General features: G+C 60.5%; 50 protein-coding genes (2 of these 50 running past the window's edge). 17 read left to right on the top strand and 33 right to left on the bottom strand.

Annotated elements, in window-relative coordinates:
• The 4 genes from GKKCFE_RS14265 to GKKCFE_RS14250 all read right to left on the bottom strand — a co-directional run.
• Positions 1 to 2057: the 5' portion of a non-ribosomal peptide synthetase gene (locus GKKCFE_RS14265; RefSeq protein ID WP_445576679.1), read on the bottom strand. The gene continues 1006 nt to the left of window position 1, outside the view; 2057 of the gene's 3063 nt are visible here — the first part of the coding sequence; its start codon is at positions 2055 to 2057; the stop codon falls past the left edge of the window.
• Between the two features lie 111 nt (positions 2058 to 2168).
• Positions 2169 to 3215, bottom strand: a complete 1047-nt coding sequence (locus GKKCFE_RS14260; protein WP_076384134.1) for a TauD/TfdA family dioxygenase — start codon at positions 3213 to 3215, stop codon at positions 2169 to 2171.
• Between the two features lie 17 nt (positions 3216 to 3232).
• Positions 3233 to 6661 carry a condensation domain-containing protein gene (locus GKKCFE_RS14255; protein WP_445576678.1) on the bottom strand — a complete coding sequence of 1143 codons (3429 nt, stop codon included), beginning with the start codon at positions 6659 to 6661 and terminating at the stop codon, positions 3233 to 3235.
• Positions 6662 to 6668: 7 nt separating this feature from the next.
• Entirely contained in the window at positions 6669 to 7646 is a 978-nt protein-coding gene (locus GKKCFE_RS14250) for a TauD/TfdA family dioxygenase (protein ID WP_445576677.1), read from the bottom strand.
• A 248-nt stretch (positions 7647 to 7894) separates the two neighbouring features.
• Between GKKCFE_RS14250 and GKKCFE_RS14245 the strand changes: the two genes are divergently transcribed.
• Positions 7895 to 9955, top strand: a complete 2061-nt coding sequence (locus GKKCFE_RS14245) for a TonB-dependent receptor (RefSeq protein ID WP_445576676.1) — start codon at positions 7895 to 7897, stop codon at positions 9953 to 9955.
• Between the two features lie 109 nt (positions 9956 to 10064).
• Positions 10065 to 11486, top strand: a complete 1422-nt coding sequence (locus tag GKKCFE_RS14240) for a diaminobutyrate--2-oxoglutarate transaminase (RefSeq protein WP_274090193.1) — start codon at positions 10065 to 10067, stop codon at positions 11484 to 11486.
• A gap of 115 nt (positions 11487 to 11601) precedes the next feature.
• Here GKKCFE_RS14240 and GKKCFE_RS14235 read toward each other — a convergent pair whose 3' ends face one another.
• On the bottom strand, positions 11602 to 12336 hold the full coding sequence (locus GKKCFE_RS14235; RefSeq protein ID WP_107322858.1) for an NADPH-dependent F420 reductase: 735 nt from the start codon (positions 12334 to 12336) through the stop codon (positions 11602 to 11604).
• Between the two features lie 116 nt (positions 12337 to 12452).
• Positions 12453 to 13211 carry an SDR family oxidoreductase gene (locus tag GKKCFE_RS14230; protein ID WP_445576675.1) on the bottom strand — a complete coding sequence of 253 codons (759 nt, stop codon included), beginning with the start codon at positions 13209 to 13211 and terminating at the stop codon, positions 12453 to 12455.
• Positions 13212 to 13333: 122 nt separating this feature from the next.
• Between GKKCFE_RS14230 and GKKCFE_RS14225 the strand changes: the two genes are divergently transcribed.
• Positions 13334 to 13903 (top strand): TetR/AcrR family transcriptional regulator, encoded by a 570-nt coding sequence (locus GKKCFE_RS14225; protein ID WP_047225855.1) that lies wholly within the window; start codon positions 13334 to 13336, stop codon positions 13901 to 13903.
• 70 nt (positions 13904 to 13973) lie between these two features.
• Here GKKCFE_RS14225 and dctA read toward each other — a convergent pair whose 3' ends face one another.
• Together dctA and GKKCFE_RS14215 are read right to left on the bottom strand one after the other, a co-directional pair.
• A complete protein-coding gene (gene dctA / locus GKKCFE_RS14220; RefSeq protein WP_076384140.1) occupies positions 13974 to 15281 on the bottom strand; it encodes a C4-dicarboxylate transporter DctA in 1308 nt (435 codons plus the stop codon).
• A 102-nt stretch (positions 15282 to 15383) separates the two neighbouring features.
• Entirely contained in the window at positions 15384 to 16553 is a 1170-nt protein-coding gene (locus GKKCFE_RS14215) for a mandelate racemase/muconate lactonizing enzyme family protein (protein WP_047225527.1), read from the bottom strand.
• Between the two features lie 99 nt (positions 16554 to 16652).
• On the opposite strand from GKKCFE_RS14215, the gene GKKCFE_RS14210 reads away from it, so the two are divergent.
• Positions 16653 to 17528: a LysR family transcriptional regulator gene (locus GKKCFE_RS14210; RefSeq protein ID WP_047225528.1), complete on the top strand. Its 876-nt coding sequence runs from the start codon at positions 16653 to 16655 to the stop codon at positions 17526 to 17528.
• Positions 17529 to 17631: 103 nt separating this feature from the next.
• On the opposite strand, the gene GKKCFE_RS14205 is transcribed toward GKKCFE_RS14210, so the two are convergent.
• From GKKCFE_RS14205 to GKKCFE_RS14195, 3 genes are all read right to left on the bottom strand, one after another.
• A complete protein-coding gene (locus GKKCFE_RS14205) occupies positions 17632 to 18558 on the bottom strand; it encodes a sugar ABC transporter substrate-binding protein (RefSeq protein ID WP_445576674.1) in 927 nt (308 codons plus the stop codon).
• Positions 18559 to 18637: 79 nt separating this feature from the next.
• Positions 18638 to 19429 carry a TIM barrel protein gene (locus GKKCFE_RS14200; protein ID WP_445576673.1) on the bottom strand — a complete coding sequence of 264 codons (792 nt, stop codon included), beginning with the start codon at positions 19427 to 19429 and terminating at the stop codon, positions 18638 to 18640.
• Entirely contained in the window at positions 19426 to 20448 is a 1023-nt protein-coding gene (locus GKKCFE_RS14195) for a Gfo/Idh/MocA family oxidoreductase (protein ID WP_047225856.1), read from the bottom strand. The genes GKKCFE_RS14200 and GKKCFE_RS14195 overlap by 4 nt, the downstream gene beginning before the upstream one ends.
• A gap of 194 nt (positions 20449 to 20642) precedes the next feature.
• Between GKKCFE_RS14195 and GKKCFE_RS14190 the strand changes: the two genes are divergently transcribed.
• The gene (locus GKKCFE_RS14190) at positions 20643 to 22634 is read left to right on the top strand and encodes a sigma-54 interaction domain-containing protein (protein WP_445576672.1); all 1992 of its coding nucleotides are present in this window, start codon (positions 20643 to 20645) and stop codon (positions 22632 to 22634) included.
• Between the two features lie 118 nt (positions 22635 to 22752).
• Here GKKCFE_RS14190 and GKKCFE_RS14185 read toward each other — a convergent pair whose 3' ends face one another.
• The gene (locus GKKCFE_RS14185; RefSeq protein WP_047225532.1) at positions 22753 to 23010 is read right to left on the bottom strand and encodes an Atu4866 domain-containing protein; all 258 of its coding nucleotides are present in this window, start codon (positions 23008 to 23010) and stop codon (positions 22753 to 22755) included.
• Positions 23011 to 23336: 326 nt separating this feature from the next.
• Positions 23337 to 24101, bottom strand: coding sequence for an SDR family NAD(P)-dependent oxidoreductase (locus GKKCFE_RS14180; RefSeq protein ID WP_107322853.1), 765 nt, complete (start codon positions 24099 to 24101; stop codon positions 23337 to 23339).
• A 243-nt stretch (positions 24102 to 24344) separates the two neighbouring features.
• On the opposite strand from GKKCFE_RS14180, the gene GKKCFE_RS14175 reads away from it, so the two are divergent.
• The 3 genes from GKKCFE_RS14175 to GKKCFE_RS14165 all read left to right on the top strand — a co-directional run bounded on the left by GKKCFE_RS14175 (position 24345) and on the right by GKKCFE_RS14165 (position 26348).
• Positions 24345 to 25286, top strand: a complete 942-nt coding sequence (locus GKKCFE_RS14175; RefSeq protein ID WP_445576671.1) for a helix-turn-helix domain-containing protein — start codon at positions 24345 to 24347, stop codon at positions 25284 to 25286.
• Between the two features lie 209 nt (positions 25287 to 25495).
• Positions 25496 to 25921, top strand: coding sequence for a YciI family protein (locus GKKCFE_RS14170; protein WP_445576670.1), 426 nt, complete (start codon positions 25496 to 25498; stop codon positions 25919 to 25921).
• Positions 25922 to 25943: 22 nt separating this feature from the next.
• Positions 25944 to 26348 (top strand): VOC family protein, encoded by a 405-nt coding sequence (locus tag GKKCFE_RS14165; RefSeq protein ID WP_139049761.1) that lies wholly within the window; start codon positions 25944 to 25946, stop codon positions 26346 to 26348.
• 217 nt (positions 26349 to 26565) lie between these two features.
• On the opposite strand, the gene GKKCFE_RS14160 is transcribed toward GKKCFE_RS14165, so the two are convergent.
• The 12 genes from GKKCFE_RS14160 to GKKCFE_RS14105 all read right to left on the bottom strand — a co-directional run bounded on the left by GKKCFE_RS14160 (position 26566) and on the right by GKKCFE_RS14105 (position 35860).
• Positions 26566 to 27396, bottom strand: a complete 831-nt coding sequence (locus tag GKKCFE_RS14160; RefSeq protein WP_445576669.1) for a DUF4198 domain-containing protein — start codon at positions 27394 to 27396, stop codon at positions 26566 to 26568.
• 2 nt (positions 27397 to 27398) lie between these two features.
• Complete coding sequence (locus GKKCFE_RS14155; RefSeq protein WP_139049763.1) at positions 27399 to 27689, bottom strand: hypothetical protein; 291 nt, start codon at positions 27687 to 27689, stop codon at positions 27399 to 27401.
• A 29-nt stretch (positions 27690 to 27718) separates the two neighbouring features.
• Entirely contained in the window at positions 27719 to 28750 is a 1032-nt protein-coding gene (locus tag GKKCFE_RS14150; protein ID WP_445576668.1) for a metal ABC transporter substrate-binding protein, read from the bottom strand.
• A complete protein-coding gene (locus tag GKKCFE_RS14145) occupies positions 28747 to 29652 on the bottom strand; it encodes a metal ABC transporter permease (protein WP_445576667.1) in 906 nt (301 codons plus the stop codon). Before GKKCFE_RS14145 ends, GKKCFE_RS14150 begins: the two co-directional genes overlap by 4 nt.
• Positions 29649 to 30326 carry a metal ABC transporter ATP-binding protein gene (locus GKKCFE_RS14140; RefSeq protein WP_256677107.1) on the bottom strand — a complete coding sequence of 226 codons (678 nt, stop codon included), beginning with the start codon at positions 30324 to 30326 and terminating at the stop codon, positions 29649 to 29651. Before GKKCFE_RS14140 ends, GKKCFE_RS14145 begins: the two co-directional genes overlap by 4 nt.
• 14 nt (positions 30327 to 30340) lie before the next feature.
• Positions 30341 to 31270, bottom strand: a complete 930-nt coding sequence (locus GKKCFE_RS14135; protein ID WP_310662731.1) for a metal ABC transporter solute-binding protein, Zn/Mn family — start codon at positions 31268 to 31270, stop codon at positions 30341 to 30343.
• On the bottom strand, positions 31267 to 32046 hold the full coding sequence (locus GKKCFE_RS14130; RefSeq protein ID WP_139049767.1) for a DUF6162 family protein: 780 nt from the start codon (positions 32044 to 32046) through the stop codon (positions 31267 to 31269). Before GKKCFE_RS14130 ends, GKKCFE_RS14135 begins: the two co-directional genes overlap by 4 nt.
• On the bottom strand, positions 32046 to 32534 hold the full coding sequence (locus GKKCFE_RS14125; protein ID WP_139049768.1) for a DUF6644 family protein: 489 nt from the start codon (positions 32532 to 32534) through the stop codon (positions 32046 to 32048). The genes GKKCFE_RS14130 and GKKCFE_RS14125 overlap by 1 nt, the downstream gene beginning before the upstream one ends.
• A 31-nt stretch (positions 32535 to 32565) precedes the next feature.
• The gene (locus GKKCFE_RS14120) at positions 32566 to 33054 is read right to left on the bottom strand and encodes a DUF6644 family protein (RefSeq protein ID WP_139049769.1); all 489 of its coding nucleotides are present in this window, start codon (positions 33052 to 33054) and stop codon (positions 32566 to 32568) included.
• A gap of 27 nt (positions 33055 to 33081) precedes the next feature.
• On the bottom strand, positions 33082 to 34590 hold the full coding sequence (locus tag GKKCFE_RS14115) for an alpha/beta hydrolase domain-containing protein (protein ID WP_445576666.1): 1509 nt from the start codon (positions 34588 to 34590) through the stop codon (positions 33082 to 33084).
• A gap of 38 nt (positions 34591 to 34628) precedes the next feature.
• Positions 34629 to 35408, bottom strand: a complete 780-nt coding sequence (locus tag GKKCFE_RS14110) for a hypothetical protein (protein ID WP_256228702.1) — start codon at positions 35406 to 35408, stop codon at positions 34629 to 34631.
• 62 nt (positions 35409 to 35470) lie between these two features.
• Positions 35471 to 35860, bottom strand: a complete 390-nt coding sequence (locus GKKCFE_RS14105; protein WP_139049772.1) for a DUF6152 family protein — start codon at positions 35858 to 35860, stop codon at positions 35471 to 35473.
• Positions 35861 to 36098: 238 nt separating this feature from the next.
• Between GKKCFE_RS14105 and GKKCFE_RS14100 the strand changes: the two genes are divergently transcribed.
• Entirely contained in the window at positions 36099 to 37436 is a 1338-nt protein-coding gene (locus GKKCFE_RS14100; RefSeq protein ID WP_445576665.1) for a hypothetical protein, read from the top strand.
• Positions 37437 to 37521: 85 nt separating this feature from the next.
• Here GKKCFE_RS14100 and GKKCFE_RS14095 read toward each other — a convergent pair whose 3' ends face one another.
• The 3 genes from GKKCFE_RS14095 to GKKCFE_RS14085 all read right to left on the bottom strand — a co-directional run bounded on the left by GKKCFE_RS14095 (position 37522) and on the right by GKKCFE_RS14085 (position 41056).
• On the bottom strand, positions 37522 to 38085 hold the full coding sequence (locus tag GKKCFE_RS14095; RefSeq protein WP_160894340.1) for a cytochrome b: 564 nt from the start codon (positions 38083 to 38085) through the stop codon (positions 37522 to 37524).
• A 95-nt stretch (positions 38086 to 38180) separates the two neighbouring features.
• Complete coding sequence (locus GKKCFE_RS14090; RefSeq protein WP_139049775.1) at positions 38181 to 39635, bottom strand: aldehyde dehydrogenase family protein; 1455 nt, start codon at positions 39633 to 39635, stop codon at positions 38181 to 38183.
• Between the two features lie 44 nt (positions 39636 to 39679).
• Entirely contained in the window at positions 39680 to 41056 is a 1377-nt protein-coding gene (locus GKKCFE_RS14085) for an aspartate aminotransferase family protein (protein ID WP_139049776.1), read from the bottom strand.
• Between the two features lie 216 nt (positions 41057 to 41272).
• On the opposite strand from GKKCFE_RS14085, the gene GKKCFE_RS14080 reads away from it, so the two are divergent.
• From GKKCFE_RS14080 to GKKCFE_RS14065, 4 genes are all read left to right on the top strand, one after another.
• Positions 41273 to 42235: a helix-turn-helix domain-containing protein gene (locus GKKCFE_RS14080; protein WP_139049777.1), complete on the top strand. Its 963-nt coding sequence runs from the start codon at positions 41273 to 41275 to the stop codon at positions 42233 to 42235.
• Positions 42236 to 42294: 59 nt separating this feature from the next.
• Positions 42295 to 43035: an IclR family transcriptional regulator gene (locus GKKCFE_RS14075; RefSeq protein WP_339488582.1), complete on the top strand. Its 741-nt coding sequence runs from the start codon at positions 42295 to 42297 to the stop codon at positions 43033 to 43035.
• Between the two features lie 193 nt (positions 43036 to 43228).
• Positions 43229 to 44677: an APC family permease gene (locus GKKCFE_RS14070; RefSeq protein WP_339488579.1), complete on the top strand. Its 1449-nt coding sequence runs from the start codon at positions 43229 to 43231 to the stop codon at positions 44675 to 44677.
• 149 nt (positions 44678 to 44826) lie between these two features.
• Positions 44827 to 45471 carry a hypothetical protein gene (locus tag GKKCFE_RS14065; RefSeq protein ID WP_139049780.1) on the top strand — a complete coding sequence of 215 codons (645 nt, stop codon included), beginning with the start codon at positions 44827 to 44829 and terminating at the stop codon, positions 45469 to 45471.
• Here GKKCFE_RS14065 and GKKCFE_RS14060 read toward each other — a convergent pair.
• The 4 genes from GKKCFE_RS14060 to GKKCFE_RS14045 form a co-directional block, all read right to left on the bottom strand.
• Positions 45466 to 47319, bottom strand: a complete 1854-nt coding sequence (locus GKKCFE_RS14060) for a protein Hnh (RefSeq protein WP_223194322.1) — start codon at positions 47317 to 47319, stop codon at positions 45466 to 45468. The two genes, GKKCFE_RS14065 and GKKCFE_RS14060, sit on opposite strands and share 6 nt — an antisense overlap.
• Positions 47320 to 47375: 56 nt before the next feature.
• The gene (locus GKKCFE_RS14055; RefSeq protein ID WP_445576664.1) at positions 47376 to 48056 is read right to left on the bottom strand and encodes a peptidoglycan-binding domain-containing protein; all 681 of its coding nucleotides are present in this window, start codon (positions 48054 to 48056) and stop codon (positions 47376 to 47378) included.
• A 260-nt stretch (positions 48057 to 48316) separates the two neighbouring features.
• On the bottom strand, positions 48317 to 50101 hold the full coding sequence (locus GKKCFE_RS14050) for an IlvD/Edd family dehydratase (protein WP_160894353.1): 1785 nt from the start codon (positions 50099 to 50101) through the stop codon (positions 48317 to 48319).
• Positions 50102 to 50148: 47 nt separating this feature from the next.
• The gene (locus GKKCFE_RS14045) at positions 50149 to 51330 is read right to left on the bottom strand and encodes a fumarylacetoacetate hydrolase family protein (protein WP_445576663.1); all 1182 of its coding nucleotides are present in this window, start codon (positions 51328 to 51330) and stop codon (positions 50149 to 50151) included.
• Between the two features lie 114 nt (positions 51331 to 51444).
• Between GKKCFE_RS14045 and GKKCFE_RS14040 the strand changes: the two genes are divergently transcribed.
• The 4 genes from GKKCFE_RS14040 (at position 51445) to GKKCFE_RS14025 (ending at position 55666) form a co-directional block, all read left to right on the top strand.
• Positions 51445 to 52407, top strand: coding sequence for a LysR family transcriptional regulator (locus GKKCFE_RS14040; RefSeq protein WP_417698161.1), 963 nt, complete (start codon positions 51445 to 51447; stop codon positions 52405 to 52407).
• Positions 52408 to 52660: 253 nt separating this feature from the next.
• Positions 52661 to 54043 carry an MFS transporter gene (locus GKKCFE_RS14035; protein WP_160894357.1) on the top strand — a complete coding sequence of 461 codons (1383 nt, stop codon included), beginning with the start codon at positions 52661 to 52663 and terminating at the stop codon, positions 54041 to 54043.
• A complete protein-coding gene (locus GKKCFE_RS14030) occupies positions 54040 to 54780 on the top strand; it encodes an SDR family oxidoreductase (protein ID WP_160894359.1) in 741 nt (246 codons plus the stop codon). Before GKKCFE_RS14035 ends, GKKCFE_RS14030 begins: the two co-directional genes overlap by 4 nt.
• 37 nt (positions 54781 to 54817) lie before the next feature.
• The gene (locus GKKCFE_RS14025; RefSeq protein ID WP_445576662.1) at positions 54818 to 55666 is read left to right on the top strand and encodes an ureidoglycolate lyase; all 849 of its coding nucleotides are present in this window, start codon (positions 54818 to 54820) and stop codon (positions 55664 to 55666) included.
• 459 nt (positions 55667 to 56125) lie between these two features.
• On the opposite strand, the gene GKKCFE_RS14020 is transcribed toward GKKCFE_RS14025, so the two are convergent.
• Positions 56126 to 57149: the 3' portion of an integrase core domain-containing protein gene (locus GKKCFE_RS14020; RefSeq protein ID WP_139051192.1), read on the bottom strand. It continues 152 nt past the right edge of the window; only the last 1024 of its 1176 coding nucleotides appear in the window; its start codon lies beyond the right edge, outside the window — the gene reads right to left on this strand; it ends in the stop codon at positions 56126 to 56128.

Here is a 57149-nt window from a genome sequence, read left to right as displayed (position 1 = left end):
ATCAGCGACGGCGGGCAAGCCTCACCCGCGACGATCCAGCAGGCGAGGCTGTCGGTTCCCCCGCTGCGCTGCAATTGATCGAGTAGGGCTTGGTACAGCGACGGCAGCGACAGTCCGTGGCTGACCTGGTGCTGGGCAATCAACTGCGCCAGGCGGGCCATCTCCAGCTCTTCGCCTGGGGCGGGCAATACCAGGCGTCCGCCTTGGGCCAGGGTCCAGAAAATCCCGGCGACCGAACTGTCGAAGGCAAACGACGACAACAACAGGTAGGCGCGCACCGGAGTCTCATAGGCCGCCATGCGCACTTGGGTCGAGAAACTCAAGGCGCCGTGGCTGATTTCCACGGCTTTCGGCGCACCGGTAGAGCCGGAGGTGTAGATCAGGTAGGCGAGGTCGTTGGCGTCCGGCAAGGGCAGTGCCGGACAGTCGCCGAGGTCCTGTGTTGTCAGCTCTCCCAGCACGAAGCGTTGCAGGTTGGCCGGCACGCTGTCGGCCAGTTCGGCGCTGACCACGATGTGGGCGATGGCGCTGTCGGCGAGCATGTAGGCGCGGCGGTCGGCCGGGTAGGTCGGATCGACGGGCACGTAGGCGCCACCGGCTTTCAAGACGGCGAGCATGGCGACAATGGCCGCGTTGCTGCGGGCGAACAGGATGCCGACGGGCACCCCTGGACCGATGCCGGCGGCGACCAGTTGATGGGCCAGTTGCGTGGCGCAGGCGTCGAGGCGGCTGTAGCTCAGGTCGCCGTCCTTGTCGCTGAGGGCGATGGCGTTCGGTTGTTGGCGAACCTGACGGGCAATCAATTCCACCAGCGTCACCGGTTCGATGGAGGGTGCGCTCGCGCCGGCACCGATCAACTGCGATTGCAGCGCGCCACCCAGGTGCAATTGAGCCCAGCCCCGTTGCGGTTCGGCCAGGGCGCCGTGCAGCAGTTGCAGCCATTGTTCGGCGAGGCAGCCGGCAGCGTCGGCGCTGAGGACATGGCGGTCGTAGACCACCTGCGCGTGCAGGCTGTCGGGCAACTGGCGGACGTTCAGGCAAGCCTTCAACGGGTTCATGACCGCACTGGCGTGGCGCTCCCGGGCATCGCCGGAGCGCCAGGCAAAAGCGTATCCGGCGTGGTGGTCGCCGGTGTAATAGTCTTGCCAGCCAATCAGCCGTTCCAGGGTGGCGGCCACTTGCGTGCTTTGCTCCAGCAGAGTCGCCTGGGCATCCAGTTCGATGCTCACGGGCAGGCACTGTTCGAACAGGCCCAGGGTGTTCTCCAGTTCCGCGCCGCGACTTTCATGGATCAGAGTGAGTGGCACCTGTTGCTGGCCGGCCAGTCGTCCCAGGACCGCTGCCCATGCCGCCAGCAGCAGTTCCGGGGTCAGGGCCGGGTGACGGGCGAGGTCGGCCGGCAGCGTCAGCTCCAGTCGGGTCGGCGCAAATCCACCATCGAGGGGCGATTCCAGCGGCAGCTGCAAGGTGGCCTGTTCGGTGTCGCCCGCAGGTTTCCAGAAGCTCACGCCCGGATGATCTGGTGCGTCTTCCACCAGGCTCCAGCGCCATTCGGCGTAATCGGCGTACTGCAGGGTTTCGGACAGGTCCGTGGCAGTGTCTTGCAGCAATGCAGCGGCCAGCCATTTCAGGCTGGCGAGGTCGAAGTGGCTGCTGGCCGCCGCGAGGTCCAGCACGCCTTGCTCATCGGACAGGCGCACCAGGGTCACCCACAGCGGGGTTGTCCAGTCACGGGGCTGGGTGGCGAGCTGAGCGAGCGCGGCGTCCTGATCGGCGCGGCTGTGCTGGCGCAGGTCTTGGAGGTTCACCGCCAGTGAGCCGGCTTCGTCAATCACCTGCACCGGGTGGCGCAGGCCTGGCACGGGCATCAGGCGTGTGCGCAGGATTTCGCTGCCGGCCACCAGTGCCTGCAGGCGGTTGTTCAGTGCATCGACGTCCAGCGGTTGTGACAGCGACCATTGCAAATGACAGCTGAACGGGTGCTGCGCTGCGCCGTGGGTGTGGGGGTAAACCGATGCCTGTTGCGGGGAAATACGAAAACCTTGAAGTCCGCTCATGTTCATCTCGACTGGAAAAGGGCTTGAGCCTGGATCACCGCACAGACGTCGGGGCTTGCTGGACTCGAGTCAGGCAAGCCGCCTGCGAACGGCGGGTGGACCCGTTGAATGTCAGACGGCAACGTCGCTCGACAGCAGGGCTTCAGCCATGCCGGTCATGATGGCGCGCTTGCCGGTAAAGGGTTCGCGACCGTGCACGGCGAGCATGTTGTCGATGAACAACACGTCCCCCTGCTGCCAACTGAAGCGCACCAGCGAGTCGAGGTAGGCCGCGCGTAGCGATTCCAGAACCTGCGGCTCGATCGGTTCGCCATCGCCGTAAAAGGTGTTGGTGGGCAGGTCGAGGTCGTTGAAGTTGCTTTGCAGCGAATCGCGGATTCGCTCGGGCAGGGTGCTGATGTGGAAGAACGTGGCGTGGTTGAACCAGACCTCTTCGCCGGTGCGCGGGTGGCGCACCACGGCCGGCCCGCGTTGGCGGGTGCGCAGGCGATTGTTGTCTTTCCATTCCACTTCGATGCCGACGCTGGCGCAGTAGGCTTCCACTTCGCGGCGGTCTTCGGACTGGAACACGCTCTGCCACGGCAGGCCGAAACCGTCGCCGTAGTTGCGAACGTACAGCACGCCTTTTTCCCGGAACCGCGCTTCGATCTGCGGGCTGATCCTGGCCTTTACGGCGCGGGTCGAGCCGATCGGTGTTTCACCGCCGGTCTCGGACGGCAGTTGGCAGTAGAAGAACAACCGCAGCGGGAAGCGCGGCGAGTAGGAGTGCTCGTTGTGGGGGAAAATCATCTGGTCGGCCGGGTAGTCGGTCGAGGTGTAGATGTTGCCGCCGACCCGTGTCCGGGGGGACGCGCGGAACATGTATTCCAGCGCTCCGGGGGAGAGGGCGGCGATCACCTGGTCGAACTGCTCGACGGACGCGACGTTGAAGCCGCGAAACAGCAGGGCGCCGTACTGCAGCAGTTTCTTTTCCAGCGACTCGCGTTCCCGGGCGGCCCAGGCGATCAGGTCAACGCCGCTGACCGCCGGTTCGATCACCAGGGGCAGCGCGTGGTCCGGACTGAGCAGGCGCTCGGTGACCAACTGTTGTTCCGAGACGTTCATGGCTTTGCGACGCACGGCGCCAAGGGCGCGTGGCGATGGGGGCACGATAGACATAACGGCATCCGACTCGGTTAAAGGGACAAGGAGCGACGTTTGGCTTGCATCATCTGGCTGCGACCGGCCAGCGCCTGGGACTGCTGTCGCTCCCGGGTAAAGGCCTGATCCCAGCTGTCGATGCGCTCGGCCAGTGCCGGCAACGGCTCGTCCAGCAGGCTGTGCATCTGCTCCAGCAGGCGCGTCCACAGGTGTTGCAGGCGCAAGGCACGGTCCCGGTCGAAGTATTCGCCGCGATACTTGAGGGTCGCGGCGAGGCCTTCGTCGCCGTGCACCAGGTCGAGCACCAGGTGGAAATCCCCCGGTGCCTGGGCCACCTCCAGCGCGGACAACTGTGCGCCAGCGATGGCGGTCGGGGTCACCCGTGACGGTTGATAGTTGAGCTTGACCTGGAACAGCGGCGAGTGACCGGGGCGGCGCTGCGGCGCGAGTGCCGAGACCACCAGATCAAAAGGCAGGCCTTGATGGGCATAGGCCAGGCGCGACTCATCGCGAACCTGCTCAAGGAAACCGGCCAGGGTCGCTTCGCCGCGCAAGTCACAACGCAGGGTCAACTGGTTGACGAAGAAACCGATGACGTCGTTGTGCTCTGCCAGCGGTCGGCCGCTGACGTCGGTGCCCAACAGGAACTGCGGCTGGCCGCCCAGTTGCTTGAGGACCAGTTGGTAGCTGGCCAGCAACAACATGAACAACGTCATGCCTTGTTCACGGGCCAGCGCTGCCAAGCGCTCACAGCCGGTCTGCGGCACGTTGAAGTCCAGGCTGTATTCGCCCGGGGCCTGGCCGCTGCCACCCAGTTCCAACGTTTGCGGCATGCCGGCCAGGTGTTCGCGCCAGAAGCCTTGCTCAGTGGCGATTCGCTGTTCGCTCCAGTGCAGGGCTTCCCATTGGGCGAAAGCCAGGTATTGCCCCGGCAGCGCGGCGTCCGCCGAACCCGCCAGTTCTGCCAACAATATTTGCGCCGAGCGTCCGTCGAAGGCGATGTGGTGCAGCGTCAACAGCAGGTCATGCTGTTGGTCATGGCGGCTGAGTAACTGCGCTCGCAGCACTGGGCCGGCTTGCAGATCGACAGGGGTGGCGTGTTCTTGGGCCAGGCGTTCGTCCAACGTCTGCTGTTGCTGCGCTTGGTTCTGCTCACGCACATCATGATGGACCAGCGCCACAGCCGTGGCCGGCAACACCTGTTGTTGCGGGCCATCGACACTGTCGCGGTACACCGTGCGCAACACGCCGTGACGCTCGACCAGCGTGTTCAGGCGCAGGGCCAGCGTCTCGATGTCCAGCGGACCTTGCAGGCGCAGGTGCAGTACCAGGTTGTGGCGGGTGTCGTCCGGGTTCAGTTGGCGCAGGAACCACAAGCGACGCTGGGCGAACGACTGATGCCCCTGACTGGGGTTGGTCTGCTCGGTGGGAGCATCGGCCGTTGGCGTTGGATCATTGAGGAAAGCGTGCAGGGCCAGCGCCCATTGCCCCAGGGTGGTTTCCCCGAACAGGCTTTGGGTATCGAGGTTCCAGCCCAGGTCCCTGTGCAGGCGCGCGGCAAAGTCGGCCACGCCGATGGAATCCAGGCCCTGGCCGATCAGGCTGAGGTCGAAGTCGGCGGAAAAATACGGGTTGACCGCGTGCAGCGTCTGTTCCAGCCATTGGCGGCAGGCGGCTTGGGCCTGTTGCGACGTTTCGGTCGCCAGGTTTTTGAGCTGGGCAAGGTCAAGGGGCTCGTCGTTCGAGGCCAGCGTTCCACCGCTCTGGGCGATGATGCTCAACGTGCCGGCGGCCAGTTGTTTGCGCGCACCTTGGCGGGCGATCTTGCCGCTGGTGGTCATCGGGATGGTGCCGGCTTGCACCAGCACAATCTGGTCGATGCCGCAGTCGGCGGCTTCGCGCACAGCGTTTTGCATCGACGCGAACAGCGCCGGATGATGCGCCGGGTCGACGAACTTGCGCTGCGGCTCGGCGACAATCACCAGTTTCTCGCGGCCCAGTGCCGGGTCCATTTGCGCGAAGGCGGCGATGCGTCCGGTACGGATGCCCGGCTCGGCGTCGGTAATGGCGAATTCGATGTCGTGGGGGTAAAGGTTGCGCCCATTGAGAATCAACAGGTCCTTGAGCCGCCCGCAGATCACCACCTGGCCTTCGTGCATGAAGCCCAGGTCGCCGGAGCGCAGGTAATGCTCCGATGAGCCGACAATCCGTGCCTCAAAGGCCTCACGAGTGGCTTCGGGATTCTTCCAGTAGGATTCGGCGTTGCTCGGGCCCTTGAGCCAGACTTCGCCGATGCGATCGGCGGCGCAGCGCTCGAAGGTGTGCGGGTCGACGATGGCGATGCTGTGCCAGGCTTGCGGATAACCGCAGGCGACGAACTCCACCGCGGCGGCATCGGCAGCGGCCAGGGCCACGCGACCGCTCTCCAGCACGGCTTTGTCCAGGCGCAGCACCACCGGCAGCGCATCGGCCGGCGTGGCGCTGACGCACAGCGTTGCTTCGGCCTGGCCATAACCGGGGCTGATGGCCAACGGGTTCAGGCTGCAGGCGGCAAAACGCTGGGCGAAGGCTTCCAGGGTGCCGGGATGGATCGGCTCTGCGCCGTTGATGGCGTGTTTCCAGTTGCTCAGGTCCAGCTGTGCGATCAGGTTGTCGCTGACCACGCGGTTGCACAGGGCATAGGCGAAGTTGGGGGCGAAGCTGGCGGTGGCCCGGTAGCGACTCAATGCCTGCAGCCAGGTCGACGGCGCATTGACGAAGGTCTGGGAAGCCATCAGGTAGCACGGCATGCCGCTGTAGAGCGGAGCCAGCATGCCGCCGATCAGGCCCATGTCGTGATACAGCGGTAGCCAGTTGACCATGGCGCCGTGCTCGTCGAAATCGTACGCCTGGCGCATCAGTTCGACGTTGGCGATCAGGTTGCGCTGACGCACCTCGACGCCTTTTGGCGAGCCGGTCGAGCCTGAGGTGTATTGCAGGAAGGCTACGGTCGAACCGTCGATAGCCGGGCGTTGCCACTGGCTGGTCGGTGGTGTGCCCAGGTGCTGGACGGTCAGCACCTCGACGCGGCCCTCCACCAGTTCCTGCAGGCTTTCGCAATGATCCGCCGGTGCCAGAATCAGCGCCGGCTCGGCATCCACTACCACGTTGCGGACGCGGTCGAGGTGGCGCGGTTTGCGCGACGGTGGCGGAAACAACGGCACGGCAATCAGGCCCGCATATAGGCAGGCACAGAAGGCGCGGGCGTAGTCGAGGCTGCTGGGCAGCATCAACAGCACGCGATCACCCGGCGCATAACGCGCTTGCAGCGCGGCCGCCAGGGACTGGGACTGCTCGTGCAGTTGGGCAAAGGTCAGGGTTTCGCCGATGTTTACACCGTCCGGCAAGAAATGCAGGGCAGCACGCTGAGGGAAGTGCTGGGCGTTGGCTTCCAGCACCTCGATCCAATGTTTGAATGAAAACATGTGCAATTCACGCCATGGCCACGATGACTTTGCGGTCACCGGTGAAAGGATTGCGACCGTGTGCCACCAGTCGGTTGTCGAGCATCAGGATATCGCCCGGTTGCCAGGGGAAGCTGATGGCAGTCTCGCGGTAAACCTCGCGCACGGTGTCGAGCATGTCGTCGGCAATGGCCGAGCCGTCGCCGAAATAGACATGGCGCGGCAGGTTCTCTTCACCCACCGCTTCCAGCAGACTGGCGCGTACGCTCGGTTCGATGGCCGAGACATGGAACAGGTGCGCCTGGTTGAACCAGACCCATTCACCGGTATCGGGATGCTGCTGCACGGCGGCGCAACGTTGGCGAGTGCGCAGGTCGCCATCGGCTTTCCATTCCCACTCGATGTCGTTGTCCCGACAGTAGCGTTCGACCTGGGCACGGTCCTGGGTGTTGAAGACTTTTTCCCAAGGCAGGTCCAGGGCGCCGCTGTAGTTGCGGACGTAGAGCAACTCGCGGCTGGCGAACAGCTCGCGGATCTCGGCGGGCATGCGCTGGTAGATCAGGCGGCTATCGGCAATCGGGGTCTCGCCGCCGGTTTCACTGGCCTTGATGCAGTGAAACCAGATGCGCGAAGGCCAAGGGCGGGTGTAGGCCTGCTCGTTGTGCAAAGGGATGAATTGATGGGCCGGGTATTCCGTGGAGCTATAGACCCCGGCGAAGACTTTGCTGCGCGGCGTGGAGCCGAATTCGTAACTGGCCAACTGTGCCCCGAAGCTGGCAGCGAAGCGCTTGAAATCGATGGGCGTGGCGACCGTGAAACCGCGAAACAACACGCCGCCAACCGTGGTCAGGGCATGAGCCAGGCGGTCACGAATCGAGGCGTCCAGATCGTGGATCGACTGTCCCGATGCCCCCTGTACCAGCAGGGGTAGCGACTGGGCGCTTGCATCCGTGGGCGCCATTGAAAAAAGCTCGGAACGCCCGTTCAGGTGTTCGATTGAGGTCATCCTTGTGCATCCTCTTTTATCTTCTTCGACCAGTCACAAGACCTTGAAAGCAGGGCAGCGGTCGGTTGTGTAGGACTCGTCTGTAATGTATTCAGATCAATACAAGACGTCATACTAGGTACAAATGAGATAGATTATCAATACTATTTATTTAATTTTTTTTTTGGATTAGACTCCGCTCCGCTGGCGCCATACAGCCTTCGGCCAGCTCAAAAAACCTAAAAATATCTGTCGCAGGGGAGCGGGGCGTGAATTTCAAAAAGAACACAATTGCGTTGGCTGTAGGGTCGGCCATAGGCCTGAGCAACGCTGCATGGGCGGCCGAAGAAGCCGGCACGATGGAGATTGCTCCGATCACCGTGACAGGTGAAAAAATCGACCGCACGCTTGAACAGACCCAGTCCAGCGTCGTGGTCCTCACCGACAAGAATCTGCGAGAACACGGCGACAAGGACCTGGTGGATGTATTCGCCCGCACGCCCGGCATCTATAGCCAGGCCGGCAATGAAAACTGGGGTATCCGTGGTGTGCCGGTGTCCGGTTTTGACGATCAGGGCCCAGCGACCCTCAATGGTGCCGTATCCGTTTATGTCGACGGTGCCGTACAGCCGAACCGTGCGCTGACCCTCAGCCCGGTCCCGCTCTGGGATGCCGAGCAGGTCGAAGTATTCCTTGGCCCGCAATCCACCACCCAGGGCCGTAACTCCCTGGCCGGTGCGGTGGTTATCCGGACCAAGAACCCAACTTTCGAACCGAGCTTCTCGGCACAAACCAATGTGGGCAATTACGGTGAGCGCGGGGCGGCGGTGGCCGGTGGTGGCTCTATCGTCGACGACAAGATCGCCGGGCGTATCGCCGTGGACTATGGCGAAGGTGACGGCTACATCCGTAACACCACGCTCAATGACGACGCCAACCCGCGTCGCACCAGCAACACCCGCGGCAAATTGCTGATCCTGCCCAACGACGACACTGATGTCCTGCTGACCTACGCCCACAGCGAGCACCGCCAGGGCGACCGTTCGACCATGCGCGTCAACGGCAAGCCGAGCTACTACGATATCGCGTCCAACACCAAGGCCTTCGACAACCTCAAGCAGGACACCCTCAGCGCCAAGGTGGATTATCGTCTGAACGACGACTGGTCGCTGACGAGCATGACCGCCAATACCAGTACCGACTACAGCAACCGTCTGGACTTCGACCAGAATGCCGTGGACAACGAGGTCGTTCTGCGCAAGCAAGACGGTAACCTGTTCAGTCAGGAGCTGCGCTTGAATTACACCTCGGACACGGTGAAGAGCTTTGTGGGTGCGTACTACGGCCACAACAGCAACGACTTCCACGACCGGCTGTTTTTCGATGATGTGCTGTTCGGTACGGTCAAGGGCGATACCACGATCGAGAACAAGGCCGTGTTCGGTGAAGTCAACTGGACATTCGCACCGCGCTGGACCTTGATCACCGGCCTGCGTTACGACCACGAGACCAACGACACCGACGTCGAGCAGGACGATTTCTCCGAGCCCGCCAAAGTCAAAAAGTCATTTGACGCCGTGCTGCCGAAACTCGGCATCGACTATGAGCTGGCCGCGAACCAATACCTCGGTTTCATGGTGCAAAAAGGCTACCGCGGCGGTGGCGTCAACCTGCGTTCCGGTAGCGGTCACCAAGCCTACGATCCGGAATACACCACCAACTACGAGCTGTCCTACCGCGGTTCGTTCTTCGACCAGACCCTGCGTACCCGCGCCAACTTGTATTACACGGATTGGAAGGACCAGCAGATCAGCGTGCGGCAGAACGGTAGCTCCGTCATTGATATCTACAACGCCGGTCGCAGTGACATCAAGGGTCTGGAAGTCTTCGTGGAGAAGGACATCACCGAACAGCTGACCTTGAACGTCGGCGCCGCCGTGACCGATAGCAAATACAAGGACTTCGTCGCTGACAATGGTCAGGACAGGAGCGGCGAGTCGTTCCTTTATTCGCCTAAGTACAAGGCTTCGGTGGGGGGTGTCTATCGCTTCGACGACCGTCTGATACTCGGCACGGACATTGTCTATCAGGGCACCGCGCCTTCGGAGTATGAATTCGATTCAAACGGCAAAGTCACTGGCGAGCGTAAGAGCGACGCCTATGTGCTGGTGAACTTCAACGCCGAGTACAAAGTCACCAAGAACGTCGCTGTGTCCGCTTACGTCAAAAACGCCTTCGACAAGGAGTACGTCACCAACAACCGTAACGACGACATCATCGATGTCGGCGCGCCGCGCACGGTGGGGATGATTTTGCGCTACGACATGTAAAACCCATAGGCGCGGGGAGGCAATCTCCTCGCGCCTGTCCTGCAACGTATCGGATGTTTGTTTCCAGGCTGTTCGTTCCCTTCCAAACCCAGCCTCCATGGAGGAAATCATGAGTGCTTTTTCGAATGTCACAGCGGGTGGCGCGCAACAGCTGCGCCTGTTGCACACCGGTCTGTCGAGTCCTTACTGCCTCGATTCGACCCCACTGCTGGACCGTCAGCAACAGCAGGAATCCAACGCCCGCAGTTACCCGCGACGCATTCCGCTGGTGCTTGAAAGAGCCCATGGCATTTATGTGCAGGACAGCCGGGGGCAAGTGTTTGTCGATTGCCTGGCCGGTGCCGGCACCCTGGCGCTGGGCCACAACCACCCGGTGATCATCGAGGCCATCACTCAGGTCATGGCAGCCGGTGTGCCGATGCACACCCTGGACCTCATGACGCCTGTGAAGGACGCATTTGTCCAAGAAATTTTCGCTTGCCTGCCTAGCGAGTTCGCTCGCCATGCACGCATCCAGTTCTGCGGCCCGAGTGGGGCCGATGCGGTCGAGGCCGCGCTCAAGCTGACCCGCACCGCCACTGGGCGGCATTCGGTCCTGGCGTTCGAAGGGGCCTATCACGGGATGACCCTGGGTACGCTGGCCATCAGCGGCAACCTGTCACCGAAAAATGCCCTCGGCGCATTGATGCCAGGTGTGCAGCGCCTGCCGTTCCCGCACGATTATCGTTGCCCGTTCGGGGTGGCCGGCGATCAGGCAGTCACGTTGAACGTGCGTTACCTGGATCACTTGCTCAACGACCCTGAAAGCGGGGTGACCGCACCGGCGGCGCTGATCCTGGAGCCGATTCAAGGGGAGGGTGGGGTCATTGCCGCGCCGGACCGCTGGCTGCAGGAACTGCGCCGATTGACCCAGGCCCACGGCATCCCGCTGATCGTCGACGAGATCCAGTGCGGCATTGCCCGCAGTGGCCGGATGTTTGGCTTCGAGCAATCGGGTATCACGCCGGATGTCATCACCCTGTCCAAAGCCATCGGTGGCGGGTTGCCGCTGTCGGTCATGGTCTACCACGAGTCGCTGGACGTCTGGCAGCCGGGTGCCCACGCCGGCACATTCCGCGGCAATCAGTTGGCGATGGCGGCCGGTACCGCGACCTTGCGTTTCATCCGCGATGAAGGCCTGGTCCAGCACGCTGAAAAGGTCGGCGCTTATCTGCAAAAACAACTGCAGGCGCTGCAAAACGAGTTCGCCTGGATCGGCGATGTACGGGGTCGCGGCCTGATGCTCGGGATGGAAATCGTCGACCCGCAGGGCACCCTTGATGTACAGGGCCATCCGCCGGTGGACACAGCCCGGGCCAAGGCCTTCCAGCAGGCTTGCCTGAAGCACGGCTTGATCGTCGAGCTTGGCGGGCGCCATGGGGCGACGGTGCGCTTCTTGCCGCCGCTGATCATCACTGAGCAGGAGATCGATTTTGTGGGGCAGATCCTGTTTCAGGCCGCGAGCACCCTCAGCGAAGGCTCCGCGCAATAATCATTTGATCCGCCGATGCGCGCCCGCCGTAACGGATTGTACTTTGCCGGCGTTGAGATTGAGCGACGGCTACCGCCTAATCTGGCGGTGGCCGCGCGATTCAGCAGCTCGATAGTCAGGCTGTCATTGCACGATTCGTGGCAACAATTTGCTCATGTGTAAACTGACCACCGGGAGCCATGAATCTGGCCAGAAGTGCGTCCCGGTTTTGAGGCGCCCTGATTTTATCAGCCGCACACAAGGCCGATTTTAGCTCCGGCAGGGTTAGTTCGGTGCAGTATGCAGGCGTGCCTGGTTGCTGATGCCATGAACTCTCAAGGCTGCCAGCGGCAAGCGCGGTGAAACCGGTATCCTCGACAAGATCCTGCGCGATCGCCTCGGCATAGGGGTCATCCCCAGCCACGGGTAAGGCGATGCGTGTTGAAGACCCGGCTGGTTGGCCTTTGTCGGCAAGAGTCGCTGCGAGAACGGCGTTCCATGCCTTGACGACCGGGCGACCAATCTGCTCGCTTACCCAGATGCTCTCGGGCTTGCCGTCGTCTACCTCCTTGATCGCCCCGTCTCGTCCCGGATAGTAATTGGACGTGTCAATGACGACGACCTTCTCGGGAACATGACTTAACGTTTGGCGCAGATCGGGGTACTTCGCGAAGGGGATCGAGAGGATAACCGCATCCACATCCGACACAGCGTCTTCCTTGGTCACCGCCCGTACACCGATTTCGTTGGCGAGGTCCTGAATACTCTGAGGGCTCTTCGAGTTGGCCAGTTTCACTTCATGGCCGCATGCAGCGAGCTTACGGGCAAGAGTAGCCCCAATGTTGCCCGCGCCGATAATTCCGATTTTCATGTCAATAACCTCCTCGCATACAAACAATATTCAATTACCGTTGCCTGGGGGTGCGAACGAATTAAGCGTGTGGCGAAGATCCAGCAATACTTCAGGTGTCATCCGCACGGTTGAGATCATTCTGCCGGTGGTTTGTATCCCGCAAGCATTTCGAGTACCTCAGCATGTGAACCGCTCGCTTCAGCAAACCGTAGTGGCTTGGCGCGCTCGACGACCAGTTCTTGTGGGGTCGGAGCGATCTCGAGCAGTGCGAAGATTTCATTCAGGAACTCGTCCAAGGGCATGGCGTGTTCGTCATTTTCCTGTCCAAGCAAAGTGGTACGCACTCCCGGTGGCGCAAGCTCGATGACCTCGACTGATGAGTTCTCCAGCTGCACTCGAAGACTTTGAGTGAATGAATGAACTGCCGCTTTGGTTGCGCTGTAGGTCGGTGTCGCAGGCAGCGGGACGAAGGCCAAAGCCGAGCTGACATTGATGATCGTTGCACTGGGCTGCTTGATCAGTTGGGGAGTCAAGGCGTACACCATGCGAATCGTGCCAAGCAAGTTCGTTGTCACGATATCTTCGGCTGTGCTCAGGTATTGGGAATCAGTCAGATCCTCCCAGTGCATGATGCCCGCGTTGTTTATGAGCACGTTCAGATTGGGGTGACTGATCGCAAGCGCTTCGCTGGTGCGCTGGATGGATTGCGGATCGCAGACGTCCAGCACTACCGATTCAATGCCTGGATGTTCCGACACGATCTTGTCGAGCAGAGCCTTGCGCCGTCCCGCGATGATTACGTTGTTTCCCGCCTGGTAAAGCCTTAGCGCCAGACCAAGGCCTATGCCTGAGGTGCTGCCGGTAACCAGAATCGTGTTGCCCGTGCTGTTCATAGTAAACTCCAGTAAGAGAACAAAAGCGGACAGCTGTCCACTTGTGTTGAAAATTACCGGACAACTGTCCGCTTTGCAATGCAGCGAAGGAAATAACTTTGCCCAGGAATGACGAAGTGGCGATGCGTTCTGACGCCAAGAAAAATCGAGAACGAATTCTGAAGGTCGCTGTGGCAGAGCTGACGCTCGATCCTGCGGTCCCGCTGAGTGCGATTGCGAAGAAGGCTGGAGTGGGACAGGGCACGTTCTATCGCCATTTCGCCAACAGAGAGGCGCTGGTATTCGAGGTCTACCAATTCGAAATGCAACAAGTGGCCTCGTTGGCCGAACAGCTGCTCGCCACAAAACCCCCTAAGGAGGCCCTCCGAGAGTGGATGGACTGCCTCGTTGAATATGCAATGACCAAGGCGGGACTTGCGACCGCGATACGGCAAGCAGCCTCTACTTACGAATTTCCTGGGAAGTCGGGATACGCGCCGGTCCAGGCAGCCGCCGAGTTGCTTTTGAGGGCTAATGAAAAGGCCGGAACGATTCGTAGCGGGGTTACCCACGACGACTTTTTTCTAGCCACTGCTGGAATATGGCAAATAGATTCCCAGAGCGAATGGCGCCCACGTCTCGCCAGATTGATGGACTTGGTGATGGATGGTCTATGCGCAGGTAGCCCTGAAAGCCTGAAGAATAACGTGTAGCTTTCGTCCAAACGCAAACCACTACCGGTCATGCCGTGGTTTAAACGGAATGACCGGAGCGCCTTACGGATTATTTTTGCGCCAGCAATGCCTTTCTTGTCGCCTTTTGGTGTTTCATGGCGGCGATCTCACGCTCGCAGGCCTCGACATCGAACGAGTTGTCCCACTTGGCAATGGCGATGGTGCCGATACCGTTACCGATCAGGTTGGTCACGGCTCGCGCTTCGTTGAGGAACCGGTCAATGCCCAGGAGCAAAACGAGGCCGACCAGAGGAATGGAGTGAATGGTTGTGAGCGTTGCAGCCAGTGTCACAAACCCCGCACCCGCCACCCCAGCCGAGCCTTTTGAAGTCAGCAGGAACACGCCTAGCAGAATCATCTGATCCACAAAGGTCAGTGGCGTATTGGTCGCCTGTGCGATGAAGATGGCGGCCATGGTGAGATAGATACAGGTGCCGTCCGCATTGAAGGTGTACCCCGTAGGCAACACCATGCCCACTACCGATTTTTTGCAGCCAAGCTTTTCAAGTTTCACCATCATTCGTGGCAGCACGGCTTCGGTTGAGCAGGTGCCAAGGGTGATGAGGATTTCATCTTTGAAATAACGAAGAAATTGCAGAAGCGGCATGCCCGACCATCGAGCAACCGTACCCAGCACGACCACGATGAAAAACAAGGTCGTGATGTAGAGCGCGACCAGCAACTGGCCGAGTGACAGCAAGGTGCCAATCCCGTATTTGCCGATCGTGAAAGCCATGCCGGCACCCGCGCCAATCGGCGCCAAGCGCATGACCATTGCAACGATCTTGAACAGGCCTTGCAGGAACAGGTCAAGGGTGTTGATCAGTGGCTTGCTGGTTTCACCCATTTGAACCAGGGCGACACCCATCAATACCGAAAGCAGGATGACCTGAAGCATGACGCCATTGGAGAATGCGCCGATGAAGGTTTGCGGGATGATATTGAGAAAGAAATCAATGGTGCCGCCTTGCTCACTGGCAGCTTGGCTGTATTTGCTAATGGCACCTCCATCAAGCGCGCTGGCGTTGATGTTCATACCGACGCCAGGCTTCACGATGTTGACCACAATGAGGCCGACGACCAGGGCGATGGTTGAAAGAATCTCGAAGTAGATCAGCGCTTTCACGCCAATCCGGCCGACTTCTTTGATATTGCCCATCTTTGCGATACCCACAACGACCGTACCGAAAATAATGGGCGCCAACAGCATTTTGATCAGTTTGATGAAGCCATCGGCAAAGGGTTGCAGCTTGGCTCCGATATCAGGCACGAAGTAACCGATTGCTGCACCGATCACGATGCCGATCAGCACTTGCACATACAGCTGGCCATACCAGCGGGACTTGGAGATTTCCACGGAAGCACCTCATTTTATTGTTGTGATGGGCATGTGGCTCGGCGTCAGTGGGTGACGCCGGGGGCTGCGGCCTCTTTCAAAGAGACCGCAGATCGAGGTTGATCAGCCTTCGCCCAACTCACGCATCACTGCGTACAAAGCGGACTTGGCCTCGAAGCCAACACCTGGAATATCCGGCAGACCGACATAGCCGTTTTCCACGCGGATGCCGTCAGCGAAGCCGCCGAACGGCTGGAACACATCCGGGTAAGATTCGTTGCCGCCCAGGTGCAGACCCGCTGCGATGTTCAGGGACATCTGGTGACCGCCATGGGGCACTACGCGGCGGGAAGACCAACCCATTTCTTCCATCACCTTCAGGGTGCGCATGTACTCCACGAGCCCGTAGGACAGAGCACAGTCGAACTGGAGGTAGTCGCGATCGGGGCGCATGCCACCGTGGCGCAGCAGGTTACGGGCATCCTGGTGAGAGAACAGGTTTTCACCGGTAGCCATGGGCAGTTCATAGTGATTGGCAAGCTCGGCCTGGAGTGCGTAGTCCAGCGGATCGCCAACCTCTTCGTACCAGAAGAGGTTGTACTTCTTGATGGCTTCAGCGTACGCGATACCGGTCTGAAGATCGAAACGACCATTGGCGTCGACCGCCAACCGACGGCCGTCGCCAACCACTTCAAGTACCGCTTCGATGCGACGGATATCTTCGTCCAGCGGTACCGCACCAATCTTCATCTTGACGACGTCGTAGCCACGATCCAGATAGCTCTGCATTTCTGCCTTGAGCTTGGTCTGGTCTTTGCCAGGGTAGTAGTAGCCGCCCGCTGCATAGACCCAGACCTTGTCATCGGCCACGCCGTTACGGTAACGGTCGGCCAGCAGGCGATACAGCGGTTTGCCTTCAATCTTGGCGACGGCATCCCATACCGCCATGTCGATGGTGCCAACGGCGACAGAGCGCTCGCCATGGCCGCCTGGCTTTTCGTTGGTCATCAAGGTTTTCCAGATGGCGAACGGATCCAGGTTGTTGTTTTCATGGTCGACGAGCGTGTCTGGATCCGCTTGCGTGATACGCGCCAGGAAACGATCACGCATCAGTGCGCCCTGGCCATAGCGACCATTGGAGTTGAAACCGTAGCCAATGACAGGCTTCCCATCACGAATTACATCAGTGATGACCGCGACAACCGAGCAGGTCATTTTCGAAAAATCGATGTAGGCGTTAGCGATTGGGGAGGCAATGGAAACAGTTTTTTCACGAATGTCTACGATGCGCATGACGGGGTCCTCTTGTTGTTTGTAGGCCCACGTTAGGCTTTGCGATGGCCCCCGCCCAATGCTATTAATGCCGCACCCTATGCACAGGAGGCATGGCCCTTGGAACTCGTCTGGCTTGAAGATTTTTCAGCGCTTGCGGAGTACGGCAGCTTTGTTCGGGCGGCTGAAGCGCGGCACGTTACCCAGCCGGCATTCAGCCGCAGAGTGCGCTCGTTAGAGAGTTGGATGGGGGTGCAGTTGTTCGTTCGAACGCCTCAAGGAGCGACGCTTACTGAAGCTGGCAGGCAAATTTTGCCAAGTGCCCAAGAGGCTGCCAGGCGCTTGTACAGAATGCGCAACGAGGCTCAAGAGGTTGCTGGAATGGCCGCCAAGTCGCTTCAATTCGCGGCAACTCACTCCCTGTCGTTTACATTTTTTCCCAAGTGGCTGCGAAGCTCAGAGAACGGTGCCCCCATTGAGGCTGTGCAACTGCACTCAGACAGCATGGCTGCCTGTGAGCAGATGCTGATACATGGCCAGGTTCAGTTTCTGCTCTGCCACCGCCATCCCGATGTTCCACCGCTACTGGCCCCTGATCAGTTCATCGGCAAGAAGGTGGGTGAAGACGTTCTCGTTCCTCTTGCGAGTGCCTGCGCTAACTTCGGCACCTCGCCTGCGGCATTGCCGTACCTCGCTTACACCCATGAATCCGGTTTGGGGCGTATCGTCGCGCACAGACTGCGTGGCAAAGAAGATTACCTTCACCTCAAACCACTTTTTAGCAGCCACCTTGCAGCGGTGCTAATGTCCATGGCCCTGGAAAGCAAAGGCGTGGCCTGGTTGCCCAGGAGCCTCACCGAGCAAGAAATACTGGATGGGCGCCTGGTCAGAGCGCTCGACGAAAGCTGGGATATACCGCTGGAAATTCATCTGACCCGTCCAGTAGCGCCACTCAGTCCATCTGCCGAAGAATTCTGGGCCAGGGTGGGGCAGTGACTCGGCGGGTTTTATATGACGCGCTGTGTTGCTCAATAGGGTTTGGGGTTGTGAATCGCCGCTGATCCCTTGCCGGGATCGCGGCGAAGTGTTGAGCTTTTCGCTACTTGTAATGTTGTTCAAACACCGCCAATTGCTCAGGCTTGATCAACTGAAAGGGTACCCAGACGTCCGTTTCCACCGGCTCTCCCTTGATCATCTTGAGTGCTGCTTGTACCGCGCTGCTCGCCTGGGCCTTGGGGTCCTGGAATACCGAGGCGACCAGCATCCCGCGCTTGATTGCCGCCAGGCCGTCAGGCAAGCCGTCGATACCGACAATCGCAATCTCGCCCTTGGCTTTGCCGGCCTGCTGCAACGCCATGGCTGCACCGATGGCCATCTCGTCATTGTTGGCGACGATGGCATCGAAACGGCTACCCGCCAGCAACCAATTACTGGTCAGGTCCATCCCTTTGCTGCGCTGCCACTCGGCACTTTGCTGCTCGACAACCTTGATCCCGGGATAATCCTTGAGCACCTGTTTGACGCCTTCGGTGCGGTCGTGGGTAGCGTTTTGCGCCAGGTCGCCCATGATGATCGCAAGGTTGCCCTTGCCTCCGAGCTTTTCGGCCAGATAGCGCATTTGCAGCTGTCCGGCCTCAATGTCATTGGACGCCACCGTGACCACGCCTTTGGGCAAGGTGCGCTCGTCCGGGTGACGGTTGACGTAGACCAGCGGCGTCTTCGCTTCGACCGCGGCGCGGGTGATGTTGGCCGTGGCGGAGGTGTCCACCGGCAGGACAATGACCGCATCCACTTTCTGATTGATAAAACCCTGGACCTGGTTGAGTTGGCGTACCACATCGCCTTGGGCGTCCTCGAATTGAATCTGCACGTTTTCCTTTTTCGCGGCCTCGTCCAGGCCGTTACGCACGTAGGTCATGAAGTTGTCGTCGACCCTGGCGATGCTGACGCCGATGCGATAGTCGGCGATGGCCCATTGGCTCAAGAGCAATAGCAGGGTGGCGAAAAGCAGTGTGCAACGACGCATGATGGTTTTCCTTTTGTTGTTATGAGTTGAACGTCACCAAGAAATTTTCCGCGGGTTTTAAATGAATCCAGTGCCGGCCTCATCCATCAAGCGTGAAGGCCTGTCTGAAACGCTCAAGCGCGACTTCGCTGTCACCGCTGGCCCAGCCTTCGAGGCCGACGACACCGCTGTATCCCATGCCGAACAAGGCCCTGGCAATGGCGGGATAGTGGATTTCACCGGTGCCGGGTTCCATGCGGCCCGGGACGTCGGCGACCTGGATTTCGCCGATGGCGCTGCCGGCGCGCTGGATCAGTTCGATCAGGTTTCCTTCACCGATCTGTGCGTGATAGAGGTCCAGGTTCATCTTCAGGTGCGGGCTGCCCACGGCCTCGATCAGTGCCAGGGTATCGTCAGCGCGGGCGAAAGGCGTGCCTGGGTGGTCGACTTCAGTGTTGAGGTTTTCCAGCAGGAATACCCGGCCCGCGTCTTCGCCCAGGCGGGCTATTTTTTCCAGTGTCTTGCAGGCGCTCAACCACATGCGGCCGGTGGTCTGGGCAACGGGTTTGACTGGCAATCCTTGATCACCCAGGCCGGTGCCGTGCAGGTTCAGGCACGGGCAACCCAATTGGGCTGCGACGGCTAGAGATTCCTGGGAGCTGTCGAGCAGTTGCTGGATACCCTCGGGATCGGTCAGGTTGCCCGAGATGTAGCCGGTCATGGAGGTGAAATCCGCGCCAGTCGCGACGAGAGCCTGGATGTCTTTGGTCGTCCAGTTCCATATCTCGACGCTGAAGCCCAGCGCGTGGATGCGTTTGACCCGCTCGGTAAAGGGCAGGTCGAGAAAGACCATCTCGGCGCTGATCGCCAGTTTGAACGGTATGAAACTCATGAATGAGCTCCTTGTACGCGCACCGGTTTGCCCAGTTGGAAGGACTCGATACAAGCGCGAGCAATGGCCAGTGCCGCACGGGCGTCTTCACCGCTGGCCAGAGGTTTTTCGCCACTGCGTACGCAACTGACAAAGTGGTTGAGCTCAGCCACATAGGCATCACGCAGCAAGTCGGTGTCCATGCGCTGGGTGTCGGCCTGAACCCCATTGGCCAGGTAGCGCAGCAGGTCGGAGTCGTTGACGTTGCCCATGGTCAGCATGCCAGCGCTGCCGAACACTTCGCCCCGGACATCGTAGCCATAGACCGCCTGGAAATTCGCTTCGGCCGTGGCGATGGCCCCGTTGTCGAAACGGATCGTGACCACCGCGGTGTCGAGAAATCCTTTGTCTTTGTAGGCCGGTGCGATCAGGGCATCGGCCATCACAAAAACTTCAACCGCCTCGGCGCCCGGATTCAGGTAGCGCAGGGTATCGAAGTCATGGATCAAAGTTTCGAGGAAGATCACCCATTGCGGTGACGCGGCGGGGTTGTTCAGCGCCGGGTCGCGGGTCAGCGAGCGCAGCAGTTGTGGCGTACCGATCCGGCCGGCAACCACGTCCAGATGAGCGGTGCGGAAACTTCTGGCAAAGCGCCGGTTGAAGCCGACCTGGAGTGTCACCCGAGCATCGGCAGCCGCAGCTATGGCGCGATCGGCTTCGTCCAGGGTGATCGCCATCGGTTTTTCACAGAACACACTTTTGCCGGCCCGGGCCGCACTGATCACCAGTTCGGCATGGCTGCGCGCCGGGGCGGCAATCAACACGGCGTCGATGTCCGGGTCATCAAGCAGTTGCTGTGGATCGGCATAGACCTTCTGCACGTCCAGTTCTGCCGCCAGGCGCGCGGCCTGGCCGGGAGTAGGGTCGGCGATGGCAGCGAGGCACGCGCCGGGGATGTGGCGGGCGGCGGTGAGGCCGTGAAAACTGCCCATGCGGCCGGCGCCGATAAGGCCAAGGCGGATGATCCTGGATGTACTCATGAACATGACTCCCTTTATTGTTTTTACGACTCGGCGCTAAGAATGTCCTCGTCTGGATAAGCAGGGAGCAAGCGCTGTGCCAATAATCAACTCATTGATATTAAACAGATTTTATTCATTGTCGTTTGTATTCATGTTCATTTTGATTACATGTCTATACTGACATGTCGAAAATATGAACATATGGCCGAATGATGAATCAGCAACCTGCCGCCTTGAGCGCCGAAGACCGCGATTACCTCACCGCGCTTGGCCCTGCGTCGTTGAACGAAGGGCCCGGCACTGCGCTGGATGAGGCCTGGCGAGCGTGCTTGCAGGGGGTAATCGATCGCCCTGCCGGAATCAGGCGGGTGATTTGGGAGTCCTGGTTGCGCAGCGTCCATGCCGGCCTTGATCCAGAAGACGGTGAGTACCGTTTTGTCGCGCCCGACGACCTCGCCGCGACACTGGCAGCCAACCGGGTGCTGATCGCCGCGGCGGCGCAGGTCATGCGCGGTTTGCTCGCCTACAACCCCAAGGGCCATATCAATCTGACCGATACCCAAGGCACGACTTTGTACTTTTGTGGCCTGGACCTCACCCCCATAGGCAGTCGCCTGCTGGAGTCGGTACAGGGCACCAATTGCACCGGGCTGGCGATCGTCGAAGACCGTTTGGTCTATGTGCTAGCCGAGGAGAACTTTGGGCTTGGCCTGCGCCAGCGCCGCATGCATTGCGCCGCCGCGCCTATCCGGGATGCTCAGGGCCGAACCTTGGGTATGTTGACCTTGACGGCGGAGCCAGGCTGGTTTCATTTCCATACGCTGGGCACCGTCCAGGCCGCAGCCGAGGCGGTCTCGAGGCAGATGGCGCTGCAGGCCTTGCTGGAAGAGCAACAAACCGTGCTTGAAGTGCTCAACGAGGGCTTGGTGGTATTGGATGAGCAGGGCTGCATCAAGGCGCTCAACCATTACGCCCGGCAGTTGTTCCGCGTGGGTCATGACCTGCTCGGCAGTCCGTTCAAGAGCCTGGGACAAAGTGAGCTGACCGATGCCGTCCTGCTTGCCAGCGGGGAGGGCGTACGGGACCTGGATTGCACCTTTGAACTGCACGACCACAGCCATCTGGCCTGCCTGGTGTCGGTCTGCCCGCTGGAACAAGGCGGGCGGATTGTTTCGTTGCGCGAAAACCGACGCATTCGGGAAATCACCCGGCGGATCATGGGCACCCAGGCCAGCTACACCTTCGAAACCATCCTCGGCCATTCACGGGCGATTCAGGATGCAGTGCACCTGGCACGGATTGCCAGTCGCAGTGATTCGACCACGCTGATCCTCGGCGAGAGCGGCACAGGCAAGGAGCTGTTCGCCCAGGCGATCCATAATGCCAGCGGCCGTTGTCGCGGTCCTTTCGTGGCGGTCAATTGCGGCGCTATTCCCCGTGACCTGGTGCAGAGCGAACTGTTCGGTCATGTCGAAGGCGCTTTCACCGGATCGGCTCGCGGTGGCTCGGCAGGCAAGTTCGAATTGGCCGATGGCGGGACGATCTTCCTCGACGAAATCGGTGACATGTCCTTTGATGCGCAGGTCAGCTTGCTGCGCGTCCTGCAGGAAGGCGAGGTGACACGGGTGGGGGCAAAAAAATCGCTGCGGGTCAACGTTCGCATCATTGCCGCCACTCACCGCAACCTGAGCCAGGCGGTGGCCGAGGGCGCCTTTCGTGAGGACCTTTACTACCGGCTCAACGTCCTGAACCTGACCGTGCCGCCACTGCGAATGCGCCGCGAAGACGTGCCGTTGCTGGCGCGGCATTTTCTCGCGCGTTGTGCCCGGTCGCTCCGCAAATCGACGCAGGACCTTTCTCCCGTGGCACTGGATATGCTTGGCGCCTACGATTGGCCGGGCAATGTTCGCGAGCTGGAAAACGTCATTGAGCGGGCGACCAACCTGGCGATGAGCGAACTGATCCAGCCGAGCGATCTTGCGCTGGAGATCAGGCAGCGAGGGCGACTATCGACGTGGGCGAGCGTCCCTGAACCTCGGACGGCGCCGGACCTTGGCACCCATGAAATGAATGCAATCATTGCCGCCCTCACAGACACGCGCGGAAACATCCGCCTGGCGGCTCAACGGCTGAATGTGTCGCGTGGGGGGTTGTACAACAAGATGAGTCGGTATGGGCTCAAGGTTGATGCGTTTCGTTCTTAGCCGGTGGCGCAACGCTGGCGATGAAACGGACGACCAGTCTCCGCTCGAGGGTGGTTTTATGCATCCTTCATGCTGGCGAGACGAGAAACGCCCGGCCAAAAGGAGCCGGGCGTCTCTGTCACTTGCGATAGAGCACCATCCCTGCGTGGTAGAGGACGCCGTCCCGAAACGTTCCATCGGCAGTGAAGCCCGTGTCGTCCCAGTAGCGGATGTAATCGCCTTCCACCTCGTAACGCCCCTGATAAGCACTTTCGCGATTTCCGCGAGCCTCGTCGTAGCGCCCATTTGGCAACAGCTCATGGCGAATATTCCCATCAGCGGTGATCCACATGCCGGTGTAGGGGTGACTGGCGGTAGTAGGTTGAATACGTTGCATGTTCCATTCTCCTTCTGCGGTTAGATCAGCCGAGACGACAACGACGCTCAAAGCGGTACCGATCAACAATCGGCTGATGCTTTTCATGTTCTGCCCTCACATTTGAACAGCGAGTTCGGATGGCCCTGTCCGGGCCGTCCGGTGTCATCCGTTTCGTGAGTCCAGAGTAGGGAGTGGATCCGCTTGGCCGTTATGTCAAAAATGTCGCGGGTTTGCCTGATCCTGTATGGCGTAACCGACACCGAACCGGCTTATCGATCCAGACCAAAGTCAACAGACGCCAGCCGAGGGCATCCTTGCCCGGGGTGTGCAGCGACAACGCCGCATTAGCCCGCGGTGACTGTCATGCCGCCATCGGCCATAACCACCGAGCCGACCATGAAACTCGCGCGGTCCGAGGCGAGGAAGGCGACGATTTCGGCAATTTCCTCCGGCTGCGCAGCGCGGCCGATGGGTGCCGCTTCGCCGTGCTTGGCCAGAAAGCCGGGGCCGTCGTCGACCACGTCATTAAGGATGTTGGTCACCACATCGCCGACGCCGATGGCATTGACGCGGATGCCATGCTCGATCACTTCGAGCGCCAGCGTGCGGGTCAACTGGGCCAGCGCGCCCTTGGACGCGGTGTAGGCTGCGATCGTCGCAAAGGCGAAGTAGGATGCGTAAGAGGCGATGTTGACGATTGCCCCGGATCTGTTGGGAATCATCGCTTTCACCGCCTCGCGGCAATGCATGAAGGCCGCGGTGGCGTTGACTGCCTGAATGCGCTCCCAGTCTTCACGGGTCATGTCGATGACAAGCTTGTTGATGATGATCCCGGCGTTGTTGACCAGGATATCCAGCCGGCCGAACTGCTCGACGGCCAGGCCGACCGCGCGCTCGGCGGCTCCGTCTTCGCTGATGTCCGCCACCAGCGGCACCAGCCCGGGACGGGCGAGCTCTTCGACGGCGGGGTTCAGGTCTTCAGCAACGACCTTGGCGCCACGAGCGTGCAGCAACAGTGCGATGGCTTTGCCGATGCCACTGGCCGCGCCGGTGACCAGCGCGACTTTGCCTGCGACTTCGTGGGGGATGCTGTAGGTGATATCAGTCATGATGCTCTCCTGCGTTGCGAGCCGAGGAGACATTCGCCGGCTCCGCGCCCGTGAGGCGCTGTCGTTATCGACGGCTTCACTGTCTCTCAATGTGCATGTTCGGGCTTTCGCAGGCTTGCCTGGACTGTTGGGGTTTTGCTCCAGCATGCGAGGCTCCGGCGCACACGGTCTGTCGCGCAACCTTGCTCATGGCCGCCGCCGCGTTATCCTGTTGGCACCAGTCCTCGTCAGAGGGCTTTGTCGATGGAGCATCCTGTGCACCAACCCGGTCCGCAAAACCTCGCCAGCGATGCTCAACGCATTACGGGCGAATCGATGCTGCACTATTTGCCGGGAACGCCGCAGACGTTACCGCCGCGCCCGCAGATGCAGGACGTGGTGATGTTGCGGTTCAGCCATCACAGCATCGTCGAGCCCATCCTGGTGCCTGCGGTGGTCGAGCCTCTGCTGGTGTGGGTGCTGGCGGGCGCGGCTCGGGTCGAGGAGCGCGTTCTGGGTGGGGAATGGGTAGCGTCCGACGTCAAGACCGGCGACTTCTTTCTCACCAACACTGGCGAACCCTACGAGATGCGCTGGCAGACCCAAGGCTGCGACGCTTTTGAGGTGATGCACCTGTATCTCGGCCTGCCATTGATTGATCAAGCCGCGCGCGAGGTACTGGGCGAACACGCCGAGCCGGTCAGCTTCCTCGATGTTTCCGGTGACCGGGATGAACGAATCAGTTTCCTGTTGGAGCAACTGCGCCAGGAACTCATCGACGAGCGCCAGCCCAGCCCCTTGTTTGCCCACAGCCTGGCTCAGGCGCTGGCCGTGCATTTGGTGCGGCGCTACCTTGACCCAAACCGCAGTGCCCGGCGCAACAACGCGTTGCAGGCCTACAAACTGCGCCGCGTTATCGAGGCAATGACCGAGGGGCTTGCCGCCGATTTCAGCCTCGCGAACTTTGCTCGGGTTGCGCAACTGAGCGAGTACCACTTCAGCCGCATGTTCAAACGCGCCACCGGGCTTTCACCCTCGCAGTACTTCATTCGCTTGCGCATGAGCCGCGCCCGGCATCTGCTGCTGGAGACGGACCGAAGCATCATCGATGTCGGGTTGGAGGTCGGCTATTCGAGCCCCAGCCATTTTTCCCAGGTGTTTCGCCGCGAAGTGGGGGTCACGCCCAGCATCTATCGTCGAGCATGACGGCTGTTTAAGCGTTTCTGCGGTTTGCAGTGTTCATTCGGATGGTGTGAAAGGCTGCGCCGTTGCTCCGAGTGATCCATGGCTGAAGCCGCAACGGCCTGCCAAAAAAATAATTGCGTCAGGCTGTCGATTTCGACCCTTGCCATTCGATTAGTCCGCAGAGCCACCACAAGGGCGGCTTAATCCATCCACTCTCAGGAGACAAGCGCATGCGATTTATGGTGATCGTCAAAGCCAGCCCGGAATCGGAAGCCGGACAGATGCCCAGCGAAGAATTGCTCGCCGCCATGGGCGCCTACAATGAAGAATTGCTCAAGGCCGGGGTGATGCTCGCCGGAGAAGGGCTGCATCCCAGTGCCAAGGGTGTGCGTGTGCAGTTTTCCGGCAAGAACCGGACCGTCGTCGAGGGGCCTTTTGCGCAAACCAGGGAATTGATTGCCGGCTTCTGGATCTTCCAGGTCCAGTCGCTGCAGGAAGCCATCGACTGGGTCAAACGCTGCCCGAACCCGATGATCAGTGACAGTGAAATCGAGATCCGCCAGATCTTCGAAGCCGAGGATTTTGGCGAGAGCTTTACCCCCGAGTTGCGCGAGCAGGAAGAGCGTCTGCGGGCGCAGTTGTCCAATCAATTGTGAGCCGACTACAGGAGTTGCGAGCATGAAAATCATCCCTTACCTGACCTTCAACGGCCGCTGCAAGGAAGCCTTTGCGTTGTACAAGGACGTACTTGGCGGCGAGCTGTTTTCCATGTCCTTTGCCGAGGCGCCGGAGGACGTCGGCATGCCCAAGGACGCCGACCTGATCATGCACACCTGCCTGACCGTGGGCAATTTCAGCCTGATGGCTTCCGACTGCCCGCCAGGCCAGCCGTATCGCCAGCCGCAAGGCGTGTCGGTTTCCCTCAACGTCGACAGCGTGGAAGAGGCCGAACGGCTGTTCAATGGCTTGAGTGCAGGTGGCACCGTGCAGATGCCCCTGGCGAAGACCTTTTGGGCGGAACGTTTTGCCATGTTCGAAGACCGTTTCGGGATTGCCTGGATGGTCAACTACGAGGGGGAATAAGCTGCATTGACGTGCGTGAGCCGTGACAGGCAGAGCGCGTTATTCGCCGAAATTCTCGCAGAATTCGGCTACGGGAGCGAAGAACTTGAAGCGTTGCGAATAGCGGGGAGGCGTCAACGGTGATCAACGGTTTCGGGATTGGCATAACCAAGGCGCGTTCGACCTGGAAACAAGGATGATCGACTCCAAGGCTTTACGCGCAACGGTTGGGTTTGTGTCATTTCATGTCTCTGGCCTGCACCCACAGCACTGCGTCTTGCGACAGGGCTTTGCCTTTGTGGGTTTTCGTTGTCCCGATGTCGAGAGCTGCGATACCCCACCACCCGGCGCGGGGCAGGCCAATGGTCACGATGCCTTGGGAATCCGAGTAGGTGCTAAGGGCTTTGAAGGAAGCCTGAGGAGCCGTTATGTAGTTCTGCTCGCCGAAGGCGTTTTTCTCGACATCAACGGAATGGTTGAGGTATTCGATTTCGATCTCGGCGAACGGGACGGGCTTGCCGTCGGCCAGCACCAAGGCGCGGAATACTCCGCCGGTCCAGTTGGCATAAGGTTTGTTCAGGGGCTGGATCTCAACCGGCAACCCTTGTGGTTCTGCCCAGTGACCGGGTACTCCACCCACGTTCACGATCAGCTTGGTGAATTGCTGGATGTAGACACCTTCTTCGGTTTCCAGATAAGGCTCGGGCTCGAGTACGAAGATATGGTCACCCAGTGAGCGCACCAGCTCACGTGGGATCGATGCTCGATAGGCCGTCGACCGGTTATCGCGACTCTGCCACTCGACTGGACGTAAGTATTCGAGCAGATTGATTTTTTCCCCGCCGTGCGCGCTGGTGTGGTTAAAGGCCCGGGGTTCATCCATGGCCATGGTGGGGCCGCCGGAGAAGGGATGAGTGAACACTAGCGCGAACTCCAGTTTTTCCGCACGCTGCAGCGCTGTTTCCTCTAGGTAGAGCATCTGGAAGTGCGCCTGTGCAGCGCCGGTCAAGCCACTGAATGTAGTCGCGGCAATGGCTTGGAGCAGTTTTCGTTTGAACGTCATGGTCATTTTCACCTTGATATGTCGGAGGACTGAATGGTTACGTCATGGCCGGCTCCACCGAGGAACACCACGGAATAGTTTCCGGTGGGGGGCTGGAAGGTGTAGGTGTTGTCCTTGCCGACCTCGCCTTCGAGCAACACCTTGTCGCTTGGGTTTTGGATATGGATTTTTCTGCCGGCGGCAGAGCTGCCATCGGTGAACCCGGCCTCGCACTTCACCTGGTCATCGCGCTCGATGTAGCAGTCGAGCACGGGCCCATGGGCCAACGCTGTCTGGCAGAGCAAGAGGGTGCCTGCCATCGATATTCGAATGGTTGAAGTTATGTGGCTCATAGGATCTTTGGTCTCAGCGCACGAGGTTGATCATGGGATGGCGATTGATCATCGCCGCTTGTAGTGTCGTTGCCAGCCGGGGAGAAGGCCGTCAGCAACGCCTCCAGGTTCGAGCGCAGAAGTGCGATGTAGTCGCCGGCTGCGTCGGCGAGTTCTCCCGGATTGCCGGTGTCCAGTAGCAGCAACCGTGCGCCGCCGTCCTGGATGGCCCTGGCGATCTTTTCATCCGGTATCCACTTGTGGACCACTACGCGGATGTCACGCTCGCGCAGGTATCGGGTCAGTGCGGTGCGATCGGCGTCGCTCCAGTCAAGGTCCTGGCGCACGAACCAGCCGTCGACAAAGATGCCGAACTCGCCAAACAGGTAGGTGAACTCGTTCGCCAGCGACAGCACGCGCACATCCGGCAGCGCTACCATCCGCGCGCCGTAGTCGGCCTTGAGCCGGCGCAGGCGGCTTTCAAGTGCGGCGAGGTTGCTCTCGATTCGAGGCGCATCGGCGGGGGACAGGCGTGTCAGGTCGGCAGCGATCAGCGCCGACATGCGCATGCCGTTGACGGGACCGAGCCAGGCGTAGGGCGACGGGCCGCTGTCGATGTTGCTCGCGACGGCCCAGGGCACGTCGTTCGGTGGCACGCGCATCACGGCCACGCCGGGCTTGATCGTGTCCCATGAACGCGAGGCATCGATCTCGATGATGCGCAGGTTGTGGCGCCGGGCCGTTGCATACAATGGGTCCGCACGCCAGAGATGACTCAGGGTCACCACGGCGTCGGCTTGCTGGAACACGGCCGGATCGAGACGCGACAGCGCATTGGCCAGGCTCTCCATGGGTACGGGGCTGTCCGGCGGTAGCCGCATGACCTGGATGAGCGTGCCTTCGCTGAGCGCCGACGTAAGTGCGTACATCGCCGGCAGCGCAACGAGCACCCGCTGGCGGCCGGTATCGGCAAAGATCGGGAACTGGGTGCCCAGCAGCAGGGCCAACACCGCCAGCCAGGATCCACGTGACAGGCAAAGCCATTTCATACGCTGGTCCCTCTGAATCGCGACGAGGTCGCACGGATGATGGTGGTCAAGACAAACACCAGAGAGGCGACCAGCACGATCGCACCGCCGGTCGGCACCGGGATGTGGAATTGCATAGGCGCCAGGATGCCGACCACGCAGGAAAACGTCGCAATCAGGATGGCCAGCGTGACCAGTGCCGCAAGTGAGCGGGTGACGTTGCGGGCCGCCGCGGCGGGTATCAGCAGAAGGGCCTCGACCAATACCGCACCGATGATTTTCAGGCAGGCCACCGTCACCAGAGTGACCAACACCACAAACAGGTACTCGACGCTGCGCACCGGCACGCCGCGCGCATGTGCCAGGCTCGGATTGAGGCTGGACAGCAACATGCCGTTGTACAGGGGCAGCCCGATGAGGGCGCAAATGACCGTTACGCCGAGCAGCACATTCATGTCGGTGTGGTCCACGGCCAAGATGGAGCCGAACAGCACGCTTTCCATCACGTGGGTGTTGATCTTCGCCGACACAAACAGCAGCAACGAGGCGCCGACTGCCAGCGAAATGGACAGGAACACCCCGATCAGTGTGTCGTTGGCCAGCGTCGTGCGGTGCTGGGTGTATTTCAGCGTCAGCGCAAACAGCAGGCAGAAGCCGAACATCGATAGGTAAGGAGAGGTATAGGACTCGCCAATCAGCACGCCAATGGCAACGCCAGTCATCGCAGCATTGCCAACGGACTGGCTGAAGAAAGCCATGCGTTTGATCATCACCATTGAGCCCAGCACACCCAACAAGGGTCCGATCAGAACGGCGCACATCAGCGCATTGATCACGAACTCGTATTCGAACGGTTGCGGCAGCATCTGGCGCGCGGCGAGCGTCTGGAGGTGATCGCGGATGAAGTCGTACAAGGCACTCATCGAATATCCTCCAGTCGGCAGTCGATCTGATCGGCCGGGCCATGAAACAGCACCCTTTGATTGATAACGGTCACGGACTGGGCGATACGCCTGACCTGTTCGAGATCGTGGTTGATCCACAGGACGGTGACGCCGCAGTCGTGCAACTCGGCCACCAATGCTTCCACCAGGCGCACACCGGCCTCGTCGATACCGGCGGTGGGTTCATCGAGGACCAGCAGCCACGGCGCGGGGCTGATCGCCTGGGCCAGCAGCACGCGCTGGCGCTGCCCACCGGACAGGCTGCCAAATGGTTTTGTGCCTATTCCGGCCACACCGGTACGCGCCAGGGCCTCGGCCTGCGCCGCCCTCGCGGAGCGACTTGAGCCCAGGAAAGCCGGCCGGCGCTGAGTGAGCAGTGCCATCACATCGTTGACCGTCATCGGCACGTTGCGGTCGAAATCCAGCAGTTGCGGCACGTAGCCCACCGGCTTGGCGACACCCTCGAAGCGGATAACCCCGGAATGCGGCATCTGGCCCAGCAGCGCGCGCACAAGTGAGGTCTTGCCCCCTCCGTTCGGGCCGACCAGGCAGTGCAGCGCACCGGCTTCCACCCGAAAGCTCACCGCATCGAGCACCTGTGTACCGCCCAGTTGCAGCGAGACGTTATCGAACATCACGGCAGGTCCGCGCATCGCTTGATCCTTCTTCATCGTTGCGTGAACTCGACGGCTTCGGCCAACGTTTCAAGGTTTTCGCCTATGGCTACCTCGAATTCGTCCGCGCTGTAGGTGCTGCCGGTGATGTGGGACAGGGTGAAGACTTTTACTCCGGTGGCTGCCTCAATCGGTTTGGCCAGATCCATGGAAAAGTTCTTTTCGGCGAAAAGCACCCTTACATTGGCCTTCCTGATGGTGTCGATCGTGGTGGCCAACTGGCGCGCAGTCGGCGCCACACCGTGACGCGGTTCAATCACGGCGCTCACAAACAGGCCGAACTCTTGCATCATGTAGTCGTAACCGCCGTGCAACGTCGCGCAACGAAACGGCGAAAGATCCAGCGCGGCAAAGCGACTCATGAAGCGCGCGCGCAGGGCGCGGATCCGTCCGGCATACGCCAGGGCGTTCTGCCTATAGGCCGCCGCGTTGTCCGGATCGCGCTCGCCCAGGCGGCGGGCGATCTCGAACACCTGTTGTATCGCCGCCGTGGTGGAGACGAAGGTATGTGGGTTCACCACCTTGACGCCGCCCTGGTCGCCGCCGATGGGAATAAGTGCCACCGAGGCATTGGCCTGAATGATCGGCAGCGTCTCGCGACGGCCGGCGGCCTTGATGATCTCGAAGGCCCATTCATCGTGGCCAATGCCGTTGACTACCAGCACATCGATGTTCATCGCGCGGGTAATGTCGTCGGGTTGCGGCTGGTAATTATGCGGATTGGCCTGCGCCGGGATCAGCGCAACGACGTCCGCCCGATCACCAACAATGTTGGCCACGAAGCTGTAGTAGGGATGCAATGTGACGCCGACTTTGAGCCGCTTGCCGGCGGGGTGTTCCGGGCTGGCGCAGGCGATGGCGGGGATCAGCAGCAACGCCAGGCAACGGCGCAACAGTGTGCGGTGTTTTATAAAGGCATTCATGGCTGGGTTCCTTTTACGCGTTCGATTTCACTGGTGCCGTCGTAAGGAATGACTTGTCGCCAGCCGTCGCCGACCAGCGACTCGGCCTTGACGATGGAGGGGTAGGGCGCGTTCGGATTGGGATGGATCCAGATCGTCGCCTGGTTGGCCCACATCACCCCGGCATGGGCATGACCGATGACGAGCAGGTAGGCGCTCTGGCCCGGCACGCTGCCGCCGGAGCCGTAATAGACCGTGGCGCCCTGGCCCTGAGTGGCTTGCGACACCTCGCTGGAGGGGAGAGGCGCGGGAACCGCGGCGGCGTCGGCATGGGCGTCGTTGTCGGTGTGTTTGTCGGCAGACTGCCTATGGGACAGGTGGGTGCCGGGCAGGATCAGTTGCCAGTGCACCTGACCATTGGCCTTCCAGAAGGCGTCCCGATAGAAGGGCGGCAGCACAAGCTCTTGGGCACGATCCAGGGTGATCCAGCCGCCGGTGTCGTTGTTGTTCCAGATGATTTCTTCACCGGCAGGCAACAGCGCACTATGGATGGCCTGATCGACCGAACTCAGGCCATCGAAGGAACGCACCTGCCAGCTCAGCGCGGTGGGTGGGCCGACTTTCTGTGGCCGCAACAACATATAACCGGCCACGCTGGCGATGATGATCAGTGCAGCAAGCAGCATGCCCGCGGTTTCCCATCGGCCGGAGCGCGGGTGCACAAGCGTGAATGCACTGCTGGCGGCATCGCCGGGTGTGCCGTTGGGGTGGTGCCTGCGTGGCGATAGCCGGGCCATCAGATAAACGCAATCCAGCGGCCAAGGCAGATCACGCCGATCCACAACGCCATCGAACTGAACCCGGCGATACGCGCCTGGCCGGGGGGTGGCAGCACGGCGTCCCATTCGTCGATGCGGCGAAAGGCGCCCAGATGGAATATCACCATGTTCAGGCCCGCCAGCATCAACACGCCCATCTTCCACAGGAACACGGAGTTCTGCGCATAGGTGATGGCATTGGCGGCAAACATGAGCGAACCGGTGATCACGCACGCCACGAAGGCAGCCCAGGTGTACGGCAGCAGCTCCCGGATCAGCCTTCGCGCGCTGCTGCGGTGGGAGGCAATGCCGAGCAGGCGCAAGTCCACCACTGCGATACTCCCGAACACCAGGGCGATGCCGATCACATGCACCGATTCCAGGGCCGGAAAAGCCGTGTCCGATTCACGGACAAAGGTGGCGAGCGAACTGGCCTCGATGGCTTGCAGTATTGATTGAATGTCCATGACGGATACCTGAGAACTGGGTTGAAAACGTTTAAATCGAGTAGGCGATCCAGCGACCGCAGATGATCACGACGCACCACAAGGCGATCGACAGCCAGACCAGCGCCTTGACCGGCGGCTTGTCGTCGTCACTGTGTGCGGGGACGGCAGGGCGCAGAAAGGGTCGCCGCAGCCGCCAGGCCAGGGTGAACGCGCCGATGACCAGGGCCATCTTCAGCCAGAACGTGTTGTTGAGGAGAACGCGGTCCGGTTCGCCGATGGCCATGATCAACCCCGTGGCAAGCAGGACGACAAGCGCATTGCGCATCCACGGGTAGTAGCGTTGAACCACGCCGCGCAAAGGCTCGTCCGTGGCGAGTACGCCGGCCAGGCGCAGGTCGGAAATGACGGCGGAGCCGAAGATCACCGCGATGGCAATGATATGAATGCTCTGCACAGTGGGCACCACCCAGAGCAAGTCCCTGATGGCGGTGCTCACCGGTGTCGCATAGAGCCAGGCAATGACAGGTATGGAGGACATTTGTTGCTCTCCCGCAGGGTCAGAGGGTTAGAAATCTTCAGGTGTTGCGATCGTGTGCAGGCCTGCCGCATCTTCCGGCAGCAGATACCCTTGCTTGATCGACACGCCCTTGGCGTCTTCGAATGCCTGTTGGTAGTGGCTGAAACTTCCATAGCGCCGGCGCAGCGTATCCTGCGAATAAGCCACCTTCGTGTCGTAGATCAGGCCGCAGCCGGTCTCTTGATCGGTGAGGTAGGTCGCACTCGGCACCTGGACCCACGGCGGGCGTACGCCCCCTTGCAGATTGCCGGTAGCAGGGTCGCGCGCTGCCACCTTGCCGTCGCGCACGACCCTGGGTGCCTTTGGCATCGGCTTGCCCTCGCGTACCCATTTGTCCATGCCATCGAGTAACGCCGACACCACCATTTCCACCGGCTCGTCGTACAGCGTCCGGCACTGTGGGTCATCGCCTTTGCCGATGTCGGCAGCGAGGTGCTCGGTGTGCTCGGTGCCGAGGTCGGCCAGGCGCAAATGCGGCATGCCGGTCACTTCGTAATAACGCAACTGCGGGCTGTCGGTGTCCGGCGGCAGGTCGATGCCTTCGATCACGTCGTGCATCAGTTCCGACTGGCTGTATACGGTCACGAACGGCACGCCGTCGGGCATCTGGCGCGGCACTCGAATGACGTCGCCGCCCACTTCGCCGTAGGCCATGCGACCGGTCATGTAGCCATCGATCAGCGCGCTTGCGTCGGGCATTCGCCATTGCTGGTGCCGGCCCTGGTCGAGGTAGTCCATCCAGACTTGGGCGGTGACGGCCCAGCTGTCGACATACACGCGTTGCACGTCCAGACCTGCCAACGGGCCTTGTGGCCCATTGCTCTTGAGTAATAGCGCCAGCTGCGCACCGATGCCCTGGGATTGCGGCGCGAACGGGTCCGGCGCGTCACCGCGGATGAAACGTTGCGGATCGTAGTAGGCGCCCAGCGGCGCATAGCGGGCGTAGTCGAAGCGGCGCATGAACTCGAAGTTCACGATCCGCCCGTACTGGGCGATCTGCTCGGCCTCGGCGGCCGGGGTGTCTGAAAGGAACTTGGGATCGACTGGCGGTTGGTTGATATTCAGCGTGTACCCGACATACGCGTAGCCGCGTCGCAGCAAGTAATCGCGGGTCAGGATCCAGCCGGCAGCACGCTCGCCGAACCAACTGAACGGCTCGATCACGACGGTGCCGTTGAAGCGTGCCGGGTCCGTCGGCTTGCGAATCAGGATGCGGGTGGTATAAGGCGCCTCGAGCAAAGGCTTGCCCGCGGCAGTGATTGCCGGGGCAATGCCTTGCAGGTAGAACTCCTCCTCGACGTAACCGTAGCGGTCGAGGTCGCTGTGTTCGGTGCCCGCGCGCTCTGCCGATGACAGAGGCAGTTGGCCGGACGGCGGCACCGCAATGGCCGTGGGCATCCGGGGCACCTCGGCGGACGCGCTGGAGATCAACACGAGTGACAGAAAGGCGCTTTGCATCGACGGCCGCAGGATGCTGATTGTGATCAGTCGTTCCATTAGGTCACCTCCAAGTGGTTATCGATGAGGGCATCGGTTCAGTCGCGTTTGAGGCTCGTCTTGCCCTCGCTGTCGATCACGATCTGGTTGTTCTCGCAGACATATTCGTGAATGCGGTAGTCGGAGCGCTTGTAGTCGAACGTGAAACGGTAAGGGCTGTTGAGTACCTGCGGGTCCTCGATCACTACCTGGTTCTCCAGGCGATCCGGCGCCTTCAGTCTGATGCGCTCGGTGATTTTCATTTCCTTGCTGTGCGGAACGTCGTAGAAGGCCACATCTGTGCGCACGCCTTGTGTTTGCACCACCAGCGTGTCGCCCTCCCAGCGGCCGCGCGAGTAGCCCTGGTAGCTGGGGTCCAGCGTATCCAGCGCAGGCATGGCTTCGTTGAGGATGATGCGGCGCACTTGCTGGAGATATTCGCCGAGCACCACCACTTGCTTATCGTCATGAATGAGTTGGATGGGGAAGAGCGCCGCCATCAATACCGGCATGCCTTCGGGCAGGCACATGGAGCTGGTGGTGGCCAGTGGCGTGCCGGCCTCGTTCGCGGCGGCCTGGCGCTTTTTCAACGCGACGTATTCGCTGGCATAGGGCTCCTTCAGGTCCATCGGGCCACCGGGGTGCACCGGATTGTCCGGGTCCTCTCCGAACCAGTCGTCCGGAGTCCGCTCCCACGTGCCGCTGATGTCGGGGCGTGTGCCCGCGCCGTGTTTGGCGTCCTGGGTTTTAGAGGCGGCCGCGCTGCTCACCCCGGCGACAGTCATGAGTAGCACGCCCAGGAAGAAGCTTGTCAGGTTCAAGGTTCGTGTCGGTTTCATTGAAAGCGTCTCCATCCCGTTGGTCTGTTCATTCAGGTCTCATGGCGTAGGAATGCGGTTTCTCAGCCTCCACCGGACAGCACCACGTCACCGATCTTGATCTCCACGAGCAGCCCGCCCGGATCACCGTTTTTCAGCGGCTTGAAGGTGATCTCGGCGGCATCGCCGGCCTTGATCAAGTCGGACTTCCAGCCGGTGCGGCTTAAGGCGTTGACACTGCCGGTCTCGATCTTGAATTGCTGAGGCGGGGGGCCTGGCGAATCGAAATAAATCGAGACGTGGGGGTTGCTCCAGACGAAGCGTCCGACCACGCCCTTGAGCGTGATCGTTTTGGTCTGGTCGAAAATCGCGAACGAATGGTGGGCAGAGACCACGGAGGGTAGGGCGATGCAGGCGGCAATGGTCAGCAGACCAAGCCCCTTGCGTAATAGCGGGGACGACAAAGGTGTCATGGCGAGTGCCTCGGTTTTTATACGTTCTTATGGGCCCAGCATAGGGGGGTGGGAGCAGGGGCCGTAGCCCAAAACGGCAACTGCTGCCCGTCGTGGAAATGTTTATTGCAGAGAAGGGATAACGCGCACGAAGAAACGGGCATCGAGCCCCTGCAAGTGCTGATTTGGGTTACCGCTTGCGCAACCCAGGCGGAACACTCGCGCCTCGCCTCATAAATATAAAAACAGGAGAGACGTCATGCGCACCCCCCCTTACGCCCCATTGCTTTCGCTGGTCGCACTCTGTGCGTTTGAGCCCCAGGCTCATGGCTACGAGCTCTACAATGAAAATGACGGTGCCACCGTGCTGAACGCCGAGCTATGGGCGGGATTTGGCTGGTTCGGCAGCGAAAAGAACTACATCGGCGACCCCGAAGCAGAGCCCGGCAGGATGCGATGGCAGGAAGGCTTCGCCAAGTATGGTGTAAACGGCACGACGGATAAGATCGGTGCAGGTTCGATCTACGGCGGGTTCAGTCTGATCAGTACGGGATCATGGGGTGATGGGGACGCAGGATCACTCACCGCCGGGAATGAAAGGGAAACAGCCGTGGAAGACGCCTACCTGGGCTGGAAGTCGGGTGATCTGATTCCGGCGCTGGGCATGGACGGCGTTGATTTCTCCTTTGGCCGACAGGTCGTTACGGTGGACGGCTTTCTGATCACCGATGATGGGTTCGCCCCCGGAAATGCCTTCAACCCTATCGAGGGCGTAGCGGATGGCCGGTTCAATCGCGGCGGAGCCTTTTACCTGGGCCCGCGATTGGCGTTCGGGAACACCGCTGTCCTCAAGGTGGGTGGTACGCAGGGCCTTCACGGTAGCCTGATATGGTTGAAATCGGATAATCCCGGGCAGTCGAAGACGGAAGTGGCGGCCGCCACCATCGACTACGCGACGCCCATTGGCTCGATCGGTTCGACGTACGTGCGTGGCCTGGATGTCGAAGAGCGATACGTTTTTGCCGATCGGGGTGAGCGCAAGGGCATGGATATCTACAGCATCCGTGGCCAGGGCAATGCTGGCATCGAGAATGCCGACTTCGCGTTCGAGGTGGCGCGCCAGGAAAAACGTTCGGGCTCGCAGCGGGCGATGTTCTTTGATGCGGGCTACACCTTCGCCGATGTCAAATGGCAACCGACGGTGAGCTATCGCTACGCGCGTTACTCCGAAGGGTGGGACTTCCTGTTTCAGGGCGGCTACCGCAAACGTTACCAGGGTGAGATCGGTGTGAACTACGCCGGCTCAGTCACCTCGAACATGCGTATCAGCGACGTGCTGCTCTCAGTCAACCCGACCGATAAGTTGACCCTTAACGCAATGTACTTCGACTACCATCAGCTCTCTGATCGGCAAGATCAGGATTACAGTGCGCGCGAGGTCAATCTGTTTCTGGATTGGATGGTGACGGATAACATCACGCTCTCGCCGCTCGTTGGTTTCTACAAGCCCGACAAGTGGCTCGGCAACGGAGGCAACCAGAGTGGTAGCGCATCGCTCAACACCTACTTCCAATTCATTGTTTGGGTCGCATTCTGAGCTGCTGTTTGCGACGTAAGAATAGTTAGACCAGGGGGCGTCACCAGCGGTGGCGCATCCCTGCATTCACCAAGTCGTGATTCAGTCACAGCATGCGGCGCAGGACGTCGTTGCGAGGGTCGCTATCGAAGAATCGATGCTTGAGTGCACCTGCGACGTGCAACACGATCAGCGCCAGCAGGGTATAAGCCAGCACTTTGTGCAGCCATTGGAACACGACGAACAAATCGTCATTCTTCGCCAGCAGCTCCGGGAGGTTCACGCCAAAAAAGAACACGCCGTCGCTCATGGTGTAGCTGCTCGACATCGAATAGCCCATCAGCGGTACGGCCACGATCAGTACGTACATGGAACGTTGCACAAAACGCGACAGGAATCGCTCATGCCCGGCCAGTGTTTGCGGTGGTTGTGGAAGCGTGGGGGTACGCCAACGCAGGGCGATCTGGACCAATACCAACAGGAATGCCAGCACCCCGAAGGATTTGTGCCATGGGTAATAGAGCTCATACTTGCTCGCCACTTCATCATCGAGCCCGGTCATATACCAGCCGGCCCAGAGCAGGCCCGCTATGACGATGGCACGCACCCAGTGCAGCATGCGCAGGGAGGTCGGATACCGATCAATTGTCGCTTGTTTTAAGGTGTTCATCGCAGTCTCTTCATTGATCATCAAGGCATCGAAAATGCACGATTCATACCCCCTCGGGATCCAAGGCCCTGAGAGGGCAGGTGCAGTGAGTTTTCTCAGGTGGGCAGTAGCACGGTGATGACTTTCTCCTCGGTGTAGGCCAGCGCACCGGCAAGCCCACCTTCACGACCAATGCCGCTGGCCTTGACGCCGCCCCATGGCAGGTTGGCGTCCAGCGGGCTCCAGCAGTTGACGCCGATGGCGCCGGCCTTTACCGCAGCGGCCACGCGGTGCGCACGTACCAGATCGGTCGTCCAGACCGTGGCCGCCAGGCCGTAGGCGCTATCGTTGGCCAGTGCCACAGCCTCTTCTTCGCTGTCGAACGTGATGACCGTGCCGACGGGGCCGAAAATTTCGTCCTGGGCAATCGTCATGTCATTGCGGGCGTTGGCGAAGATCGTCGGTCGCACGAACCAGCCTTGCTCCGGGGTGGATACACCGCCGGCCAACAAAGAGGCGCCTTGGTCGATACCCATCTGGATGTAACGGTTGACGCGATCGAACTGCGCTTTCTTGGCTACCGGCCCCATCTGTACGCCAGGCTCGCGAGGGTCGCCTACCTTGACCGCGCGCGCGGCCTCGGCAAGCGCCGCGGCGAAGCGCTCGGCGAGGCTGCGGTGTACCAGGATGCGCGAGCCGGCGGCACAGATCTGCCCCTGGTTGACGAACAGGCCCAGTGAGCAGCCAAACAGCGCGTCATCGAAGGGCGCATCGTCGAACACAATCTGTGGGCTTTTGCCGCCCAGTTCCAGCGCCACGCGCTTGAACAACACCCCGGCGGTGCGCTGGATCTCGCGTCCGGCCTCGGGGCTGCCGGTGAAACTGATCTTGGCCACGTGCGGGTGTTCGCACAAGGCACGACCCACCTGCGCACCGTAGCCGGTGACCACGTTGATCACGCCGTCAGGAAAGCCCGCTTCTTGAGCCAGCGCTGCCAGGTGCAGGGCCGATTGTGGGGTTTCTTCCGAGGGTTTGATGACCACGGTGCAGCCTGCCGCCAGCAAGGCGGCGAGCTTCCACACGGTGATCATCAGCGGTGAGTTCCACGGCACGATGGCACCGACCACACCTACCGGCTCACGTACGGTGTACGAGAGGGTTTTGCTGCCGAAGTAGCCGCCGGTGGGAATGGTGCGCCCTTCAAGCTGGTTGGCCCAGCCGGCGGCGGCGCGCAGGTTGGCGATTGCGTTGGGCAGGTCCATCCGGCGTGGTTCGAGCGGTGAGCGACCGATGGCGTTGGCGTCCATATCGGCCAGCAATTCGCTGTCGCGCTCCACCAGGTCAGCCAGTTTCGACAACAGGCGACCGCGCTGGGCGCCGTCCAGGCGGCTCCAGGCGCCCCCCTCAAGTTGGGCGTGCGCCGCTGCCACAGCGCGGTCCACATCCTCGGCGGTACCGCTTGCGCAGCTACCGTTGACCTGTTCGGTCACGGGGTTGATAAGAGGAATGCGCCCTCCGTCGCTGGCTTCGAAGGGCGCGCCCTGGATGAAGTGTTTCAGGTACTGAGTCATGTAGGTGTCCATGCGTGATGGGGAATGGTCGGAGGTGCCACACCTCATGCCTTGAGGGAGGCCAGGGCGTCGCCGAAGATGTCCAGGGCCTTGAAGAACAGCGAGCGCGGGATCGTCAGCGAGGGCATCACGCGCATCACGTTGCTGTAGCGTCCGCACGGGATCATCAGCACACCGTGGTTCATCAGGTAGCCCATGAGCTGACCGATCTTGGCGCCTTCCAGCGGTGTCTTGGTGATGGGGTCTTCGACGAGTTCGATACCGATCATCAGGCCGCGGCCGCGGACTTCGCCAACGAACGGGCTGTTGAAGCCACGGATACGTTCCTGCGCCTCCAGTCCCAGGGTGTGGGCGCGCTCGAGCAGACCAAGTTCCGGGTCCTGCAGGATGCTGATATTGGTCAGCGCCACGGCCGCGGACAATGAGTTGGCGGCGAAGGTATTGGGCATCGAGCCGTCGGGAATCAAGGCCGCGAGGTCCGAGCGCATGATCAGCCCTGCCATTGGCAGGTCGCTGCCGATGCCTTTGCCGAAGGTCAGCATGTCGGGTTTCACGCCGGAATGTTCGACTGCCCACATCTTGCCGGTACGCCCGGCGCCGGACTGTACTTCATCCACGATCAGCAGCGCGCCGGCGCGATCGCAGGCCTTGCGCAACAGTTGCAGGAACTCTGGCGAGGGCGGCACGTAGCCGCCTTCGCCCTGTACCGGTTCCACGATCACGGCCGCCACGTCATCGGCGGCGGTGTAGGGGCTGTTCAGCAGATAGTCCACGTAGTCGCCGGCGATCTGCTCGGCGCTTTTGTGCGTGGTGTCGAAGGGAAAGCGGTAGGCATAGGGGTAGGGCGCGTGAATCACGCCGCCCATCATCGGACCGTAGCCCTTGCGGTAGGCCGTGCCAGTAGTCAGGGCGCCGGAGGCGTTCCACACGCCGTGGTAGCCGCCGTGGAAGGCAAGGATCTGGTGGCGCCCGGTGATGCGCTTGGCGAACTTGATCGCGGCCTCCAGCGCATCGCTGCCGCTTTGCGTGAAGAAGGTGATGCAGTCGCCGCGCAGGCCGTCGGGAGCGATTTCCGAGAGCTTGGCGGCCAGTTCGGTGCGCCGGGTGCTGTTGATTTCCAGGGCATGCATCAGCACCTCGGACTGTTCGCGGATCGCTTGTACCACCTTGGGGTGGCAGCGGCCTACGCTGCTGACGCCCACGCCTGCGGACAGATCGATATAGGTGTTGCCATCCGGGTCCTTGAAAGTCGCGCCGAACGCGCGGTCCATGGCGATGGGCATACGGCCGCCGCCACGCGCCATCGACTCGGTACGCGCCGATAACGCCAGGGCCTCGCGGGTCAGGGGGCCGGGCAGTGTGCTGGAAATAATCCGCGGGGCATCCGCGAAGTGTAAGGATTCTAGTTTGGATTCACTCATGACGAACTCTCTGGATGGCGTTTTCAGTGTGCCGATCATTCTCATGGAGCGTCCCTGGCCGTTATCCCGAATCGGCAAATAGACGAGCCGACCCCACCCGCCGGTTTCGACGAGTGGCAGATACGAGAATTAGCTATGCGCTATTTTATCTATGTGCGAATATCGCAAAGAAATGCGAGCAAAAAACAATAATATCGGCCGAGGTTTTCGCGCATCATGAAAAACCACCAGATCAGCCATTTTCGCGATATCCATGTCCATGCGGCCACCATTCAGGAGTGGAACCAGGACTACAGCCAGTTAACCGCCGGCCTTGCCGAAAGTTCTTTGATGCAGCTGAGCACCGCGCGTTGCCACGTGTTCAGCGAGCAGATCAACCAGCGTGTGGTGCAGCACGGCGTGGCTCCGCGCGGCAAGATGTGCTTTGCCGTGCCGATCAACGTGCCGGGTTCGACGCGGATGCAAGGTCGCGAGGTGGACGACAGTAGCCTGTTCTTTCTGCACGGCGGCGAGGAGTTCATGTTCCATATGCCGATGGGCATGGAACTGTTATCCATCACATTCGAACGCGAATGGTTCGAGCAGGCGCTGGAGCAAACAGCGTCGGCCAGGGAAATCAGCCGGTTGCTGCGCCAGCCGGTGATCCGGGTGTCCGCGCAGCGCTTCGCCCAGGCCCGGCGTCGATTGCTGGCGGTGCTCTCTCTGGCCATAGGCGACGAGGCGCTCGACAGCGCGGGCGAGCAGGGGCTGGAGCAGGCAATGCTCGGTGAGTTGCTGCAGCTGCTCACCGACCCGGCCTGCGACAAGCAGCAGCGCAGCCCCAGCTCCACGCGCAGCTTTATTGTCGAGAAATGCCACCGTCTGACGACTGTCGAGATGCTCAATGTGCCCAGCGTGATCGAGTTGTGCCAACGCCTCCAGGTGAGTCGGCGCACCGTGCAGAACAGCTTCCGATCGGTGGCCGAGACCACACCGCTGAACTATTTGCGTTCGGTTCGGCTCAACGGTGTGCGTCGCGCCTTGATGTCTACCCCGGCCTCCCATCTTTCGATTGGCGATGCCGCCGCCCAATGGGGCTTCTACCACCTCAGCCATTTTGCCGAGGAGTACCAGGCGTTGTTCGCAGAGTTGCCCTCCCAAACCGCCCGTGCTGCCATCCCTGTCTGCGCGCGCGCCTGAACCAAAACCCCGCTGTACCCGGCGGGGCAGCTGTCACTTCATCAGGATCTCAAGAAAACATGAATAGTCTTCGCCGCCTGCTTCAGGTCTTCGACCTCTTTCGCCCGGAGCAGCCGCTCATCGACGTGGAGATCATTTGCCGGGAGCTTGGCTACACGCCCGCCACTGCCTACCGCTATCTGCGTGAACTGGGCGATGCCGGCTTGTTGAAGCGCTTGCCGCGTGGTTACGCGCTGGGCCCGCGAATCATCACGCTGGAGCATCAGATGGCGAACTACGATCCGCTGCTGGCGTGCAGTCGGGACCTGGTCGACAAACTGGTCGCCGACACCGGCCTGGATGCGTTGGTCAGCGAGTGGCATGGCGACTCGGTGGTCAACGTGCTGATCCAGCGTGGCTCCGATGCTGGTCCGGTCGGAGGTGGCAAGGGACGACCGATCGACCTTTTCCACAGCGCGACCTCCCGGGTCGTATTGGCTTATCTGCTGCCACGCCAGATACGACGCCTCTATGATGCCCACGCGAACCAGGACCAATTGCTGCATCTGGGGCTGGAATGGAAGCCGTTTACCAAGAGCTTGCTTGCCATTCGCAAACAAGGTTATTGCATCAGCGAAAGTGAGCTGTACCCGGGACGCAGTGGCGTCGCGGCGCCGATCTTCGACGAAAAGCGACGAATCCTCGGGAGCATGACCCTGGTTGGGCGCAGTGAGCGGTTCCACGCGTTTCAGCGCAGCTACCTGTGTGATCTGGTGATGGGCGCGGCGGAGCAGCTGACGACACGTATCGCTTTGCAATGAGGTGATAAAGGCCGGGTGGATGGCTGGCTTTTTTGAGGCGAGTTCTGCGAGTTACCGATTTGGGATAGTGGGGTGCTCATGGGCGGGCATAGGATCGAACCCAGCGTGCGATAACGCGACAAGCTATTGGGTGACGGTAGCGGTTGACCTCACCGATCTCACAGCGGCTGCCTCATACAAGAAGGTCAATAACATGAGTGTATTTACCCCGGTCAATAGCTCCACGGAGCTCAAGCGTGGCGCCCTGGGTGTCGGCTTCATCATCTTCTTCGTGGTTTCGGCGGCGAGCCCGTTGAGTGTCATCGCCGGGGGCTTCCCTATAGGCATCATGCTAGGCAATGGTGCCGGGACACCGGCCTTGTTGCTTCTGGCTCTGCTGGTGTTACTGGCGTTTTCAGTGGGCTACACCACTATGTCCCGACATCTCACCAACGCCGGTGGTTTCTATGCGTTCACCTCCCGAGGTCTGGGGGGCATGGCCGGAGGAGCGGCCGGGGTGCTGGCGATGTTTGCCTACAACATTCTCCAGGTCGGTCTGTACGGCATGTTCGGCGGCGTGGTCAGCGGCACGATGGCCAGCGTCTTCGGTCTGGAGTTGCCCTGGTGGTCCTACTCATTGATGGCGATGGCCAGCATTGCGATTCTGGGTTATCGCAAGATCGACCTGTCGGCGCGGGTGCTGTCGGTGGTGGTCATTGCCGAGTACCTGGCGATCCTGACCCTGGATTTCGCCATTCTGAAAACCGGTGGTGACAGCGGCATCAATCTGGACTCGTTTGATCGCAGCCATGTGTTCAGCGGCACGCCGTCCATCGGTTTGCTGTTCTGCTTCGCAGCGTTCATCGGCTTCGAGGCCACGACTATTTATGGCGAAGAGGCCAAGAACCCGCAACGTACCATTCCGATTGCCACTTACTGCTCGGTATTGCTGATTGGTGGTTTCTACGCGCTGTCGGTCTGGGCGATGGTAGTGGGCGTAGGGGCGGACAAGATTGTGCCCACGCTGCGGGCCTTGCAAGACCCGACGACGTTCATTTATGGCATGTCCGACCATTTCGTCGGCCCGTATCTGACTCAGATTATCCGGGTGCTGTTCATGGTCAGTATCTACGCCGGCCTGCTGGCTTTTCATAATGCAGCGGCGCGTTACTTCTACGCCATCGGGCGTGACGGCCTGTTGCCGCGTCAGTTGGGGACTACCCATCGCGTCCACCAAAGCCCCCATATGGGGTCGGCATTGCAGAGCCTGATCTCTGCCGTGGTCGTGCTGATTTTCGCCGCCATGGATGCCGATCCGATTCTGCAACTTTTTGCCTGGTTTTCCAGCCTGGCGACGCTTTGCGTGATTTTACTGATGGCGATCACTTCGGCAGCGGTATTGGTCTTCTTCCGACGCCACCCTGAGCTCAAGCTGGGCGTTTGGCGTGGGCGGATCTTCCCCGGTTTTTCTTGTCTTGCCCTATTGTCGGTGCTGGTCATCGCGGTCATGCACTTCGATGTGTTGACGGGCGCCAGCAAGGCCTTGTCATACGGTCTCTGCGCGATTATTCCCGTGGCCCTGTTGGCGGGTGTGTTTTTGGCGGCCCGACTTCGTAAGGCGTCACCGCAGCGATACCTGGCATTGGGCAGTCACAAGCTCTGAGTCCCCACGCAGTCCGTTCAACTGAATCTCTGGGCGCCTAGCCATGGATGGCCTGCGACCTCGCAACCAAGCTTGCCGAATAGGCACAAATCACCGGCGCTGGATCATCTACACTGCCTCTTCATCCTCCTGTCCGGGACTGGCAGCCTATGCGGATTTGTTTTTTTGACGGGGCCGATCGCATTGAGCTGGGTACTCGATCCAACCTTGCTGATGGCCAGTCCGCGCTGCGAGAGGGAAGCCCGGCGACCAGGATCGATGTGCGTGAACCGTGGCAGGCAGAGCGCTTTATTCGCCGACATTTTGCCGGGAGCGGTGAAGTAGCCCGTCTGCGCGCGCTATTGTCCGCCCAGGGGATTCTGGTCCATCTGCTGGACGATGACGAGATTCGCCGTCAGGTCGCGGGCAAGCTGTCGAGTGGCGAGTTGTGTGCTTACGTGTCTCCACATCAACGACCGATGCCCGTTCGCCTACCGGCCTCGGGCGCTGTGGAAGCGGTTGTTGCACCGGTGTCCGCCGCAGCTCACAAGCGTGCGCGGGTAAAAGCCTCGTCCGAGTCCGTCAATCCACTTGAACCGGTTGCGCTGACCTTCGTGGAGATCGAGTTACTGGATATGCAGGGGCAGCCCGTCAGCGGGGAGCCCTACGTCATTGTGCTGCCCAATGGGACCCAGCGCAGCGGTGTGCTTGACGAACTCGGCCGGGCGAGAGCGGAAGGGGTTGATCCCGGCAACTGTCAGGTGACGTTTCCCAAACTCGATCAGCGTGCCGTCGAGCGATGCCGCGGCTCATGAATTGGATCGCAAACGAATGTGCTTCCACGCGGCGTCCAGGTCTTGGGGCATGCCGGCGCGCTTGCGCAGCCCGGTGGCCTTTGGCGTGATCCAGGGCTTCGGCGGGGCTGGCAATTCAAGTGGCGTCACTTCTCGGGGAATGTCGCCCGCTTTCAGCTTGGCGACGGCGTTGGCGATTTTCGTCAGCGTGGTGCGCATTTCAGTGGTGCTGTTGCTGGCATCTTCGTTCCCACAGGCTTGGCAACGGCGGTCGAGCTCAGCGGTAAGCTGTTCAGCATCCTGTCCTATCTTGACCACTTCGTTGCACCAGGGCGGTGTCTTAGTCAGGTTTCGATCCTGGTCGAACGCTTGCGTCACCACCTTGAGTCGGGCGACGACCTGATTGCAATGGGGCGTGAGGTCTTCTGCGAGATCCGGCCCGTATCTATTGAGGTTTCGCCTCATCGCGTCTATCGCATTGCTCCACGTACTCTTGTCGCACTCATAGGTTTCCAGGGCGTTGTAGACATCCAGGAAGTTGCGTTCGTGGGTCAGATAGCCGGCGACGAAAGCCGGGTCGTAACGGGTATAGTTCTTTTGCCACAGGAAAAATTGGGCGTGTTCAGCCATGACTTTTTCCAGGCGATCCCGGCAGACGTATTCGATGTGCGTTTGCTCAAAGCCGGCATTCCATAGCGGAGCATACACCTCAAGGGTGTCGCGCAATGCTTGCAGCGCCTTCATGTCCGCCTTGTAGGTAGCGAGGATGGTCGCATGCAGACTGAGCCGGGGGAGTTCGTGGACGCTGCGGGTGGCCGGGGCTATCCCGCTTTGTGCGGCCTGCAGTTGAGTGATGTGCTCGCGCAACTGCATCACGTGCCGGGCCAGTTCCAGGCTCCAGCAGGCAAAGGCGTCCATTGCCAATCCAGAGAACGGTGCCTGGGGCGTTGTCGAATAGAACAAAAACTCGATAGCGCAGCGCGTTGGATTGTCCGATACCTGATAAGCGTCGGGGTATTTCACCAGGTGGCGCAATGTCGGTTCCTGCAAGGTCTTGAACCACTCTTCTCCACGTTGCCATTTCAGGAATTCGATTGTCAGGTCGAGGCTGTGGGTCATCTCCAGAAAAACCCCTCGCAACATTGTCAGATGCCGCATGCGGGCGAACACAAGCTCCTTGCGGTTCAGACCGAGCACAAGGATATTCTTGCCACCCCTGTCGCTGGTGGGCTGCATTTGTTGGTTGAGGTCATTCAGAGGGGCGGGGATGGCCAGTCCTGTCGCGCAATTGAAGTTGATGTGCTCGCGGGGATTCTCGGTGACAGGATTGATCAACACCGGTTTCTCGGCGTTGTGCGGGTCGTCCCACGCGTCGTGGCGCGGTGGCCTGAACCGGCCCCATTCGCCAATGGCGTCCCAGAACTCATCCTCGGTGTTGAAGTCTTCCAGTCTCGGCGGCGGTTGCGCCAGGTTGTCCGGTATCACGTCAAAGTAGTTCTTCTTGTAGGTCTCGTTGCACTCCTTGCATGACCACAAGTGGTTGCTCCAGTCGTACACGTACTGAAAATAACCGAGGTTATCCATTGCCTTGTCGTTCACTGGAACGAAACCGTCGTGGCGTTTTTTCGGCCGGAAATGTTCAACATCCCCGCCTGCGGTGTCCATGAAGCGTGCCTCGCAAAAGGCGCACTTGCCATATTGGTCGACCTTGAGCAGCGCTTTGGCGTGGGGCGGTTTGTACTGGTCGTCATCGATGACGACCTTCACCGAGCCTTTGGGGACACTTTTTGTTTTGGCGGTGTTGGTGCCTTTGGTGCAGAGGACCACCGAAGCGCCAGCCTGGACAGCCTGCAGGACGTTGTTTTTCATGGCATCGTGCGAGCGCTGTAGCGCGGGAGGGGCCGTAGGCGTTTTGCGAACCCTGATCATACGGGGGCCTCGCCGTGGTAGCCGTGGAGCGCGGTGCGTACGGCATCGCTGAGTAACTCATTGTCGTCGGGCAATCCGGCCTGCATCTTGAACGCACCGATGACCACACGGGTCGCGTCATCCATCTGACCATCGCAGTCGCCGTTGAAGTAGCCAAGGCCACGCAGACGCTGCTGCACGCCTTTGAGGGTACTGATCGGGTCGAGCGCGCGCAGCCTCAGATGATAATCGCGGGAGAAGCCGTCAAAGGTTACGCGCACGGTGATGTCGTCGGCGGTGGGCTCCAGAGGCCAGACGATATCGCCGTTGGCTTCGGCTTCGCCACTGCCCAGCAGCGTGTCACCGCGCAATACCTGAAAGTGCCGGGCCAGGCCCTGTCCGGCGAGGGCATAAGGGCGAAACCTGAGCATGGCAGGGGTGTTCAGTACGCGGAAGGTGTGTCTTTGCCCGGTGGCGTTCTGTTCGAAGGTCGCTTTCACACGCGGCGGGACGAACAACGAATCACCCGCCGCGAGCGCCGTCCCGTCCGGGTGTTGACGGCGCAGATCGGCATTGCGCGGGTGATCCCAGAGTGTCTCGCGCGCATGCCCGTAGGCGTAGGCCACACTGTCGACGCTTTCGGTGGCCCCCAGTGTAAGGACGATGCCGTCACCGCCCGGGTCCGATCTGGCATTCATACGGTTTCTCCTTCCCTGGAAGTCGCACTGTGGTCATCTGAAGGCAATCGCGCCGATTCAGCAGGCGATTAAAACCTTAGTAGGTTATGGGCGTTTTGGAAGGAGCTCTGACTTGATGAGGTGCCGGTTGTTATTTTGTAAGCGTTTGGTCGCGGTAGGGCTTCTGGCCGATGGCCAGGCTAGCCGACGCTGAACGTCGGATAGCCAGCTGCTCACATCCTGGCGGCGCGGTAGTGGGGCAATGAACAGGCTTGCCTTCGTCAGTGAGAGTGGCGTGGCTCACCGCTGCGGGCAATCACTCTGAGATGCAACGTGGCAGGCTCAAGGCAGCCCCCCGTGGATAGCTGACCCACCAACTGCCGATACAGCTCCTGCCAGGGCGTTTGCGAAGGCGGGATATTCGGTGTCCATTCGAGTCGGCGCCGGGTCATCTCGGCTTCGTCGATCAGCAGGTTCACGGTTCGTGTGTTCAGATCCACTTTCAGGCGGTCGTTGGTTTTCAGCAAGGCCAGGCCACCTCCCACCGCTGCCTCAGGGGACATGTTGAGGATCGACGGGCTCGCCGATGTGCCGCTCTGGCGCCCATCACCGAGGCAGGGCAGGGAGTCGATGCCTTGTTTGATCAGCGCGGCCGGCGGGGCCATGTTCACCACTTCGGCACTGCCGGGGTAACCCACGGTGCCAACACCGCGGATGACCAGGATGCAGCGTTCGTCGATGTCCAACGCCGGGTCGTCGATCCGGGCGTGGTAGTCCTCCGGTCCTTCGAACACGATGGCGCGGGCTTCGAAGCTATCCTCGGCACCGGGTTCGGACAGGTAGGTCTTGCGGAACGCTTCGCCCACCACCGACATTTTCATGATCGCGCTGTCGAAGAAATTGCCGCTGAGCACGATGAATCCGGCACGGTGCTTGAGCGGGGTGTCGAAGGGGTAGATTACATCGGTGTTGCTGGTCAGGCTGCTGCGCACGATTTCGCCGATGGTCTTGCCGCTGACCGTGGCGCAGTCTTCGTGCAGCCGCCCGGCTTTTTGCAGTTCATGCATGACCGCTGGGACGCCGCCGGCCCGGTGGAAACCTTCACCCAGGTACTTGCCCGCCGGCATGCAATTGACCAGCAGCGGCACGTCCTCGCCGATCCGTTGCCAGTCATCCAGGCTCAGTTCGACGCCCATGTGCCGCGCGATGGCGATCAGGTGCGGCGGACAATTGCTCGAAGCGCCCAGTGCCGAGGCGACGGCAATGGCGTTCTCGAAGGCCTCGCGGGTCATGATCTGCGAAGGGCGGACGTCTTGCAGCACCAGTTCGCAGATGCGCTTGCCGGTGGCATAAGCCATTTGCCCACGTTCGCGGTAGGGCGCTGGAATGCTCGCACAACCGGGCAGCGACATACCCAGGGCTTCGGCCAAGGCGTTCATCGACAAGGCAGTGCCCATGGTGTTGCAGTGCCCCACCGACGGCGATGCCGCAGTGGTCATTTCCATGAAACCTTCGTAGTCGATCTCGCCGGCGGCCATCAGATTGCGCGCATGCCAGAGCACGGTGCCGGAGCCGATCAACTCGCCTTTGTGGTGACCGTCGAGCATCGGCCCGCCGGACAGGACAATCGCCGGCAGGTCGGTTGTTGCCGCGGCCATCAGGCAGGCCGGGGTGGTCTTGTCGCAACCGGTGGTGAGCACCACGCCGTCCAATGGATAACCATGGAGGATCTCCACCAGCCCCAGGTAGGCCAGGTTCCGGTCCAGCGCCGCAGTGGGGCGGCGCGACTGCTCGGCGATCGGATGCACCGGGAACTCCATGGGAATGCCGCCGGCATCACGAATACCGGCTTTGACCCGTTGCGCCAGCTCCAGGTGATGACGGTTGCAGGGCGTCAGGTCGCTGCCGGTCTGGGCGATGCCGATGATCGGGCGTCCCGATTGCAGCTCTTGGCGGGTCATCCCGTAGTTCATGTAGCGTTCGACATACAGGGCGGTCATGTCGGCGTGGGCAGGATCATTGAACCACTGCTCGCTGCGCAGTCGGCGTTTTGGCGTGTCGGTCATGATTCATTTCTCTCTTGTAATTAGGCGAATCGGCAAACGGTTCTGCGTCAGCGGGCGAGCACCCCCCGGGAGGCGAGATTGCGCAGCAGAGCGCTGACGCCAAAGGTCCAGGGTGCGGCGTCAGAGCTGTGGGTCACCTGGTTATGCAGGCTGCCAAGCAATGGGCTGCTGATACTGACCCGGTCACCCAGTTTGTGGGTAAACCCGCCACCGGCATGATCACGGTCTTCTGTGGGGGCGAACAGGGTACCGAGAAACAGCAGGAAACCGTCCGGGTATTGGTGATTGGCGTTGAGCGTCTGGCCCGCCAGGTCCTGCGGGTCGCGGCTGATCTGGCTCATGGAGCTAGATCCATGCATCCGGTAACCGTCTTCGCCTTGTACCTGCAGATCGACCACGCAGGCCCGCACATCATCCAGGCTGAAGTGCTCGTCGAACAGGCGAATGAACGGCCCGATGGCGCAGGAGGCATTGTTGTCCTTGGCCTTGCTCAGCAGCAGCGCGCTACGGCCTTCGAAGTCCCGCAGATTGACATCGTTGCCCAAAGTGGCGCCGTGGATCTGGCCACGGCTGTTCACCGCCAGCACCACTTCCGGCTCCGGATTGTTCCATTGGGAGCCGGGATGAATGCCGATGCGGCTGCCGCTGCCGACGGCGGCGAGAACCGGTGCCTTGGTGAAGATTTCCGCATCCGGGCCGATGCCGACTTCCAGATACTGCGACCACATGCCCTGTTCGATGAGTAAGGCCTTCAGGCGCATGGCCTGCTCCGAACCTGGCACGATCGAACGCAAGTTGTCGCCGATCACGCTTTGCACGGTGGCGCGTATGGCTAGGGCTTTCGTTGAGTCGCCGCCGGCCTGTTCCTCTATCACTCGCTCGATCATGCTGGCGGCGAAGGTCACGCCGGCGGCCTTGATGACTTGCAAATCCAGGGGTGGCAACAACGACGGTTTGGACGGGTCGGCGTCGAGGCCGGTGTTGGCCAGCAGGGCCTGGACAGTGGTGATGAAGGTACCGGGTGTCTGCCGCACCGCAGCCAGTGGTGATTCTGTTTCCAGCAAGTCACTCAAGGTCGCAAAACGCTCCGACAGATCAAACACCCCGTCGCTGCGCAGCACAATGGGCGAAGGCCCGGCAATCCGGCCCGGCACCCAGGCGCGACCAATCAGGGTTCCGGCCACGCCATCGACCGGCAGGGTATTTTCGGGAGTAAGCAGTAGCGACATGGAAAGGTTTCCTGATTCGTAAAGCCTTCACGCTAGGGTGGGTGGTCGATAAACTCCAATGAGATATATTCAGTATTTGATAACGTCAGGTTATTGCTGATCCGAGGAACGCCCATGTCAGATCTGTCCTTTTCCAGCGTCTGCGGCTGGCTCAAATTTCGCCACCTGATGTTGATCGATACCTTGGGGCGCACACGTAATATGCATTTGGCGGCGCAGCAGATGAACCTGAGTCAGCCGGCCATCAGCAAGATGCTCAAGGAAATAGAAAGCCTGCTGGGCTTTGCATTGTTCGAACGGCTGCCCCGAAGCATGCCGCCCACGGCGCTGGGGGAGCATGTGTTGCGTTATGCGCAAATCGCCTTGAATGATGCACGTTCGTTCGTTGAGCAAATCAGCAGCCTGCGCGAGGGCGGTCACGGTTATCTCAAGGTCGGCGGGATTTTCGCCGCCACGGCGGTGGCCTTGCCCGAGGCGATCCTGCAGATCAAGCAAAGGTGGCCGCTGCTATCGATTGAAGTCGTTGAGCAGACCAGTAACCATTTGATGGAGATGCTCGAAGAAAAAAACCTTGATCTTGCGGTGGCACGCTTTACCGATCAAAGCCAGCAGCAACGCTATGACTTCCAGGCGTTGGCCCCGGAGCCGTTCTGCATCGTGGTCAACAGCCGACATCCGCTGGCAAACGCGGGGCCCACTTCCTTGCAGCAACTGGTGGACCTGCCCTGGATTCTCTACCCGGTAGGCACACCGATTCGTGCACGTATGGAACTGGCCTTTGCCGAGGCCGGGGTGGGGATGCCGCGCAATACCATCGACACCATCTCTATGCAGACTTTCCTCCAGGTTCTACAACGCGGACCCATGATCGGCATGCTGCCCAATGCCATGGTCAACCCGCTGCTGGAAAGCGGCCAGTTGATAACCCTCGATACGCCCTTGCACCTGGTGCCGCAGGATTACGGCATCCTCACGCGCAAGGGTGAGCAACTGGTGGGGGCGGCGCTGGAGTTCGCTGACATTCTCAAGGAAAACGCGCGTCTGGCTGCCACATCGTCCACTCAAGAAAGTAGGTGAATCTGCGGGAGCAAGGCTTGCCCGCGATGCCGGCGCCTCGTACTCGCTGACCGCGTCGTCTTCATCGCGGGCAAGCCTTGCTCCCACAGATAAATCTCCTCGGCACAAGTTCGGCACCGGCCGATGGTTATCTCGATAACGACTCGTTATCAGTTAATCCAAAAATGCCATTGGGAAAGAATCAATTCCCGACAGTAGAGTGACCCACTCAATAAAAACAATCAGGCATGCCCACATGCCCAGGGGTGACCTCATGCAAACCGTATCCGAGCATTTACCCGCGCAGTCGCAAGCCAGTGAACTCGATTTTGAGGACCGGACCTACCGCAAGGTTATCTGGCGCATCCTGCCGGTCCTGCTCTTGTGTTACATGGCCGCCTACCTCGACCGGGTGAACATCGGTTTTGCCAAGCTCGATATGCTCAACGAGCTGCAATTCAGCAACACCGTGTATGCCTTGGGCGCCAGTATGTTCTTCTGGGGCTATTTTCTCTTCGAAGTGCCCAGCAACCTGTTGCTGCATCGCTTTGGCGCACGGTTCTGGATCGCCCGGATCATGCTCAGTTGGGCGGTGATCTCCATGGCCGTGGCCTACACCGTGCCGCTGGCGGCCTTCTTCCACCTCGAATCGAGCACGATGTTCTACGTGCTGCGTTTCCTGTTGGGCATCTGCGAAGCGGGCTTTTTCCCTGGCGTGATTCTCTACCTCAATTACTGGTTTCCGACCCACCGGCAGAGCCGGGTGATGTCCGGCTTCCTGCTGGCACTGCCGGTCAGTCTGACCTTGGGTGGCATTCTCTCCGGTTGGCTGATGAACAGCATGCAAGGGGTGCAAGGCCTGTCCGGCTGGCAATGGATGCTGCTCATTGAAGGCATCCCTTCGATCATCATGGCGTTTGTGGTGATCGTCTGTCTGGCCGATAACATCGATAAAGCCAAATGGCTTAGCGTCGCGGAAAAAGCCATGCTCAAGGCCAATCTGCAAACCGACAACCAGGGCAAGGCCACACGGCTGAGCGAAGTGTTTTTCAACCCTCGGGTGTGGTTGCTGGTGCTGATTCTGCTGACCTTCAATACCGGCTTCTACGGCCTGGCGTTCTGGATGCCCTCGATCATCAAGAGCACCGGCATTACGAACAGTTTGCACATCGGTTTGCTGACCGCCATCCCGTACTCGGTGGCAGTGGTGGCGATGCTGCTCAATGCCCGGCACTCCAACCGCACCGGTGAGCGGCGCCTGCACGCGGCGATCCCAGCGTTCATTGGCGGCGTCGGCTTGATCCTCAGTGCCTTCTTCGCTGACAACCTGGTGTTGTCCGTGCTTTTCCTCAGCGTCTCCGCCTCGGGAATCCTCAGCTTGATGCCGATTTTCTGGACCTTGCCGGGGACCGTGCTGTCGGGCGTCGCCGCCGCGGCCGGCATCGGCATGATCAACGCCATCGGTAACCTGTCGGGGTTCACCGGTTCGATGATCACCGCCGTGGCGGAAACCCTCACGGGCAACATCAACAACGGCACCTATGTACTCGCCCTGTGTCTTTTGGTCAGCGGCGGACTGATCCTGGCCATCCCTGCCTCGATGCTCGGCAGGACTCCCAAGCACGCCGACACGGCAGTGCAACTGGAGACTGCATGAATCTGCAAAATAAGCGGGTGTTGGTGACGGCAGCGGGGCAGGGCATTGGTTTGGCCAGCGCCATTGCTTTCGCCCGAGCCGGCGCCGAGGTGTTCGCCAGTGACATCGATATCCATGCCCTCACTGGCATTGAAGGGATTACTGCCATCAACCTGGACGTCACGTCGACCGTTGCCATCAGCGCTGCCTGCGAGCGTATCGGTGGGCTGGACGTGCTCTTCAATTGCGCCGGTTACGTTCACAGCGGCAATATCCTGGAGTGCGACGAAGCCGCCTGGGCGCGTTCGCTGGACCTCAACGTCACGGCCATGTACCGGATGATCCGCGCATTTCTGCCAGGCATGCAGGCGCGGGGCGGCGGTTCGATCATCAACATGTCGTCGGTGGCCTCCAGCATCAAAGGCGTGCCCAACCGTTTTGCCTATGCGGCCAGCAAGGCGGCGGTAGTGGGCTTGACGAAGGCTGTGGCTATCGACTTCGTCACTCAGGGCATCCGTTGTAACGCCATATGCCCTGGTACCGTGGACTCGCCGTCGCTCCGGCAGCGCATCGCGACCCAGGCTGCGCAACAAGGTGTGGATGAGACACAGGTTTATCGGCAGTTCCTCGAACGTCAGCCCATGGGCCGTATCGGCAGTACCGAAGAAATCGCGCAGTTGGCCGTGTACCTGGGCAGCGATGCGTCGAGCTTCACCACCGGTGGCGTGCATGTTATCGATGGCGGCATGAGTATCTGAACCCGGTTTTCACTTTGAATCTGAACAGGAGAACTCCATGAAACTGTTGCGTTACGGCGAAAAAGGTTCGGAGAAACCCGGCCTGCTGGATGCCGATCATCAGATCCGCGACCTGTCGGGCCATGTGCCGGACATCGCCGGACAGGCCCTGGGCCCGGACAGCCTGGCAGCGCTAGCAGCCCTCGATCCGTACAGCCTGCCCCTGGTTGCCGGCCAGCCTCGGATCGGTGCCTGTGTCGGGCAGGTCGGCAAATTCATCTGCATCGGCCTGAACTATGCCGACCATGCGGCCGAGTCGAACATGGAGGTGCCGAAAGAGCCGATCATCTTCAACAAGTGGACCAGCGCCATCTGCGGACCGAACGACGACATCCAGATCCCGCGTGGCTCACTCAAGACCGACTGGGAAGTCGAACTTGGCGTGGTCATCGGTAAAGGCGGTCGTTACATCGACGAAGCCAACGCCCTGGAGCATATCGCCGGTTATTGCGTCATCAACGACGTGTCAGAGCGTGAGTGGCAACTGGAGCGCGGCGGCACCTGGGACAAGGGCAAAGGCTTCGACACCTTTGGCCCTCTTGGACCCTGGCTGGTGACCCGGGACGAAATCGCCGACCCGCATACGCTGGATCTGTGGCTGGAGGTCGACGGGCACCGCTATCAGAACGGCAATACCCGGACGCTGATCTTCAGCGTGCCGCAACTGATTGCCTACCTGAGCCGCTGCATGAGCCTGCAACCCGGCGACGTCATCTCGACCGGCACACCCCCCGGTGTAGGCTTGGGCATCAAGCCCAACCCGGTGTTCCTGCGGCCGGGCCAGACCATGCGCCTGGGGATCGAGGGCCTGGGTGAACAGCGTCAGGTCACGGTGCAGGCGGACTGACGGCTGGGCTCACTGCCGTCTTCGCGAGCAAGCTCGCTCCCACACTGGGATAGGGGTACGACCGGGAGAAATAGGTAGGCTTTCAGGCCGTCTTCGCGAGCAGGCTCGCTCCCACACTGGGATCGGAGTACGAGCGGGAGAATAGGCAGGCTTTCAGGCCGCCTTCGCGAGCAAGCTCGCTCCCACAGGGGGAACGCGGTCTCACCAAGAAACAGGTCGGCTGTCAGGCCGCCTCGCGACGGACGTTGATCTCGGCGCCCCGTTAACCACGCTGGCCGAACGCAGGCATTGTGGAGTGGGCATCCCGGCATGGATGCCGGGATAGCCGCGCTGGGCCATGGATGGCCCTTCGCGGCGGGCCCACGGAGCAATGTCTGCGTTCGGGCATGCCGAGCCTAGGCGAGGCACCGAGTGGTGGGGCATGTACGGGACAACCACATGGGTTACAAAAAAGTGCATTCACATAGGTGACACTTTGATTGAAACATAGCCATTCTTTGCGTCCCTAGCGTTGACGTGACCTAGGATCACCGGACCGAAGATCACATTCCATACCCCATCTTTGATCATCTCCATTCCAATGTTTTGATGCCTGAGCAGATTCCCCACGTATATCCGCAGACCCGCTCGATTAATGATTCCGCAACTATCAGCCAGGTAACACTCAACGTGGCTCGCATAGCCCATTTCCGGTAGTTTTTCCGGGTAAGCTCGGGTTGAGGGTGTATAGCAGGAGGCCGGGGTTTTCTGGCCGAGCGCCTCGTGTCCCCGCTCGTGATTGTAGTGCTGCATAAATCGATCAAAGTGTTTTTGCTGAGCCTCCCAGGCAATGGCTGGCGGTTTGGGAAAAGTACTTTTCAATGTTCGGTGCATGCGCTCATGACGCCCATTTTGATCTGGCCGACCGGGCTCAATTCGCTCAGGAATAATCCCAAGGCGCAACCACCAGATCGACAACTGCGATAACCCTGCACGACCCGTACTGGCAAACGGCACGCCGTTATCGGTGCGGATACGTTCAGGCATCCCGTATTCACGAAAAACGCGCTCGAAGGTTTGCTGGGTCTCCTTGAGATTGGTATTGGCCATGCTCTCGCAGGCAAGCAAGAAGCGACTGGCATGATCCATGATCGTCAGTGGATAGCACCAAACGCCCGCCCCGGTGAGAAATTGGCCTTTGTAATCTGCGCTGAAGAGCTGATTAGGCGTTTCTGCCTTACGCAAAGGCTTGGGGTAGACAGCAACACGCTGGCGTAACGGTCGAGACAGAATCAAGTCCGCTGCCTTAAGGATGTTGTAGATGGTCGTTTTCGACGGCGGATCCTGCCCCGGAAAGCGTTTCATCAGGTCGTTCTGGATCTTTTTAGGACCCGGAACTGTTTCGCCAGTAGAGCGAAACTCAATGATTGCCTGCCTCACAACCAATGGCACCACATAGGTTTGGTTGTGCCGTCGGCGGCTACGTTCGTCGAGCCCACTGGGA

This window comes from Pseudomonas sp. E141 (assembly GCF_052659885.1).
The sequence above is the reverse complement of the archived record's forward strand: the minus strand, read 5'-3'. Positions and strand labels throughout refer to the sequence as shown.

Excerpts from the sequence above, each read along its gene's own strand:
- GKKCFE_RS14260 (WP_076384134.1), bottom strand. The coding sequence starts at position 3,215 with ATGTCTATCGTGCCCCCATCGCCACGCGCCCTTGGCGCCGTGCGTCGC.
- GKKCFE_RS14255 (WP_445576678.1), bottom strand. The coding sequence starts at position 6,661 with ATGTTTTCATTCAAACATTGGATCGAGGTGCTGGAAGCCAACGCCCAG.
- GKKCFE_RS14250 (WP_445576677.1), bottom strand. The coding sequence starts at position 7,646 with ATGACCTCAATCGAACACCTGAACGGGCGTTCCGAGCTTTTTTCAATG.
- GKKCFE_RS14240 (WP_274090193.1), top strand. The coding sequence starts at position 10,065 with ATGAGTGCTTTTTCGAATGTCACAGCGGGTGGCGCGCAACAGCTGCGC.
- GKKCFE_RS14235 (WP_107322858.1), bottom strand. The coding sequence starts at position 12,336 with ATGAAAATCGGAATTATCGGCGCGGGCAACATTGGGGCTACTCTTGCC.
- GKKCFE_RS14230 (WP_445576675.1), bottom strand. The coding sequence starts at position 13,211 with ATGAACAGCACGGGCAACACGATTCTGGTTACCGGCAGCACCTCAGGC.
- GKKCFE_RS14225 (WP_047225855.1), top strand. The coding sequence starts at position 13,334 with ATGCGTTCTGACGCCAAGAAAAATCGAGAACGAATTCTGAAGGTCGCT.
- GKKCFE_RS14215 (WP_047225527.1), bottom strand. The coding sequence starts at position 16,553 with ATGCGCATCGTAGACATTCGTGAAAAAACTGTTTCCATTGCCTCCCCA.
- GKKCFE_RS14205 (WP_445576674.1), bottom strand. The coding sequence starts at position 18,558 with ATGCGTCGTTGCACACTGCTTTTCGCCACCCTGCTATTGCTCTTGAGC.
- GKKCFE_RS14200 (WP_445576673.1), bottom strand. The coding sequence starts at position 19,429 with ATGAGTTTCATACCGTTCAAACTGGCGATCAGCGCCGAGATGGTCTTT.
- GKKCFE_RS14195 (WP_047225856.1), bottom strand. The coding sequence starts at position 20,448 with ATGAGTACATCCAGGATCATCCGCCTTGGCCTTATCGGCGCCGGCCGC.
- GKKCFE_RS14190 (WP_445576672.1), top strand. The coding sequence starts at position 20,643 with ATGAATCAGCAACCTGCCGCCTTGAGCGCCGAAGACCGCGATTACCTC.
- GKKCFE_RS14185 (WP_047225532.1), bottom strand. The coding sequence starts at position 23,010 with ATGCAACGTATTCAACCTACTACCGCCAGTCACCCCTACACCGGCATG.
- GKKCFE_RS14180 (WP_107322853.1), bottom strand. The coding sequence starts at position 24,101 with ATGACTGATATCACCTACAGCATCCCCCACGAAGTCGCAGGCAAAGTC.
- GKKCFE_RS14175 (WP_445576671.1), top strand. The coding sequence starts at position 24,345 with ATGGAGCATCCTGTGCACCAACCCGGTCCGCAAAACCTCGCCAGCGAT.
- GKKCFE_RS14170 (WP_445576670.1), top strand. The coding sequence starts at position 25,496 with ATGCGATTTATGGTGATCGTCAAAGCCAGCCCGGAATCGGAAGCCGGA.
- GKKCFE_RS14165 (WP_139049761.1), top strand. The coding sequence starts at position 25,944 with ATGAAAATCATCCCTTACCTGACCTTCAACGGCCGCTGCAAGGAAGCC.
- GKKCFE_RS14160 (WP_445576669.1), bottom strand. The coding sequence starts at position 27,396 with ATGACCATGACGTTCAAACGAAAACTGCTCCAAGCCATTGCCGCGACT.
- GKKCFE_RS14155 (WP_139049763.1), bottom strand. The coding sequence starts at position 27,689 with ATGGCAGGCACCCTCTTGCTCTGCCAGACAGCGTTGGCCCATGGGCCC.
- GKKCFE_RS14150 (WP_445576668.1), bottom strand. The coding sequence starts at position 28,750 with ATGAAATGGCTTTGCCTGTCACGTGGATCCTGGCTGGCGGTGTTGGCC.
- GKKCFE_RS14145 (WP_445576667.1), bottom strand. The coding sequence starts at position 29,652 with ATGAGTGCCTTGTACGACTTCATCCGCGATCACCTCCAGACGCTCGCC.
- GKKCFE_RS14140 (WP_256677107.1), bottom strand. The coding sequence starts at position 30,326 with ATGCGCGGACCTGCCGTGATGTTCGATAACGTCTCGCTGCAACTGGGC.
- GKKCFE_RS14135 (WP_310662731.1), bottom strand. The coding sequence starts at position 31,270 with ATGAATGCCTTTATAAAACACCGCACACTGTTGCGCCGTTGCCTGGCG.
- GKKCFE_RS14130 (WP_139049767.1), bottom strand. The coding sequence starts at position 32,046 with ATGGCCCGGCTATCGCCACGCAGGCACCACCCCAACGGCACACCCGGC.
- GKKCFE_RS14125 (WP_139049768.1), bottom strand. The coding sequence starts at position 32,534 with ATGGACATTCAATCAATACTGCAAGCCATCGAGGCCAGTTCGCTCGCC.
- GKKCFE_RS14120 (WP_139049769.1), bottom strand. The coding sequence starts at position 33,054 with ATGTCCTCCATACCTGTCATTGCCTGGCTCTATGCGACACCGGTGAGC.
- GKKCFE_RS14115 (WP_445576666.1), bottom strand. The coding sequence starts at position 34,590 with ATGGAACGACTGATCACAATCAGCATCCTGCGGCCGTCGATGCAAAGC.
- GKKCFE_RS14110 (WP_256228702.1), bottom strand. The coding sequence starts at position 35,408 with ATGAAACCGACACGAACCTTGAACCTGACAAGCTTCTTCCTGGGCGTG.
- GKKCFE_RS14105 (WP_139049772.1), bottom strand. The coding sequence starts at position 35,860 with ATGACACCTTTGTCGTCCCCGCTATTACGCAAGGGGCTTGGTCTGCTG.
- GKKCFE_RS14100 (WP_445576665.1), top strand. The coding sequence starts at position 36,099 with ATGCGCACCCCCCCTTACGCCCCATTGCTTTCGCTGGTCGCACTCTGT.
- GKKCFE_RS14095 (WP_160894340.1), bottom strand. The coding sequence starts at position 38,085 with ATGAACACCTTAAAACAAGCGACAATTGATCGGTATCCGACCTCCCTG.
- GKKCFE_RS14090 (WP_139049775.1), bottom strand. The coding sequence starts at position 39,635 with ATGACTCAGTACCTGAAACACTTCATCCAGGGCGCGCCCTTCGAAGCC.
- GKKCFE_RS14085 (WP_139049776.1), bottom strand. The coding sequence starts at position 41,056 with ATGAGTGAATCCAAACTAGAATCCTTACACTTCGCGGATGCCCCGCGG.
- GKKCFE_RS14080 (WP_139049777.1), top strand. The coding sequence starts at position 41,273 with ATGAAAAACCACCAGATCAGCCATTTTCGCGATATCCATGTCCATGCG.
- GKKCFE_RS14075 (WP_339488582.1), top strand. The coding sequence starts at position 42,295 with ATGAATAGTCTTCGCCGCCTGCTTCAGGTCTTCGACCTCTTTCGCCCG.
- GKKCFE_RS14070 (WP_339488579.1), top strand. The coding sequence starts at position 43,229 with ATGAGTGTATTTACCCCGGTCAATAGCTCCACGGAGCTCAAGCGTGGC.
- GKKCFE_RS14065 (WP_139049780.1), top strand. The coding sequence starts at position 44,827 with ATGCGGATTTGTTTTTTTGACGGGGCCGATCGCATTGAGCTGGGTACT.
- GKKCFE_RS14060 (WP_223194322.1), bottom strand. The coding sequence starts at position 47,319 with ATGAAAAACAACGTCCTGCAGGCTGTCCAGGCTGGCGCTTCGGTGGTC.
- GKKCFE_RS14055 (WP_445576664.1), bottom strand. The coding sequence starts at position 48,056 with ATGAATGCCAGATCGGACCCGGGCGGTGACGGCATCGTCCTTACACTG.
- GKKCFE_RS14050 (WP_160894353.1), bottom strand. The coding sequence starts at position 50,101 with ATGACCGACACGCCAAAACGCCGACTGCGCAGCGAGCAGTGGTTCAAT.
- GKKCFE_RS14045 (WP_445576663.1), bottom strand. The coding sequence starts at position 51,330 with ATGTCGCTACTGCTTACTCCCGAAAATACCCTGCCGGTCGATGGCGTG.
- GKKCFE_RS14040 (WP_417698161.1), top strand. The coding sequence starts at position 51,445 with ATGTCAGATCTGTCCTTTTCCAGCGTCTGCGGCTGGCTCAAATTTCGC.
- GKKCFE_RS14035 (WP_160894357.1), top strand. The coding sequence starts at position 52,661 with ATGCAAACCGTATCCGAGCATTTACCCGCGCAGTCGCAAGCCAGTGAA.
- GKKCFE_RS14030 (WP_160894359.1), top strand. The coding sequence starts at position 54,040 with ATGAATCTGCAAAATAAGCGGGTGTTGGTGACGGCAGCGGGGCAGGGC.
- GKKCFE_RS14025 (WP_445576662.1), top strand. The coding sequence starts at position 54,818 with ATGAAACTGTTGCGTTACGGCGAAAAAGGTTCGGAGAAACCCGGCCTG.